Annotated in this window: 64 protein-coding genes, 1 tRNA gene and 1 riboswitch (1 of these 66 only partly in view); of the genes, 40 read left to right on the forward strand and 25 right to left on the reverse strand. The window is 65.6% G+C overall.

Annotated elements, in window-relative coordinates; all coding sequences use genetic code 11:
• Together ATE59_RS13890 and ATE59_RS13895 are read left to right on the forward strand one after the other, a co-directional pair.
• Positions 1-148 (forward strand): GTP cyclohydrolase I (locus tag ATE59_RS13890; protein ID WP_197409177.1); only part of this gene is annotated, 148 nt, incomplete at its 5' end.
• On the forward strand, positions 148-1,140 hold the full coding sequence (locus ATE59_RS13895) for an NAD(P)/FAD-dependent oxidoreductase (protein WP_231737384.1): 993 nt from the start codon (positions 148-150) through the stop codon (positions 1,138-1,140). The genes ATE59_RS13890 and ATE59_RS13895, both read left to right, overlap by 1 nt.
• Here ATE59_RS13895 and ATE59_RS13900 read toward each other — a convergent pair.
• Positions 1,115-1,570, reverse strand: a complete 456-nt coding sequence (locus ATE59_RS13900; protein WP_231737386.1) for a DUF3429 family protein — start codon at positions 1,568-1,570, stop codon at positions 1,115-1,117. The genes ATE59_RS13895 and ATE59_RS13900 overlap by 26 nt on opposite strands.
• Positions 1,571-1,693: 123 nt before the next feature.
• Here ATE59_RS13900 and ATE59_RS13905 point away from each other — a divergent pair, with 123 nt between their 5' ends.
• From ATE59_RS13905 to ATE59_RS13920, 4 genes are all read left to right on the forward strand, one after another.
• A complete protein-coding gene (locus ATE59_RS13905) occupies positions 1,694-3,184 on the forward strand; it encodes a phytoene desaturase (RefSeq protein ID WP_058812928.1) in 1,491 nt (496 codons plus the stop codon).
• Positions 3,185-3,188: 4 nt separating this feature from the next.
• The gene (locus tag ATE59_RS13910) at positions 3,189-3,797 is read left to right on the forward strand and encodes a sigma-70 family RNA polymerase sigma factor (RefSeq protein WP_331458675.1); all 609 of its coding nucleotides are present in this window, start codon (positions 3,189-3,191) and stop codon (positions 3,795-3,797) included.
• On the forward strand, positions 3,790-4,458 hold the full coding sequence (locus tag ATE59_RS13915; protein ID WP_058812929.1) for an anti-sigma factor: 669 nt from the start codon (positions 3,790-3,792) through the stop codon (positions 4,456-4,458). The genes ATE59_RS13910 and ATE59_RS13915 overlap by 8 nt, the downstream gene beginning before the upstream one ends.
• An 84-nt stretch (positions 4,459-4,542) precedes the next feature.
• Positions 4,543-5,088: a fasciclin domain-containing protein gene (locus ATE59_RS13920; protein WP_003040873.1), complete on the forward strand. Its 546-nt coding sequence runs from the start codon at positions 4,543-4,545 to the stop codon at positions 5,086-5,088.
• Between the two features lie 61 nt (positions 5,089-5,149).
• On the opposite strand, the gene ATE59_RS13925 is transcribed toward ATE59_RS13920, so the two are convergent.
• The 3 genes from ATE59_RS13925 to ATE59_RS13935 are packed head-to-tail and all read right to left on the reverse strand — an operon-like array spanning position 5,150 to position 6,273.
• Entirely contained in the window at positions 5,150-5,500 is a 351-nt protein-coding gene (locus tag ATE59_RS13925; protein WP_058812930.1) for a hypothetical protein, read from the reverse strand.
• Between the two features lie 3 nt (positions 5,501-5,503).
• Positions 5,504-5,848: a hypothetical protein gene (locus ATE59_RS13930; protein WP_058812931.1), complete on the reverse strand. Its 345-nt coding sequence runs from the start codon at positions 5,846-5,848 to the stop codon at positions 5,504-5,506.
• Positions 5,845-6,273, reverse strand: coding sequence for a hypothetical protein (locus tag ATE59_RS13935; RefSeq protein WP_156416793.1), 429 nt, complete (start codon positions 6,271-6,273; stop codon positions 5,845-5,847). The genes ATE59_RS13930 and ATE59_RS13935 overlap by 4 nt, the downstream gene beginning before the upstream one ends.
• A 68-nt stretch (positions 6,274-6,341) precedes the next feature.
• On the opposite strand from ATE59_RS13935, the gene ATE59_RS13940 reads away from it, so the two are divergent.
• From ATE59_RS13940 to ATE59_RS18340, 5 genes are all read left to right on the forward strand, one after another.
• The gene (locus ATE59_RS13940; RefSeq protein WP_058812933.1) at positions 6,342-6,899 is read left to right on the forward strand and encodes a TetR/AcrR family transcriptional regulator; all 558 of its coding nucleotides are present in this window, start codon (positions 6,342-6,344) and stop codon (positions 6,897-6,899) included.
• A gap of 398 nt (positions 6,900-7,297) precedes the next feature.
• Complete coding sequence (locus tag ATE59_RS13945; protein WP_058812934.1) at positions 7,298-7,840, forward strand: helix-turn-helix transcriptional regulator; 543 nt, start codon at positions 7,298-7,300, stop codon at positions 7,838-7,840.
• 176 nt (positions 7,841-8,016) lie between these two features.
• The gene (locus ATE59_RS18050) at positions 8,017-8,520 is read left to right on the forward strand and encodes a hypothetical protein (protein WP_197409181.1); all 504 of its coding nucleotides are present in this window, start codon (positions 8,017-8,019) and stop codon (positions 8,518-8,520) included.
• Positions 8,521-8,636: 116 nt separating this feature from the next.
• The gene (locus tag ATE59_RS18055; RefSeq protein WP_058812936.1) at positions 8,637-9,044 is read left to right on the forward strand and encodes a JAB domain-containing protein; all 408 of its coding nucleotides are present in this window, start codon (positions 8,637-8,639) and stop codon (positions 9,042-9,044) included.
• Positions 9,041-9,466 carry a winged helix DNA-binding protein gene (locus ATE59_RS18340; protein ID WP_003040893.1) on the forward strand — a complete coding sequence of 142 codons (426 nt, stop codon included), beginning with the start codon at positions 9,041-9,043 and terminating at the stop codon, positions 9,464-9,466. Before ATE59_RS18055 ends, ATE59_RS18340 begins: the two co-directional genes overlap by 4 nt.
• Positions 9,467-9,715: 249 nt before the next feature.
• On the opposite strand, the gene ATE59_RS13965 is transcribed toward ATE59_RS18340, so the two are convergent.
• Positions 9,716-9,789, reverse strand: a tRNA-Gln gene (locus ATE59_RS13965).
• A 175-nt stretch (positions 9,790-9,964) separates the two neighbouring features.
• On the opposite strand from ATE59_RS13965, the gene ATE59_RS13970 reads away from it, so the two are divergent.
• Both ATE59_RS13970 and ATE59_RS13975 read left to right on the forward strand, forming a co-directional pair.
• Positions 9,965-11,257 carry an FAD-dependent oxidoreductase gene (locus ATE59_RS13970; protein ID WP_058812937.1) on the forward strand — a complete coding sequence of 431 codons (1,293 nt, stop codon included), beginning with the start codon at positions 9,965-9,967 and terminating at the stop codon, positions 11,255-11,257.
• The gene (locus tag ATE59_RS13975; RefSeq protein WP_231737387.1) at positions 11,254-11,646 is read left to right on the forward strand and encodes a DoxX family protein; all 393 of its coding nucleotides are present in this window, start codon (positions 11,254-11,256) and stop codon (positions 11,644-11,646) included. The genes ATE59_RS13970 and ATE59_RS13975 overlap by 4 nt, the downstream gene beginning before the upstream one ends.
• Before the next feature lie 30 nt (positions 11,647-11,676).
• Here the strand turns inward: ATE59_RS13975 and ATE59_RS13980 are convergent, their stop codons facing one another.
• Positions 11,677-12,936 carry a dipeptidase gene (locus ATE59_RS13980; protein ID WP_058812938.1) on the reverse strand — a complete coding sequence of 420 codons (1,260 nt, stop codon included), beginning with the start codon at positions 12,934-12,936 and terminating at the stop codon, positions 11,677-11,679.
• 115 nt (positions 12,937-13,051) lie between these two features.
• On the opposite strand from ATE59_RS13980, the gene ATE59_RS13985 reads away from it, so the two are divergent.
• The 3 genes from ATE59_RS13985 to ATE59_RS13995 are packed head-to-tail and all read left to right on the forward strand — an operon-like array spanning position 13,052 to position 16,723.
• Positions 13,052-14,224: an acyl-CoA dehydrogenase family protein gene (locus tag ATE59_RS13985; RefSeq protein ID WP_058813050.1), complete on the forward strand. Its 1,173-nt coding sequence runs from the start codon at positions 13,052-13,054 to the stop codon at positions 14,222-14,224.
• Positions 14,221-15,447 carry a hypothetical protein gene (locus ATE59_RS13990; RefSeq protein WP_058812939.1) on the forward strand — a complete coding sequence of 409 codons (1,227 nt, stop codon included), beginning with the start codon at positions 14,221-14,223 and terminating at the stop codon, positions 15,445-15,447. The genes ATE59_RS13985 and ATE59_RS13990 overlap by 4 nt, the downstream gene beginning before the upstream one ends.
• Positions 15,448-15,502: 55 nt before the next feature.
• Positions 15,503-16,723, forward strand: a complete 1,221-nt coding sequence (locus tag ATE59_RS13995; protein ID WP_058812940.1) for a M20 metallopeptidase family protein — start codon at positions 15,503-15,505, stop codon at positions 16,721-16,723.
• Positions 16,724-16,965: 242 nt separating this feature from the next.
• Here ATE59_RS13995 and nadB read toward each other — a convergent pair whose 3' ends face one another.
• A complete protein-coding gene (nadB, locus tag ATE59_RS14000; RefSeq protein WP_058812941.1) occupies positions 16,966-18,552 on the reverse strand; it encodes an L-aspartate oxidase in 1,587 nt (528 codons plus the stop codon).
• The gene (locus ATE59_RS14005; RefSeq protein WP_003040915.1) at positions 18,545-19,468 is read right to left on the reverse strand and encodes an ABC transporter ATP-binding protein; all 924 of its coding nucleotides are present in this window, start codon (positions 19,466-19,468) and stop codon (positions 18,545-18,547) included. The genes nadB and ATE59_RS14005 overlap by 8 nt, the downstream gene beginning before the upstream one ends.
• Before the next feature lie 110 nt (positions 19,469-19,578).
• On the opposite strand from ATE59_RS14005, the gene ATE59_RS14010 reads away from it, so the two are divergent.
• The 3 genes from ATE59_RS14010 to ATE59_RS14020 all read left to right on the forward strand — a co-directional run bounded on the left by ATE59_RS14010 (position 19,579) and on the right by ATE59_RS14020 (position 21,096).
• Positions 19,579-20,154, forward strand: a complete 576-nt coding sequence (locus tag ATE59_RS14010; protein ID WP_231737389.1) for a DUF4402 domain-containing protein — start codon at positions 19,579-19,581, stop codon at positions 20,152-20,154.
• A 71-nt stretch (positions 20,155-20,225) separates the two neighbouring features.
• On the forward strand, positions 20,226-20,429 hold the full coding sequence (locus tag ATE59_RS14015) for a zinc-finger domain-containing protein (protein WP_003040920.1): 204 nt from the start codon (positions 20,226-20,228) through the stop codon (positions 20,427-20,429).
• 112 nt (positions 20,430-20,541) lie between these two features.
• Positions 20,542-21,096 (forward strand): DUF4402 domain-containing protein, encoded by a 555-nt coding sequence (locus ATE59_RS14020; protein WP_156416794.1) that lies wholly within the window; start codon positions 20,542-20,544, stop codon positions 21,094-21,096.
• A 6-nt stretch (positions 21,097-21,102) separates the two neighbouring features.
• Here ATE59_RS14020 and ATE59_RS14025 read toward each other — a convergent pair whose 3' ends face one another.
• The gene (locus tag ATE59_RS14025; RefSeq protein ID WP_058813051.1) at positions 21,103-21,744 is read right to left on the reverse strand and encodes a S24 family peptidase; all 642 of its coding nucleotides are present in this window, start codon (positions 21,742-21,744) and stop codon (positions 21,103-21,105) included.
• Positions 21,745-21,881: 137 nt separating this feature from the next.
• On the opposite strand from ATE59_RS14025, the gene ATE59_RS14030 reads away from it, so the two are divergent.
• Both ATE59_RS14030 and ATE59_RS14035 read left to right on the forward strand, forming a co-directional pair.
• Positions 21,882-22,145 (forward strand): hypothetical protein, encoded by a 264-nt coding sequence (locus ATE59_RS14030; protein WP_058812944.1) that lies wholly within the window; start codon positions 21,882-21,884, stop codon positions 22,143-22,145.
• Entirely contained in the window at positions 22,142-22,453 is a 312-nt protein-coding gene (locus ATE59_RS14035) for a hypothetical protein (protein ID WP_003040934.1), read from the forward strand. Before ATE59_RS14030 ends, ATE59_RS14035 begins: the two co-directional genes overlap by 4 nt.
• Positions 22,454-22,472: 19 nt before the next feature.
• Here the strand turns inward: ATE59_RS14035 and ATE59_RS14040 are convergent, their stop codons facing one another.
• On the reverse strand, positions 22,473-22,805 hold the full coding sequence (locus ATE59_RS14040) for a hypothetical protein (RefSeq protein WP_058812945.1): 333 nt from the start codon (positions 22,803-22,805) through the stop codon (positions 22,473-22,475).
• A 49-nt stretch (positions 22,806-22,854) separates the two neighbouring features.
• Positions 22,855-23,496, reverse strand: coding sequence for a GGDEF domain-containing protein (locus ATE59_RS14045; protein WP_003040940.1), 642 nt, complete (start codon positions 23,494-23,496; stop codon positions 22,855-22,857).
• Positions 23,497-23,683: 187 nt separating this feature from the next.
• Between ATE59_RS14045 and purE the strand changes: the two genes are divergently transcribed.
• From purE to ATE59_RS14085, 8 genes are all read left to right on the forward strand, one after another.
• Positions 23,684-24,193 (forward strand): 5-(carboxyamino)imidazole ribonucleotide mutase, encoded by a 510-nt coding sequence (gene purE / locus ATE59_RS14050; protein WP_003040942.1) that lies wholly within the window; start codon positions 23,684-23,686, stop codon positions 24,191-24,193.
• A gap of 6 nt (positions 24,194-24,199) precedes the next feature.
• A complete protein-coding gene (locus ATE59_RS14055) occupies positions 24,200-25,273 on the forward strand; it encodes a 5-(carboxyamino)imidazole ribonucleotide synthase (RefSeq protein ID WP_082657436.1) in 1,074 nt (357 codons plus the stop codon).
• Positions 25,270-25,767, forward strand: a complete 498-nt coding sequence (locus ATE59_RS14060) for a dihydrofolate reductase (protein WP_003040947.1) — start codon at positions 25,270-25,272, stop codon at positions 25,765-25,767. The genes ATE59_RS14055 and ATE59_RS14060 overlap by 4 nt, the downstream gene beginning before the upstream one ends.
• A gap of 37 nt (positions 25,768-25,804) precedes the next feature.
• Positions 25,805-26,989 carry a dipeptidase gene (locus tag ATE59_RS14065; RefSeq protein WP_058812946.1) on the forward strand — a complete coding sequence of 395 codons (1,185 nt, stop codon included), beginning with the start codon at positions 25,805-25,807 and terminating at the stop codon, positions 26,987-26,989.
• A gap of 140 nt (positions 26,990-27,129) precedes the next feature.
• Positions 27,130-28,059, forward strand: a complete 930-nt coding sequence (locus tag ATE59_RS14070; protein ID WP_058812947.1) for a bifunctional riboflavin kinase/FAD synthetase — start codon at positions 27,130-27,132, stop codon at positions 28,057-28,059.
• Positions 28,060-28,198: 139 nt separating this feature from the next.
• Entirely contained in the window at positions 28,199-31,174 is a 2,976-nt protein-coding gene (gene ileS, locus ATE59_RS14075) for an isoleucine--tRNA ligase (protein ID WP_058812948.1), read from the forward strand.
• Complete coding sequence (gene lspA, locus ATE59_RS14080) at positions 31,171-31,695, forward strand: signal peptidase II (RefSeq protein ID WP_003040966.1); 525 nt, start codon at positions 31,171-31,173, stop codon at positions 31,693-31,695. Before ileS ends, lspA begins: the two co-directional genes overlap by 4 nt.
• A gap of 27 nt (positions 31,696-31,722) precedes the next feature.
• Positions 31,723-32,142: a DUF3035 domain-containing protein gene (locus ATE59_RS14085; RefSeq protein ID WP_003040968.1), complete on the forward strand. Its 420-nt coding sequence runs from the start codon at positions 31,723-31,725 to the stop codon at positions 32,140-32,142.
• A 230-nt stretch (positions 32,143-32,372) separates the two neighbouring features.
• Here ATE59_RS14085 and ATE59_RS14090 read toward each other — a convergent pair whose 3' ends face one another.
• The 4 genes from ATE59_RS14090 to ATE59_RS14105 all read right to left on the reverse strand — a co-directional run bounded on the left by ATE59_RS14090 (position 32,373) and on the right by ATE59_RS14105 (position 36,020).
• A complete protein-coding gene (locus ATE59_RS14090; protein WP_156416795.1) occupies positions 32,373-32,867 on the reverse strand; it encodes a hypothetical protein in 495 nt (164 codons plus the stop codon).
• Positions 32,864-34,792 (reverse strand): 1-deoxy-D-xylulose-5-phosphate synthase, encoded by a 1,929-nt coding sequence (dxs, locus tag ATE59_RS14095; RefSeq protein WP_058812950.1) that lies wholly within the window; start codon positions 34,790-34,792, stop codon positions 32,864-32,866. The genes ATE59_RS14090 and dxs overlap by 4 nt, the downstream gene beginning before the upstream one ends.
• Before the next feature lie 46 nt (positions 34,793-34,838).
• A complete protein-coding gene (locus ATE59_RS14100) occupies positions 34,839-35,066 on the reverse strand; it encodes a hypothetical protein (RefSeq protein ID WP_058812951.1) in 228 nt (75 codons plus the stop codon).
• 63 nt (positions 35,067-35,129) lie between these two features.
• Positions 35,130-36,020 carry a LysR family transcriptional regulator gene (locus ATE59_RS14105; protein WP_058812952.1) on the reverse strand — a complete coding sequence of 297 codons (891 nt, stop codon included), beginning with the start codon at positions 36,018-36,020 and terminating at the stop codon, positions 35,130-35,132.
• 149 nt (positions 36,021-36,169) lie between these two features.
• Between ATE59_RS14105 and ATE59_RS14110 the strand changes: the two genes are divergently transcribed.
• The 5 genes from ATE59_RS14110 to ATE59_RS14130 all read left to right on the forward strand — a co-directional run bounded on the left by ATE59_RS14110 (position 36,170) and on the right by ATE59_RS14130 (position 39,528).
• On the forward strand, positions 36,170-36,802 hold the full coding sequence (locus tag ATE59_RS14110) for a pyridoxamine 5'-phosphate oxidase family protein (protein ID WP_058812953.1): 633 nt from the start codon (positions 36,170-36,172) through the stop codon (positions 36,800-36,802).
• On the forward strand, positions 36,799-37,206 hold the full coding sequence (locus ATE59_RS14115; protein ID WP_058812954.1) for a VOC family protein: 408 nt from the start codon (positions 36,799-36,801) through the stop codon (positions 37,204-37,206). The genes ATE59_RS14110 and ATE59_RS14115 overlap by 4 nt, the downstream gene beginning before the upstream one ends.
• A gap of 20 nt (positions 37,207-37,226) precedes the next feature.
• Positions 37,227-37,448: a tautomerase family protein gene (locus ATE59_RS14120; protein WP_058812955.1), complete on the forward strand. Its 222-nt coding sequence runs from the start codon at positions 37,227-37,229 to the stop codon at positions 37,446-37,448.
• Entirely contained in the window at positions 37,445-37,900 is a 456-nt protein-coding gene (locus ATE59_RS14125) for a DMT family transporter (RefSeq protein WP_003040993.1), read from the forward strand. The genes ATE59_RS14120 and ATE59_RS14125 overlap by 4 nt, the downstream gene beginning before the upstream one ends.
• Positions 37,901-38,010: 110 nt before the next feature.
• Positions 38,011-39,528: a flavin-containing monooxygenase gene (locus ATE59_RS14130; protein WP_058812956.1), complete on the forward strand. Its 1,518-nt coding sequence runs from the start codon at positions 38,011-38,013 to the stop codon at positions 39,526-39,528.
• An 18-nt stretch (positions 39,529-39,546) separates the two neighbouring features.
• Here ATE59_RS14130 and ATE59_RS14135 read toward each other — a convergent pair whose 3' ends face one another.
• The 7 genes from ATE59_RS14135 to ATE59_RS14165 form a co-directional block, all read right to left on the reverse strand.
• The gene (locus ATE59_RS14135) at positions 39,547-39,813 is read right to left on the reverse strand and encodes a hypothetical protein (protein WP_156416796.1); all 267 of its coding nucleotides are present in this window, start codon (positions 39,811-39,813) and stop codon (positions 39,547-39,549) included.
• A gap of 10 nt (positions 39,814-39,823) precedes the next feature.
• Positions 39,824-41,293 (reverse strand): hypothetical protein, encoded by a 1,470-nt coding sequence (locus ATE59_RS14140; RefSeq protein WP_058812958.1) that lies wholly within the window; start codon positions 41,291-41,293, stop codon positions 39,824-39,826.
• 75 nt (positions 41,294-41,368) lie between these two features.
• Positions 41,369-41,668, reverse strand: a complete 300-nt coding sequence (locus tag ATE59_RS14145; RefSeq protein ID WP_058812959.1) for a transcriptional regulator — start codon at positions 41,666-41,668, stop codon at positions 41,369-41,371.
• A 3-nt stretch (positions 41,669-41,671) separates the two neighbouring features.
• Positions 41,672-42,121, reverse strand: coding sequence for a hypothetical protein (locus ATE59_RS14150; protein ID WP_058812960.1), 450 nt, complete (start codon positions 42,119-42,121; stop codon positions 41,672-41,674).
• A 119-nt stretch (positions 42,122-42,240) separates the two neighbouring features.
• Entirely contained in the window at positions 42,241-43,473 is a 1,233-nt protein-coding gene (locus ATE59_RS14155) for a cytochrome P450 (protein ID WP_058812961.1), read from the reverse strand.
• Positions 43,474-43,595: 122 nt separating this feature from the next.
• Positions 43,596-43,862 (reverse strand): hypothetical protein, encoded by a 267-nt coding sequence (locus tag ATE59_RS14160; protein ID WP_058812962.1) that lies wholly within the window; start codon positions 43,860-43,862, stop codon positions 43,596-43,598.
• A 161-nt stretch (positions 43,863-44,023) separates the two neighbouring features.
• Positions 44,024-44,962 (reverse strand): DUF4189 domain-containing protein, encoded by a 939-nt coding sequence (locus ATE59_RS14165; protein WP_058812963.1) that lies wholly within the window; start codon positions 44,960-44,962, stop codon positions 44,024-44,026.
• A gap of 134 nt (positions 44,963-45,096) precedes the next feature.
• Positions 45,097-45,208: riboswitch (TPP riboswitch) on the forward strand.
• Positions 45,209-45,263: 55 nt separating this feature from the next.
• Here ATE59_RS14165 and ATE59_RS14170 point away from each other — a divergent pair.
• Together ATE59_RS14170 and thiC are read left to right on the forward strand one after the other, a co-directional pair.
• Positions 45,264-45,701: a hypothetical protein gene (locus ATE59_RS14170; protein ID WP_058812964.1), complete on the forward strand. Its 438-nt coding sequence runs from the start codon at positions 45,264-45,266 to the stop codon at positions 45,699-45,701.
• Between the two features lie 27 nt (positions 45,702-45,728).
• Positions 45,729-47,615: a phosphomethylpyrimidine synthase ThiC gene (thiC, locus tag ATE59_RS14175; RefSeq protein ID WP_058812966.1), complete on the forward strand. Its 1,887-nt coding sequence runs from the start codon at positions 45,729-45,731 to the stop codon at positions 47,613-47,615.
• 83 nt (positions 47,616-47,698) lie between these two features.
• On the opposite strand, the gene ATE59_RS17880 is transcribed toward thiC, so the two are convergent.
• A complete protein-coding gene (locus tag ATE59_RS17880; RefSeq protein ID WP_156416797.1) occupies positions 47,699-47,866 on the reverse strand; it encodes a hypothetical protein in 168 nt (55 codons plus the stop codon).
• Positions 47,867-47,950: 84 nt separating this feature from the next.
• On the opposite strand from ATE59_RS17880, the gene ATE59_RS17635 reads away from it, so the two are divergent.
• The gene (locus ATE59_RS17635) at positions 47,951-49,528 is read left to right on the forward strand and encodes an anti-phage dCTP deaminase (protein WP_082657439.1); all 1,578 of its coding nucleotides are present in this window, start codon (positions 47,951-47,953) and stop codon (positions 49,526-49,528) included.
• 80 nt (positions 49,529-49,608) lie between these two features.
• Positions 49,609-50,121, forward strand: a complete 513-nt coding sequence (locus ATE59_RS14190; protein WP_156416798.1) for a 2'-5' RNA ligase family protein — start codon at positions 49,609-49,611, stop codon at positions 50,119-50,121.
• A gap of 61 nt (positions 50,122-50,182) precedes the next feature.
• On the opposite strand, the gene ATE59_RS14195 is transcribed toward ATE59_RS14190, so the two are convergent.
• Positions 50,183-50,422 carry a hypothetical protein gene (locus tag ATE59_RS14195; RefSeq protein ID WP_156416799.1) on the reverse strand — a complete coding sequence of 80 codons (240 nt, stop codon included), beginning with the start codon at positions 50,420-50,422 and terminating at the stop codon, positions 50,183-50,185.
• 165 nt (positions 50,423-50,587) lie between these two features.
• On the opposite strand from ATE59_RS14195, the gene ATE59_RS14200 reads away from it, so the two are divergent.
• Complete coding sequence (locus tag ATE59_RS14200; protein ID WP_156416800.1) at positions 50,588-51,235, forward strand: hypothetical protein; 648 nt, start codon at positions 50,588-50,590, stop codon at positions 51,233-51,235.
• A 201-nt stretch (positions 51,236-51,436) separates the two neighbouring features.
• Positions 51,437-51,862, forward strand: a complete 426-nt coding sequence (arr, locus tag ATE59_RS14205) for an NAD(+)--rifampin ADP-ribosyltransferase (RefSeq protein ID WP_058812977.1) — start codon at positions 51,437-51,439, stop codon at positions 51,860-51,862.
• Positions 51,863-51,893: 31 nt separating this feature from the next.
• On the opposite strand, the gene ATE59_RS14210 is transcribed toward arr, so the two are convergent.
• On the reverse strand, positions 51,894-52,710 hold the 3' portion of the coding sequence (locus ATE59_RS14210) for a TauD/TfdA dioxygenase family protein (protein WP_058812979.1). 50 nt of this gene lie beyond the right edge of the window; only the last 817 of its 867 coding nucleotides appear in the window; the start codon falls outside the window, past its right edge; the stop codon is at positions 51,894-51,896.

Here is a 52,710-nt window from a genome sequence, read left to right on the forward strand (position 1 = left end):
TGCGGTGGTGATCGACGCGCAGCACGGCTGCATGACCGGCCGCGGCGTGCGCACCCCCGGCGTCGGCATGGTCACCAGCCGCGTCCTCGGCTGCTTCCTGGAAGATCAGCGCAGCCGCAAGGAAGTGCTCAGCCTGATGGGCTATTGATGCGCGTCGCGATCGTCGGGGCAGGAATTTCCGGGCTGGCGTGCGCCGCGGCGCTGCGTGCGGCGGGCCACGAACCCGTGCTGTTCGACAAGGCGCGCGGCGCTGGAGGGCGCATGTCGACGCGCCGTATCGACACGGCTCAAGGCACCATCGCGGTCGATCATGGCGCCACCCATTTTACCGTGCGGTCGGCCGGCTTTTCGGCGCTTGTCAGTCAGTGGGAAGCCGAGGGGCTTGCCGCCCGCTGGCCGGCGGCCGGTCGCGATGCCTGGATCGGGGTGCCGACAATGAACGCGCCGCTCAAAGCCTATGGCGCCGAGCATAGCATTCATTGGTCGACGCCCGTCACGGCGTTGACCCGAAGCCCCGCGGGTTGGACGGTCCACAGCGAAGCCAGGCGCTTCGCGGCGTTTGACGCAGCGGTCGTGGCCATTCCCGCAGAACAGGCCGCTCCGCTTCTGTCGCTGCACGATTTTACCATGGCCCGCGCGGCAATGGCGATCCGCTCGCACCCCATATGGTCGGGAATATTCATTTTCGCGCGGCCGATCGGCGCGGCGACCGATCTGATACGCGGCGACGGTCCCATCACGCTCGCGATGCGCAATGGCACGCGCCCTGGGCGCAGCTCTGCCGAATGCTGGGTGGTTCAGGCCAGCTGGGAATGGAGCGAGGCCAATCTGACGCGGCCGGCCGATCAAATCTGCCAAGCGCTGCTGGTTGACCTCGCGCGCGCGCACGACCTCATTCTCCCGCAGCCCATCCATAGCCACGCGCATCGCTGGCTGTTCGGCCAGCCGTCCGGCCGCGATCCCGTCGATCTGTGGAATCCGGCGATCGGCCTCGGTGCGTGCGGCGACTGGCTCGCGCACGGCTTTGTCGAAGCCGCGTGGGAGCGCGGCGATCGGCTGGGATGCCATATCGCTGCGTCCTTCGCCGAGCGCAGCGAGTTGACATCCGAGGTGGTCAGAGAAGCGCGATCAACAGGCTGAGCACGCCAAGCCCGGTCGACAATTGGACGCGCAAAATGATCCACGCGTCGCCGCCGGGCGCGGCGCCGACGATGGCGCGATCGATCAGCGGCGAAACCAGCAGCAGAAGTCCGACCAGAATCAGCGAAGGCTGCGGCCAAGGGTAGCCGAAAAGCCACGGGGCAAAGCTCGCGAGCCCGATGAGACTCGGCATCACCGCCGCGAGCGGAGTCCAGCGCGGCGCGTCCGCGAACAGAACGGCGAGTCCCCACCAGACGCCGCCCAGGAAAGAGAAGATAAGCACGGCATAGAGATAGCCGATGGTGAGAGCGGTCCAGCGCCAGGCCTCACCGCCGGCGAGCATGAGCGCCAGGCATGCCGCGGCAGGAAGCAGTCCGGCGAAGCCGAGACGGCGCGTAGCAGGCGACACGGTGATTGCGGTCAGCTTCATGCGCGCCGTCCAGCATGGGACGCGCGCGGCGGCAAGCTGCCCTTTGAGGCACATACCGCCCAAAGGACAGGTCGCCCGGCGCGCCATCGCGGCCTAGGCTTCGACCATCCAAGGAGATTATCTGTGCGCAGCGCAATCGTGATCGGAGCCGGAATAGGCGGGTTGGCGCTGGCCATTCGCCTCCAGTCGGCCGGCGTTGCCGTCGACCTTGTCGAAGCGCGCGACCGGCCGGGCGGCCGCGCCTATGTTTGGGAGCGCGACGGCTTCACCTTCGACGCGGGACCGACGGTCATTACCGACCCCGCCTGCCTTGCGGAGCTTTGGCGGCTCACCGGCGCCGATATGGCGGCCGATGTCACGCTCTTGCCCGTTTCTCCCTTCTACCGCCTGCAATGGCCCGACGGCAGCCATTTCGATTATGGCAATGACGAACCCGCGCTGCGCCGCGAGATTGCCGCCTTCAACCCTGCCGACGTCGCAGGCTACGAGCGCTTCTTGCGCTATTCCGACGCGGTTCATGCCGAAGGCTATGTGAAGCTGGGCGCGGCGCCGTTTCTCGATTTCGCCTCGATGCTCAAGGCGGCGCCCGCGCTCGCCAGACAGCGCGCGTGGCGATCGGTCTATGCAACCGTCGCCTCGCATATAAAGGATGCGCGGCTGCGCGAGGCCTTTTCGTTTCATACGCTGCTCGTCGGCGGCAATCCGATGGCGACAAGCGCCATCTACGCGCTCATCCACAAGCTCGAAAAAGACGGCGGCGTCTGGTTCGCGCAAGGGGGGACCAACGCGCTCGTCGCGGGACTGGTCCGCCAGTTCGAGCGACTGGGCGGCCGCCTTCGTCTCGGCGACAAGGTGGTGCGCATTCACAGCGAAGGCCGCCGGGCCACGGGGGTGACGCTCGCGAGCGGCCATTCGCTGCGCGCCGACGCCATCGCCTCGAACGCCGACGTCATGCACAGCTATCGCGACCTGCTCGCTGGCGGGCGGGGGCGAAAGATGGCGCGACGGCTCGGCCGCAAGAAATGGTCGCCGAGCCTGTTCGTTCTGCATTTCGGGGTCGAGGGCCATTATCCCGGCGTTCCCCATCACATGATCCTGTTCGCGCAGCGCTACCGCGAACTGCTGGACGATATCTATCGCCGCGGGGTGCTTAGCGACGATTTCGCAATCTACCTCCATCACCCAAGCGCGACGGACCCCTCGCTCGCGCCGCCGGGGCGCAGCACATTTTATGCGCTCGTCCCGGCCCCCCATCTCGGCCACGCCGCGATCGACTGGAACCGCGAAGGCGAGACGCTCGCGCGCAAGATCATCGCCAAGCTCGAAGAACGGCTGCTGCCCGATCTCTCTCAACGGATCGTCACCCGCTTCCACTATACGCCGCGCGATTTTTCGGCCGATCTGGCCGCGCATCACGGCAGCGCCTTCAGCTTGCTGCCCTCGCTCACGCAAAGCGCGTGGTTCCGGACGCACAATCGCGACGACGCGATCGACAATCTCTATTTTGTCGGCGCGGGCACCCACCCCGGTGCGGGGATTCCCGGCGTCGTCGCAAGCGCCAAGGCCACCGCCGGGCTGATGCTCGATGCCGCCGCACTCGCGGTCGCGGATTGACGCCGTGGCAACCGCGATCCCTTTGGTGCAGGCTGACCGCGAGACGCTCGTCGATATTGCGCGCGCGCGGCTTGTGCGTGCGATCGAGGCGGTCGGCCGCGGCGACAAGGAAGCGATGCGCACGCTCTACCGGCTGACCTCGGCGAAGCTGTTCGGCATCTGCCTCAGAATCTGCGGCGAAAGGGCGCAGGCGGAAGATGTGCTGCAGAGCGCTTATCTGAAGATCTGGGAAAATGCGGCGCGTTTCGACCGGCGGCGCGCGAGCCCGATCAGTTGGCTCGCGGCGATAGCGCGAAATGCCGCAATCGACTGGCGCCGCTCGGCCGAAGCACGCGGCCTGCTGCGCCAACAACCGATCGACGACGCGCTGAGCCTGCGCGTCTACGAAGGCGCAAGTCCGGATGCGCTGCTTGACCAGCGCGACAGCCGCGCGACCATCGACCGCTGCCTCGCGGCGCTTGATGTGCGCGCCGCGGGCTTTCTGCGCACTGCCTTTTTCGAGGGGCTCTCCTACCGCGAACTTGCGGCGCGCGAAGCGTTGCCGCTCGGCACGATCAAAAGCATTATCCGGCGCTCGCTCGTCCGTTTGCGCGCCTGCCTCGGCGATGTCTGACGGTCGTTCCGCCACCACCGACGTGCTCGCCGCGGAGCTGGTGCTCGGCCTGTTATCGCGGGATGAGCAGGCAATCGCCGCCGCCCGCCTTGCAAGCGACGCGCGCTTTGCCGCCGAGGTCCCGGCCTGGGAAGAGCATTTCGGCGCTCTTGCCTGGCAGGTCGAAGCCCATTTTCCACCGCGCGAGGTCTGGGGCCGCATCGCCGCCGCGATTGAAGCGCGGAAAGCTTCGCAGAGCCGCTGGCCGCGCGCTTCGATGGCGATGGCGGGGGCAGCGGCCCTTGTGATGCTCACCGTTCTGGTCTGGCCTTCCCCCGAGGCGCGCCGTGCACCGAACCTTGCGGTCGCGACGTTGGTCGGTCCCGATCTGGTGGTCGGAGCCCGCTATGCGGCCAAGTCGGGCCGGATGCGCGTCGAGATAGCGGGAGCACTGCCGGGGCCGGGGCGCCCGGAACTTTGGATCCTGCGCCCCGGCATGGCGCCGGTGTCGCTCGGCCAGCTTGCACCGCAAGGACGTTCGGAAATGATCATGCCGCGCGCGCTCAGGCCGCTCGTTCAGAGCGGCAGCGAGTTCGCGATCACGATCGAGGCACCTTCGACGACGCCGCACCTTCGGCCCAGCGGACCGCCACTCGCGCGCGGCGCGATAATTTTTGTCTAGCGGATGCATCCGCCCGCCGAGCCATTCCGTAGCTTCATTGCCCCTCCCCCATCCGGGGCGAAAAATTCAGGAAAGGAATGTTCGATGAAGATTTCGCACATCACTCTTGCCCTTGCCGCTGCTGCGCTCGCGACCACCGGCGCCCACGCCAAAAATCCCATGGTCGGCGGCGCCGCGATGTACGAGACGAAGAATATTGTCGAAAATGCTGCGGCATCAGCCGATCACAAGACGCTGGTGGCGGCGGTGAAGGCCGCCGGTCTCGTCGACACGCTCGCCTCGCCAGGGCCTTTCACGGTCTTCGCGCCAACCGATGCGGCGTTTGCAAAGCTGCCCGCCGGTACGGTCGACACGCTGCTTCTCCCTGAAAACAAGGCAAAGCTTACCGGGATCCTGACGTATCACGTCGTACCCGGACGCCTGACCGCGGCCGACATTGCGGCAAAGGCGGCGGCCAACGGCGGCAAGGCCGTTCTGACGACCGTCGAGGGCGAAGCCCTTACCGTCTGGCAGAAGGACGGAAGCTGGTATGTCAGCGACGCCAAGGGCGGCAAGGCAAAGATCGGTCCCGCGGACGTTCTGCAGTCGAATGGCGTTATCCACGTCATCGACGCGGTCCTGATGCCGTGAAGCGAGGCGCCCCCCGCTGCGCGCCGCGCGGCGGGGGCGCTCTTTACAGTGAAGCGGATGTTCAGAGGCGCAAGCCAGGCCAAAGCCCGGCAAGCGTTACGCAATGAACCGCCGCGATAGCGAGATTGCTCAGGATGACAGGATTGCGCCAGTCTCGCACGATGAAGGGCGCCATCAGCTTGTAAAGTATCTGCACTGCGAGCAGCGGCGCGGCGAGCAACGGCTGGCCGAGCAACAGCAGCAGCACCGACAGGATCAGGATCGCGGCATAGATGCTGAGCAATATGCCCCGCGCCGGACTCGGCGGCCCCCATGCCTCATCGGCCCAGCGGGCGCCGCGCGCAAGACCCAGGCAAACCGGTATGAGGACAGCGACGTTGAGCAGGAGCGAGACGTAAAGCATCGGCGTCATGGTTCAGCCTTGCGCGCGCACCGGACCGAGCAGCATCGCCCGCGCATCGCCGCGGCATCGGTAGCTCAGCCACAAGAGATAGAGTGACAGGAACAGCATCCCGCCAAAAACCGCGACGAGGCCCAGCAGAAGCGATGCCGCGCTGAAATGCCCCCGCCACGCGGTCCAGAGGCCGGAGAGCAGCAGGAAGCAGAAGAAGTCGAGATTGAACTGGCCGGGCCAACTCATCGCCGCCATGTCGCCGAAAAAGACCGGCAGCAGATTCCAGCCGTGATGCGCGATGGTGACGCCGGTATAGGCGATGATGACGACCAAACAGATCGCCAGAAACAGCCGAAACAAGGTCATGCCAAATCCCCTCCCGATTCGCCCTGCGGCGATGCTTCCAGATAAAGGCAGCGCGCGAGCATCGCACAAAGGCCGATGCTGCCGGTCGCAAGGACGAAGAGGGTCCAAGGAACCACCCGCATCCCGACCGATCGCGCGCGCGGCAGGAGCAGCGACCAGGCGGCGCCGACCGCGAGCAGCAGATCGAACCAGATCTGATTGCCCCAGACGCCGGCCTGATGAAGCGGCCAGAAGCCGGCCCAGCCGCCGGTAAACCCAGCGTAACCGCTCCAGATCGCGAAGAGCGATGACGCTGCCGCCGCCAGCAGCCAGCTACCGCGCGCTCTGGCCGGGCGCGCGATTTTGACAAAGATGAAGGCGACAAAGACCAGCGCCGCGCCAATGGGCGCAAGCTCGAACAGCTTATGGTCAGGTCCGTACATCATCAGATGCGAATCCATGTAGCAGTTGCTACATTCATATCGATCGCTAGCAGCGGGCGCAAGAGGTGAAGATGGTCAGCCGCGAAGAACAGCGTGCACGGGTCGAGGCCGCTCTGGCAGCGCATTTGCTCGACCATGGGCTCGCGCAGACGAGTTTGCGCGAGCTCGCGCGCGCGGCGGCGGTCAGCGACCGGATGCTGCTTTATTATTTCGCCGACAAGGCCGAGGTGCTGGGCTGCGCCGCGCAGCGGATCGCCGCGGACCTTGCCGGGCATATTGGCGAAGCGGTCGGCGAAGGCGAGAGACTCGCACCGCTTGCCCTCCTCGAACGCGCCGGGGCACTCGTCACGCGCGCCGAAATCCGGCCCTATATGCGACTATGGGTTCAGATGATTGCAGCGGCGGGCCGCGGCGAAGCCCCTTTCCCCGCCATCGCCGAAGCGATGCTGGCCGGCTTCCTGGCATGGGTCGAGGCGCATCTTGCGATTGACGAGGCCGCCGATCGGCAGGCCGTCGCCGCGATGATCGTCGCGGCGGTTGACGGTCTCGCGATCATCGACATCGGCCGCGGGCCCGATCTCGCGGCGCGCGCCGCGCGCGCTATCTCCCATCTCGGTCGTCCTCGCTGATCGCGGTACGTGAAAGGCCGCCCCTTGCGGGACGGCCTTTCCATTGTCAGCCAACAGGGGCTTTGCTCAGATAAGCGGCCGCTCCATGGCGGAGGCCAAGCTCATCAGCGTTGCCGCATGCGGCATATGACAATGAGACATCAGACCACCTCCTTTCCGTTGTTGAACGATAAGGGGAATGTGGATCGTCGGCGGCCATCCGTCAAGCGCCCAACAAAAAAGCGTGACCCGAAGGCAGCCAGCGCCTTCACGCAACGCGTTTCATATCCTGACAGGTGCAGCGGTTCATAATCGGCATCCCGGCCCTTCGACGCCCCGATTTAACCAAAAAACTCCCGACCATTGATTGCGATCTGCGCAGATGGTTATGCTAGGTTCAACACCGATGAGGGAAAAGCGTGGGCGACGGCGAAGACGATTTTACATTTGCGACCGAAAAGCAGCGGGCCGTGCTCGAACTGCTCGCCAATAATCGTACCAGCAAGGAGATCGCGGGTGCACTCGCGGTCAGCGAGCCCGCGATCAACCGGCGCATCGAAGTGCTGCGTCTGCGCCTCGGCGGCATCACGCGACACGAGCTTGTGCGGCGCTATCGCAACTGGCGCGATCGCATCGCGCCGGATTCAGGGTCATCAGTGCCATGTGTAGAAAATGATGACGAATTTATACAGCTAGGCGCACGCGCTGCATTCGGGAAAGCCGGGGACGGGAGCGATGCGGACGAGACGACTGCCAGGTTCCGGGACAGCATCGCCGTTCGGGTGGATGCTCCCTGGGCCGAGGAGATGCCGCCGCCGCGCGTTGTCCCGGGGATGCTCGATGGCAGCAACGCCATGCTATCTCGCGGTGCGGCGATTGCGATCATTCTGCTCGCGATCCTTGCCAGTCTGGCGGTCGGCCTCGGCGTCGCCAGAGCGCTTGCGGATATCGTGAACGGCTGACCGATCCCCTGTCGACTGGAATGCATCGGCCGCGGGCGCCGATGCGAGGGGGAATACAATGAACGCAACACCCATCATATGGTGCGCCTTGGTCACCAGATTCACGCCGCCGACGAGACTTCGGCGCGCCTTACAGTCGCCCAGGCGTTGACCCGTCCGCTGCGCCGCGCCACGCTGTGCCGATGGACCGGCTTCAAATAGCAAATCTGGTGATGATGCTTCTCTTCGGTGCAGCAGCACTGCGCTGGGGAGCGGCACCCGAACGGATCTGCGTGGCAATTCTTGGCTTCGTGACCCTCGCCGACCCCGTCTATCACCTTTTGGCGGGCCATGGCGCGATCTACGGATCGGTCGACATCGGTCACCTGACATTCGACCTCATGATGGCGGCGGGCTTCATTGCCGTCGCGCTCTGGGCGAACAGGATATATCCTTTATGGCTAGCCGCCTTCCAGCTCGTCTCGGTGATCGGGCATTTCTCGCGCGAACTGACGAGCAGCTTTCCAAAACTCGCCTACGGTCTGATGATTTATGGCCCCTTTTATATCATCTTGCCGATCCTGGGGTTCGGGATCTGGCGCCACGCGCGGCGGCGGCGGCGCCACGGGCAGTATCCGTCCTGGCGGAGCTCCTCGCCCCCTTCGCCGCCGAGCGCGCGTCCACGGCCGCCCAGCAGCTGATCACGCATTTCGGGGGTCTGGGCCGCGCCCTCGCTGCTTCGCCGCGACAGCTGTCAGGCGTTCTTGATGGTGACGAGCACCTGGCCGCCTCGATCGCCGCAGCGCGCGCCCTTGTCATGGCCGGGCTGCGCGAGCAAATCGCGCGCAGCCCGGTACATGCCGGCGATTCACGGCTGCACGATTATTTGCTGATCCAACTGAACGACGCTCCGACCGAGCGACTTCATGCGATCTTTGTCGACAGCGTTTCCGACTATATAGCTGACGAACAGATCGCCGACGGGACGATCACCCACGTCTCCGCGTCGCTGCGGACGCTTCTCGCGCATGCCTTCGAGGCGGGGGCGCACGGTGTGATCCTCGCGCATAATCATCCGTCGGGATCGAGCGAGCCGAGCGCTGCCGACGAGGCGTTCACCGCCAAGATCGGCGGACTGCTTGCCGCGGTCGATATTCGCTTGCACGATCATCTGATCGTCGGCGGGGGCCGTGTCGTCAGCATGCGCGCAAGGGGGCTGCTATGAGCTGGCAGCGCGAGACGCCGACATTGCGCCTCGTAGAGTGCGACATCGACGCCCCTCTGCTCGCCTTTGCCAAAGCACAATATGCCTTCAGGCGGCGCCGCGAGGCGATCTTCGGTCTCGACATTTTTGCCGAGCCGGCGTGGGACATGCTGCTCGATCTCTATATCCAGCGCGGCGAACGGCGCGCGGTCAGCGTGCACAGCCTGTGCATTGCCGCCGCCGTACCCGCGACGACGGCGCTGCGATGGATCGGCAAGCTTACCGAACTGGGGTTGATCGAACGCCGACGCGCCGCGAGCGATGCCCGCGTCGTTCTCCTCTCGCTGACCGAGGCGGGGCTCGAGACAATCGAGCGTTGCCTGCGCAGCGCCGTTGCCGGCGGACTGGCCGCGGGGGCGGCCACGCAAGGGCGCCAAGGCTGACAGCAGCGCGCAAGACGCCAGGCCGGAAGGGGCCGCGCGAGCCGGAAGATCGCGGGACCTCAAATTCGGGGCCGGGGAAGGCCGAAGGCTAAAACCACGCTCCCATGCACCATCCGCGCAATAAGAGGGTCATGCAGACCGGGATAAGCGACACAATTCCATGAAGAATTCGGAACGCGGAGGAAGTCTGAGAAAAGCAGTGGACACCCGACCCGGCGCCAATATCTCATTGATTTTCTTTAGAATTTTTGGATGCCCCGTGAGGATTCGAACCTCAATAGACGGAATCAGAATCCGTAGTCTTACCATTAGACGACGGGGCAATGAGGGGCGCGCAATATGATTGCGTGGGCCGTCTGTCAAGACTGGTGCGACCACCCGGTCGGGTTCGCGCAACAGGCGGCTTGCCCTTATCCAATTCGCCGCTAGCATCGCGCGCAGAACAGAAGAACAGAGGGGCCGCGCCCCGGCGCAGGTCCTGCACTTGGAGGTGGGCTGATGCGTCATGTCGCGATCGTCGGGTCGGGTCCGGCCGGATATTATACCGCCGAAACCTTGCAGAAGGCGGAGGATATCAGCGTCGACGTGATCGATCGCCTGCCCGTTCCCTATGGGCTGATCCGCACCGGCGTTGCCCCCGATCACCAATCGATCAAGGCGGTGTCGCGGCGGTACGAGGGTGTCGCCCTGGCGGACAATGTGCGCTTCGTCGGCCATGTGTCGGTCGGCACCGACGTCGGGATCGACGAACTGACGCAGCTCTACGACGCCGTCGTGCTCGCGACCGGGGCACCCAATGACCGGCCGCTGGGGATTCCCGGCGCCGATCTGCCCGGCGTCATCGGCAGCGCCGCCTTCGTCGGCTGGTACAATGGCCACCCCGATTTCGCCGATCTCGACCCGCCGCTCGACAGCCCCGGCGTCGCGGTGATCGGCAATGGCAATGTCGCGCTCGATGTCGCGCGCATCCTTGCCAAGACCCCCGCCGAATTCGCCGGCAGCGACATCGTCGCCCATGCGCGGGACCTGCTCGCGACGAGCAATATCCGGCACATCCACATTCTCGGCCGCCGCGGCCCGCACCAGATCGCGATGACACCGAAGGAGCTGGGCGAGCTTGGCCATCTCGAACGCGCCAGCCCGCGCGTCGACCCCGCCGATCTGCCCGACGAGGGCGACGACGCGCTGCTCGAACCCGGCATGCGCAAGTCGGTGACGCATCTGCGGCAGTTCGCGGCGAATCCGGTCGCCAAACCGGTGACGATCGACTTCGACTTCTTTGCCATGCCCGTCGCGATAGAGGGCGACGGGCGCGCCCAGCGCGTCATCGTCGAACGGACGCGGCTCGATGCCGATCTGCGCAGCCATGGCACCGGCGAAACCTATGCGATCGAGGCGGGCCTGGTCGTCAGCTGCATCGGTTATCAGACGCCGCCGATCCCCGGCGTGCCCTATGAACATGGTCGCGGCCGCTTCGCCAATGACGAAGGGCGGATCCTGCCCGGCCTCTATTGCGTCGGCTGGGCGCGGCGCGGGCCTTCGGGGACGATCGGCACCAACAAGCCCGACGGCGCGCGCATCGCCGACATGGTGCTGGAGGATATCGGCCGCGGTGGCGGCAAGGCGGGCCGTCCCGGCCTCGACGCGCTGCTCGCGGGGCGCGGCATCGCGCCCGTCACCTTCCGCGACTGGCGCAAGATCGAGGCGGCGGAGGTCGCCGCCGCGCTCGAAGGCAACCCGCGCGAGAAATTCGTCCGCGTCGAGGCGATGATCGAAGCCATCGGGCGGTGACGATCCGCACGGCGCTGCGCTGGCTGCTCGCGCTCGCTTATGGCTATGCGGGCTACCGCCACCTCGCCACCCCCGCGCCCTTCGTGGCGATCACCCCGCCCTGGGTGCCGCAGCCGGCGCTGGTCGTCGCCGCGACGGGTGTTGCCGAGCTGGCCGGCGCGCTGGGGTTGCTGATCCCGGCGACGCGCAAGGCGGCGGGCTGGGGCCTTGCCCTCTATGCGCTGTGCGTGTGGCCGGCGAATTTCCATCACGCCTTCGCGCATGTCGCGATCGGCGGACAGACGCTCGGCTGGTGGTACCACGGCCCGCGCCTCGCCGCGCAGCCGCTCATCATCTGGTGGGCGCTGTGGGCGAGCGGCGCGATCGACTGGCCGTTCAAGAGGAAATAGCCGTCACCTCCGTCGCGACGGCGACGTGCATTATTTCGCCACCGGCGTCTCGATCGGCGGCTGGCCCTTCTGGCTCGCCGCATAGGCCTCGACCGCCTTCAGCACGCGCAGCATGTTGCCGCTCGCGATCTTTTCGAGGTCGGCCTGCGAATAGCCGCGCTTCGCCAGTTCGACGAACAACGCGGGGTAGCCCGACACATCCTCCATCCCGACCGGCGCCGAATCCATGCCGTCATAATCGCCGCCGAGCCCGATATGGTCGATCCCGGCCAGCTTGCGGATATGATCGATATGGTCGGCAACCTTCGCGACGTCGGTCGTCGGCGTCGGGTTCGCCTTGTCCCAGTCGGCGAGCGCCTTGTCGGCGGCAGAGGGATCGCCCGGATACATCGCCTTCAACCGCGCCTGTTCGGCGGTACGCGACAGGCCATAGGCGCGCACCTGGGGGTCGAGGAAGGTCGGCAACAGCACCACCATCACGATGCCGCCGTTCGCCTTGACCAGCGGCAGCACGCTGTCGGGGACATTGCGCGGATGGTCGTTGACGCCGCGCGCGCCCGAGTGGCTGAACATCACGGGCGCCTTCGCCACGGCGAGCGCGTCCTTCATCGTCGCCTCGCTCGTGTGGCTCAGATCGACGATCATGCCGATGCGGTTCATCTCGCGCACCACCTGTTCGCCGAACGGAGTCAGCCCGTCGTGCGCGGGCGCATCGGTCGCGCTGTCGCCCCACAGGGTGTTCCGGCTGTGGGTCAGCGTCATGTACCGCGCGCCGAGATCATACATGTCGCGCAGCACCGCCAGGCTCGATCCGATCGAATGACCGCCCTCCATGCCGAGCATGCCCGCGATCTTGCCCGCCTTCATCGCCTTTTCGAGCTCGGCCGAACTGGTCGCGAGCATCAGGTCGTTCGGATAGCGCTGGACGAGACGCTTCATCACGTCGATCTGCTCCAGCGTCTGCTGCACCGCCTGCGCCTCGTTGCTGTTCGACGGGACATAGACCGACCAGAATTGCGCGCCGACATGGCCCTTGCGCAGCCGGATCAGGTCGGTGTGCATCGCAATGCGGTCGGTGGTCGCGGTGTGGCTGGTGTCGTTGAAATCGAAGCCATTGATCATATTGTCGGCGCGCTCGCGCAGCGCCCAGGGCACGTCGTTATGCCCGTCGAAGACCGGCGCCTTCTTGAGCGCGGCCTCGGCCACTGCCTCGGGCGAGGTCTGCGCGGCGGCGGGAGACGAGACGAGGGCGAGAGCGGCAAGGCCGGCGAGCAGGATGGATTTTGTCATGGATGGCGACCTTAAGGTGCATGACGAGGAAATCGAGCCGAAATTTGTCGTCTGTACGCCACTGCAAGGTCGCGCTTCCCTTGACGTTCACGTCAACCGGGCGCAGCATCGCGGCATGACTGCATTCGACGACTGGCGCGCCCGTTCCCCCTATTATGACGAAACCCACGAGGCGCTGGCGCAAAGCGTCCGCCGCTTCGTCGAACGCGAGATCGCACCGCACATCGACCGCTGGGAAGCCGAGGGCGAACTGCCGCGCGCGCTGCACAAGAAGGCGGCGGAAGCGGGTATCCTTGGCCTGCGCTACCCCGAGCAATATGGCGGCCATTCGGAAGGCTTCGACAATTTCCACGGGCTGGTGCTGACCGAGGAGCTCGCCGCGGTCGGCGCGGGCGGACTCGGTGCCTCGCTGATGACGCACGGCATCGGCCTGCCGCCGATCCTCGCGCTCGGTTCGGAGGAATTGAAACAGCGCGTCGCGCCGCCTGTGCTCGCGGGGGACAAGATCATCGCGCTCGGCATTACCGAAGCGGGCGGCGGCAGCGACGTCGCCAACCTCAAGACGACGGCGGTGCGCGACGGCGACGATTATGTCGTCAATGGCGGCAAGATGTTCATCACCAGCGGCATGCGCGCCGATTGGCTGACCTGCGCGGTGCGCACCGGCGGTCCTGGCGCGGGCGGTATCTCGCTGCTGCTTATCGACATGGACGCGCCCGGCGTCGAACGCACGCGGCTCGACAAGATGGGCTGGCGCTGCAGCGACACCGCGGCGATCCATTTCGCGGACGTGCGCGTCCCCGCGACAAACCTGATCGGGGCCGAAAACGGCGGCTTCATCGGCATCATGCGCAACTTCAATTCGGAACGGCTCGGCATGGCGATGGGCTGCTGCGCCTATGCCCGCGTCGCGCTCGCCGAAGCGGCCGAATGGGCGCAAAACCGCGAGACGTTCGGCAAGCCGCTCGTCGGCCACCAGTCGATCCGCATCAAGCTCGCCGATATGGAACGCCAGATCGAAGCGACGCAGGCGTGGGTCGACCTCTGCGCGTGGCAGGTGAAGACCGGCAAGGACCGCCCCGCCGATTTCGCGATGCTCAAGGTGCAGGCGACCCGGATGCTCGAAGCGGTCGCGCGCGAGGCGGCGCAGGTGCTGGGCGGCGCGAGCTACATCACCGGCAGCAAGGTCGAACGCATCTACCGCGAGGTCCGCGTCAACGCGATCGGCGGCGGCAGCGAGGAAATCATGCTCGATCTGGCGGGGCGGCAGCTCTTCGGCGGTCGATGAGTTCGACCGACCTCGTCCTGCTCGTCGTCGCGGTCGCGACCGCGGCGGTGATGCTGTCGCCGCCGCTGCTGCGTTCGCGCGACTGGCGCGCGACCGTCACGCCGCTCGCGTCGATCATCGGGTCGGGCTTCCTCGTCGCGGGGCCGATCCTTGGCCATGTCGCGGGCCATTATGCGGTCGCGGCGATGGCGGCGCTCTGCGCCATTTCCTATCTATTCGGTCTTGCGGTGCGCGACAATATCAGCCGCCTCGAACCGATGCTCGCGGCCGAATCGCCGCCGCCGGTGCTGCTCTGGCTCGACCGCGCCGCCGATCTTGCGCTGATCCTCGCCTATTTCGTCTCGGTCGCTTATTATCTCGACCTGCTCGCCGATTTCGCACTCAAGGCGTTCGGCGTCGTCGATCCGATGGCTGCGCACGGGATGACGACCGCGATCCTCGCGCTGCTCGGCACGCTCGGCTATTTCGGCGGTCTGCGCTGGCTCGAACATGTCGAGCTTGGCTCGGTCGGGCTCAAGCTGGCGATGATCGCCGCGCTCATCGCCGCGCTCGCCTGGGCGCTGGGGTCGGAGGTCGCGGCGGGAACGGTCGCGGTCCGTCCGCTCGCCGACCAGGCGGAGGGTTTCGACGCGGTCCGCATCCTGCTCGGCCTCATCATCCTCGTCCAGGGGTTCGAAACCTCGCGCTACCTCGGCGACAGCTACGACCGCGCGACGCGGGTGCGCACGATGCGCCATGCCCAGTGGATCGCCTTTGTCGTCTATATGCTGTTCATCGGCCTGCTGACGCCGTGGCTCGACGGGCGCCTGCCGCCCGAGGGCGGCGACACCCATGTCATCGAACTGCTGCGCCCCGTCGGCACCCTCGTCGCGCCGGCGATCATCGTCGCAGCCCTGCTGTCGCAGCTTTCGGCGGCGGTGGCCGATCTCAACGGCGCCAGCGGCCTCGTCGCCGGCGCCTCGCGCCAGCGAATCCCCGTCGCTATCGGCTATGTCATCGCAGCATCAGCCTCGATCGCGGTGGTGTGGGCGGGCGACATCTTCACCGTCATCGCCTGGGCGTCCAAAGCCTTCGTTCTCTATTATGGCATCCAGTCGGCGACCGCACTCGTCGTCGAATGGGTCGACCCCGCCCCGACCCGCTGGGGCCGCATCGTCCTGCACGGCAGCGCCATCGCCATAGCGCTCGCCGTGCTGACCCTCGGCCGCGCGGCGGCAGGCTGACAAGCCGGCGGCGACGTTCTAAGATCGCGTGACGCCCCCCATCGAGGATCGAGAGATGACGCTGACCGAAACAAGCCGCTGGCCCGCCGAGGCCGAAACCCTTCTCGATGATCTTGTCGATCTGCGCCGCGCGATCCACCGCGAGCCGGAACTCGGCCTTCAGAATCCCAAGACGCTCGCCAAGATCAAGGATGCGCTCGCCGACCTGCCACTCGACTTTCGCGAAGGGCCGTCGACAACGGGGCTGGTCGCGATCCTGCGCGGGGGTCTGGCGGGGAACGGGGGCAACGCGCGCACCGTGCTGCTGCGCGGCGACATGGACGCGCTGCCGCTGGTCGAGGATACGGGCCTCGCATTCACCTCCGAAACCAGCGGTGCGATGCATGCCTGCGGTCATGATACGCATGTCGCGATGCTCGTCGGCGCGGCGAAGCTGCTCTGCGCGGCGCGCGACCGCCTGCCCGGCACGGTGATGTTCATGTTCCAGCCCGGCGAAGAGGGGCATCATGGCGCGCGGTTTATGCTCGACGACGGGCTGATCGATCCGCTGCCCGACGCGGCCTTCGCGCTCCACATCATGCCCAACGCGCCGCACGGCATCTTCGCTGGGCGCGCCGGGCCGCTGCTCGCTTCGTCCGACGTCCTTTCGATCACCGTCAAGGGCGCCGGCGGCCACGCATCGATGCCGCAGGATGCGATCGACCCCATCCCCGTCGCCTGCGCGATCGTCACCGCGATCCAGACGATGGTGACGCGCCGCATCTCGGTCTTCGATCCCGCCGTCATCACCATCGCGAAGATCGCCGCGGGCACGACGAACAACATCATCCCCGAAACCGCGGACATGCAGGGCACGATCCGCACCCTGTCGCCGCATCGCCGCGCGATGGTCGCCGCCGAACTGCGGCGCCTCGTCCCTGCGATCGCCGAAGCGCATGGCTGCACGGCCGAGGTGGCAATCGAGGAAGGCTTCCCCGTCACCGTGTGCGACAGCCGCGCCGCCGCCTTCGGCCAGCGCGTCGTCGAAGAGACATTCGGCGAGGCGGCCTGGCTGACGATGGACAATCCGGTGATGGGGGCCGAGGATTTCGCCTATGTCCTCGAAAAAGTGCCCGGCGCAATGTTCTGGCTCGGCGCGAGCGAGGCGGGGAGCGACTGGCGCCAGTGCTGCGGCCTCCATTCGAACCGCATGATACTCGACGAAAAGGTCATGGCCCGCGGCGCCGCCCTCCACGCCGCCCTCGCCGAACGCTTTTTGAACGAGGGTTTTGCCTGACGCACCGGCGCTTTTTTGACTTCGGTCAATGCGCGGCAGGAATCGGCGCCGCATGGTGGGGGTGTTCCGGTTGACCGCTGCGATCCCTTCATCGCCGGCGGCCCTTCCGGACCGCTCTGGCCGCTCCCGGAGGTGGGGCCTTCGGCTCCGCGCCGCATCGCGGGGTCATGGGGAGGCAGGGCGTAAGCCGGCGCGCCGTGGTGCAATATCCGCGGCGCGCTGTGCGTTTAGGGGCCTGACTTTTACGGAACGAGCACCGTGTCGCGCGCCTCGGGCAGCAGGCGCGGATAATCGAGCGTATAGTGCAGCCCGCGGCTTTCCTTGCGATGCAGCGCGCTGCGCACGATCAGGTCGGCGCACTGGAGCAGGTTGCGCAGTTCGATCAGGTCGGTCGTCACGCGGAAATGGCCGTAATAATCCTCGACCTCGTGCGTCATCATGTTGATGCGGTGTTGCGCGCGCTCCAGCCTTTTGGTCGTGCGCACGATGCCGACATAGTTCCACATGAAGCGGCGGATCTCGGTCCAGTTCTGCTTGATGACGACTTCCTCGTCCGAATCGGTGACGCGGCTTTCATCCCACGCGCGGATCGGCGGCGGCGGTTCGAGCTGGTTCCAGCGGGCGATGATATCCTTCGCCGCCGCCTCGCCGAAGACGAAACATTCGAGCAGCGAATTGGACGCCAGGCGGTTGGCCCCGTGCAGCCCGCTTTCGGTGCATTCGCCCGCGGCATAGAGCCCCGGCAGGTCGGTGCGGCCGTCGAGGTCGATCAGGATGCCGCCGCAGGTATAATGTTGCGCCGGCACCACCGGGATCGGCTGCTTCGTCATGTCGATGCCCAGCGTCAGCAGCTTTTCGTGAATGTTCGGGAAATGCCCCGCGACGAAATCCGGATCCTTGTGGCTGATGTCGAGGTGGACATAGTCGAGGCCGAAGCGCTTGATCTGATCGTCGTTCGCGCGCGCCACGATGTCGCGCGGCGCCAGCTCGGCGCGCGGGTCGTAATCGGGCATATAGCGGTGGCCGGTGACGGGATGCTTCAATATCCCGCCCTCGCCGCGCACGGCCTCGGTAATCAGGAAATTCTTGACCTCCAGATTATAAAGGCAGGTCGGGTGGAACTGCATCATTTCCATGTTGGAAACGCGTGCGCCCGCGCGCCACGCCATCGCGATGCCGTCACCCGTCGCGCCACGCGGCGCGGTCGAAAATTGATAGACGCGCCCCGCCCCGCCGCTCGCCAATATGGTCGCGCGGCCGACATGCGCGTGGACCTTCCCCGTCTTTTCGTCGAGCGCATAGACGCCCCAGACATGGCCCGACCCCGAATAGCGTAGCTCATGACGTCCGGTGATCAGGTCGATGCACGCCTGTCCCGGCAGCAGCGTGATGTTCGGATGCGCCTCGGCGGTCTTGAGCAGTGCCGCCTGCACCGCCCAGCCCGTCGCATCGTCGACATGCACGATGCGGCGGTGCGAATGGCCGCCCTCGCGCGTCAGGTGCAGCGCCTCGGCTTCCTTGTTGAACGGCACGCCCATTTCGATCAGCCGCTCGATCGCGTGCGGCGCATTTTCAACGACGAACTCGACCGTCTCGCGCCGGTTGAGCCCCGCGCCCGCGATCATCGTATCGTTGATATGATTTTCGAATGTGTCGCCCGCGTCGAGTACCGCCGCGATCCCGCCCTGTGCCCAAGCGGTCGATCCGCCGGTCAGCTCGCCCTTCGCGAGAACGAGAACGCGGCAATGCTCCGCAAGCGCGATCGCCGCCGTCAGCCCCGCTGCGCCGGAACCGACAATGATGACGTCGTGGGTCGCGCCCTCAGCCATTCGCCGCGCGCGTCAGATTCAGGAACACATCCTCAAGGTCGGCCTCACGCGTCGACACGTCGACGATGCCATGCCCCATCGCATTCACCGCCGCGAGCACCTCGCCCGCGTTGGTGCGATCCTTGTTGTAGCTGATCGCCAGCCCCCGTTCGCCCTCGCGCTCGACCTTGTCGAAGGCGGCGTGCGACGGCAGCACGCTGACATCGGCATCCAGCGTCACGACGACGATCTTCTCGCGCGCCATGTCGACCAGCTCGCGCGTCGGCTTGTTGGCGATCAGCTTGCCGTGGTTAATGATCGCGATCCGGTCGCACAGCTCCTCGGCTTCTTCCAGATAATGCGTCGTCAGCACCACCGTCACGCCGCGATCGTTGAGGCTTTGCACATATTCCCAAAGCTGCTGCCTCAGTTCGATATCGACCCCTGCGGTGGGTTCGTCGAGCACGATGATCGGCGGCGAATGGACCATCGCCTTGGCGACGAGCAGGCGGCGCTTCATGCCCCCCGACAGCGTGCGCGCATAGGCGTCGCGCTTGTCGCTAAGGTGCACGGCCGCCAGCAATTCGTCCGAAATGCGCTTGTCCTTCGGCACGCCATACAGGCCCGCCTGATTCTCCAGCGTCTCGAACGGCGTGAAAAAGGGATCGAAGACGATTTCCTGCGGCACGATGCCGATCGAATATTTGGCGTTGCGCGGGTCGGCGTCGATGTCGAAGCCCCAGATGCTCGCATGGCCGCTGGTCTTGTTGACCAGCCCCGCGAGGATGTTGATCAGCGTCGACTTGCCAGCGCCGTTCGGGCCGAGCAGTCCGAATATCTGCCCACGCGGCACATCGAAACTGACATTGTCGAGCGCTTGCTTGCCCCCGGCATAGATTTTGGAAACGGCGTCGATGCGGATGGCGGCTTCACTCATGGCGCCTTCCATAGCCGCGCCGGTGCGGGTGCGAAAGGGCCTCGGCGGCAAGCTTTTCTTTACCATAAGCTGTAAGCATATTTTGCGACCTGATCGCTAAGGGGGGATGCGTGAGGACCAGACACATCATCGACCCGCGCGCCATGCTGCGCGGCTTCGCAGCTTGCGCGCTGCTGACGGCTCCGGCGATCGGACCGGCGGCGCATGCCCAGACCACATCGCCGCAATCGACGACGCAGGCACAAGCCGAAGCGATCGTGCTGCGGCCGCTGTCCTTCTTCAAGGTCAACGACCTCGATTTCGGCGACATCATCGCCTCGGGCAGCGCCGGCACCGTGCGGCTTGCCCCTAACGGCACGCGCAGCCGCACCGGCGGCGCGACGCTCGCCGGCAGTTCGGGCGAACCCGCGCGTTTCGCGGGCCTCGGCAGCTATAATCGCCAGGTCAATATCTCGCTCGGTTCGAACAGCATCTGGATCACCGGCCCCGGCCAGCGGATGCGCGTGCGCGATTTCGAGATCGGCAGCACCCCGACCGCGATCCTCTCCACCTCGCCGACGCGCTTCCGCATCACCTCGGCGCTGGGCAATTATAACTTCCCGGTCGGCGCGACGCTGGAGGTCAATGCCAATCAGGCGCCCGGCGACTACAGCGGCACCTTCACGATCACGCTGAACTATCTGTAAGCGCCGCCCGTTGCGGGCGGAGCGATCGAGACCGATTGCCCCGCCCGCACCTGCTTGCTAAAGGCGCGTCGATGACCCAGCCCGCACCCGCTCCCGAAACGATCCGCACGTCCAAGACCCGCATCGCCTGCGACGGCACGGGCGACGGGCTCGCCAACGCCGCGCTCGGCCACCCGCGCGTCTGGCTGGAGATCGATCCCGACGATGGCTTCGTCGATTGCGGCTATTGCGACCGGCGCTTCGTGCTGATCGGCGGGGTGGCCGACAAAGCTTAAAGTCGGGGCCTGACGCCCGCCTCCGCGCAAAGGTAAAGGCCTGCTTTACCAAATCCGCGCATCCTCCCTTCACGCCCTGCTGGCATAGACTGTGCCGGACAGGAGCAGAATCGTGGGGATTCAAGGGACCAACTTCCGGCCGATGGCCTTGTGCCTCGCCGCCGCTGCCACGGCAGCGGCGCTGACGGGGCCGTCCGCGTCGGCGACCGAGACGACCGGCACCGCGAATGCGGCGGTGGTACGGCCGAACACGCTCATCAAGACCGACGACCTCGATTTCGGCACGATCGTCAGCGGCGCGACCGGGGGCACGGTGACGGTCAATCCGGCGACCAATGCGCGCAGCTCTGCGGGCGGCGTCACGCTCGCCGGCGGCGGCGCGCAGCGCGCGGTGTTCCAGGGTACCGGCGGCTTGCTGCTGATCACCGTCAGCGGCAGCAATTCGGCGACGCTGACCCGCGCCGGCGGCGGCGCGCCCGCGTTGACCGCCACGCTGACCCGCGCGATGACGACAAGCGGCGGCGGCATCATCCTGCTCGGGTCGAGCGCGACGCTGCTGCCCAGCGGGGTACAGACCTATTATGTCGGCGGCACGCTCAGCGTCCCGGCGAACCAGCCCGCGGGCGATTACAGCGGCACCTTCACGTTGACGGTCAATTATCTCTAGCCGGTCCTAGCGCACCCTGCGCCCCGTCCAGATGACCCGGCCGACGAGCCGGATCGCCGACAGCGGCAGATCGTCCCAGCTACGATAGTGCGGATTGTCGCTGATGACCGACACACGCCCCGGTCCCGGCGCGCGGGCGATGCGTTTGACCATCAGCACATCGTCCATCCGCAGCACATAGATGCCGTCGCGCAGCCGGGCGGCCGCGTCGCCGCCATCGACCAATATATCGTCGCCATCGCCCAGCGTCGGCGCCATCGAATCGCCTTCGACGCGAATGATGCTCAGCGCGCGCGGGTCGGCGCCCAGATCGCGCAGCCAGCGCGGATCGAAGGCGACCTCGCCTTCCACCGTTTCGCCATCGACACTCGCGCCCGGCCCCGCCGAAGCGCCGATCGCCAGCTTGGGCACCAGCACGAGGTCGCGGCCGCGCGCGCGCGGCGTCGGCGCGGCGACGCGCAGCGCCGGGCCGCCCAGCAGCGCCTCCGACACGCCCAGATAGGCGGCGATGCGCGCCCGGTCCTGTTCGCCCAGCCGCCGCGGTGATCCGCGCTTGATATATTGCTGGATATAGGCGGGGTTGCGCCCGATGCGCGCCGAAAGCTGGGCGTAATCCACCCCCTTTTCGGTCAGCAGCCGGTCGAGCATCCGGCGCGGGTCGTCGTCGATATCGGTCACGGACTGGTCCTTCCTATTTCGTCTCTAGCAATAGGATTTTTCCTAGACAAGTAGGAAAATGCCAATCAAATAGGAATTATCCTATTGAGCGAATCGCAGGCAGGGAGATGATGATGCAGGGCATTTTGCTGGAACGGATCGAGGCCTTTCTGAAAGAGGCCGATATGCCGCCGAGCGTGTTCGGCCGCGCCGCGGTCCACGATCCGCGGCTGGTGAGCGACCTGCGCGGCGGGCGGATCTGTGGCCGCGCGGTGATCTGCCGTGCGGAACATTTCATGAACAAATGGCGTGCCGACTTCCGGGCGGGCCGCGTCACGCCGATCGGCGACCGCCGCGTCGGCAGCCGCGCCAACAAGAGCCGCCGCGCATGATCCGCTGGTCGCCCACCGCCCCCGCGCGCCCCGCCTGCCCGCACCGCCGCATCGCGCGCCTGCTGACACGCCTGCTGCCGCCGGGAGCGCAGCTCGGCGCATCGACGATGCGCCCCTGGGCCAGCGCCAATTTCGTCGGCGCGCGCCACCTGTTTCCGCTGACGCTCCCCGCCGGAACCGCCCTCACCGACCTTTCGGCGCAGCTCGCCGCCTTCGACTGGCGGCTGGCCGGTCACATCGTCGCCGATGTCGCGGTCGAGCCGCAGCCAGGCGGCCTACAGGTCGAAATATTGAGCGTGGAGGATTAGACGCTAGGTCGCGTGGGGTTCAATGGCCGAGGCGCATCGCCACCGACGCGAGCCACGCTTCCTGCGCGGCCGCGGGCATCGGCCCGCGCGGCGCGCGCACCGCGTCGTTCATCGCGTCGAGATAAGTCAGGACGGCGGCGCGATAGCCGCCCCCGGCCACCGCCGATTCGAGCTGGCTCGCCAGCGTTTCGACGATCGCGAAGCCATGATCGCGCGCAAGGCAACGAATGTCGTCGACCCCCTGCACGATCTGGGTCAGCGCACAATGCGGCAACGCTTCGGCAAGTGCGCCGATCTGCCCGGAAATCCGGTTTTCGATATCGGTGAAAAAATCGGCCTGGGTACGCATCATCCACCCCCTGTCCATAAAGGGAGGATGCGCGCCTTTGGTTAACGCCGGGTTAGCGGTGGGTGCGGGCGACTTCGCGCTGTTTGCAGCGATACATGTCACGGTCGGCGGCGGCGAGCACGTCCGATTCGCTCATCCCGGTCTGCAGCATCGCGACGCCGAAGCAGGCCGACAGGCGAACCTCCTGCCCGTCATAGTTGGCGGGCTCGGCGCTCAGCACCTCGGCCAGCCGTTCGATCTGCGCGCGGGCGCCCTTTTCGCTCGACTGATCGAGGATCAGCCCGAATTCGTCACCGCCGATCCGCGCCGCGACATCGGTCGACCGGATCGACGCCGACAGGCGGCCCGCGATCTGCATCAGCGCGAAGTCGCCGGCGGCGTGCCCCAGCGTGTCGTTGATCTGCTTGAGCTGATTGACGTCAATGAACACGACCGCCGCGCTTTCGGCATGGCGTTCGAAGCGCGCGAGGCGCTGGTGAATCGCGGTCAGGAAATAGCGGCGATTGAATAGCGGGGTCAGCGTATCGCGTTCGGACACGCGTTCGAGCTCCGCGACCGCGATCTTCAGGATGCGGTTCTCACGGCGCAACGCATCGCGTTCGCGGCGCATTTCGCGCAACTGGTCCTCGATGGAGTCGACGGATACGAAACCGGCCCTTTCGACCGCGATCCGCGCCCCCCCTACGCTATCCATTCCCTATCCCCGATGCGCATCCGGTGGGTCGCCGGCAGGACGCCGGCAGGATGGGCATGGCGGGCAGGTTAGCCACGACTTGATACCAAGACGTAAACGCGGTGCCATTTTGGTGACATTGCCCGCGCGCGGTCGAGTCGCTAGGGGGATGGCAGCGGCGATTCATCGCCAGGGCAGGAGGGACGGAATGGGCGACGGCGCAGCCAGCGCGAAAGCCAGCATCGGCGTAATCATGGGCAGCCAGTCGGACTGGCCGACGATGGCGCATGCGGTCCAGATCCTCGAAGAATTCGGCATCGCGCACGAGGTGCATATCGTCTCGGCGCACCGCACCCCCGACCGGCTCGTCGCCTATGCGAAAGGCGCCGCCGACCGCGGGCTCCAGGCGATCATCGCGGGCGCCGGCGGCGCCGCGCATCTGCCCGGCATGGTCGCGGCGATGACGCGCGTTCCCGTGCTCGGCGTGCCGGTCCAGTCGGCGGCGCTCAGCGGCGTCGACAGCCTCTATTCGATCGTCCAGATGCCCGGCGGCGTCCCCGTCGCGACCTTTGCGATCGGCAAGGCGGGCGCGACCAACGCGGGGCTGTTCGCCGCCGCGCTGCTCGCCAACACCGATGCGGACCTCGCCGCGCGGCTCGACGCGTGGCGCGCGAAACAGACCGACAGCGTCGCGCCGACGCCCGTGCGCGAAGGCTGACCAGCTTTGCTTTCCCCCGGATCGACGATCGGCATCCTGGGCGGCGGCCAGCTTGGCCGGATGCTCGCGGTCGCCGCCGCGCAGCTCGGCTACAAGGTTCATGTCTATGCCCCCGACGCCGAAAGCGTCGCGGCCGAAGTCACCGCACACCACACGCAAGCGGCGTGGGACGATGAACCGCGCCTCGCGGGCTTCGCGGCCGCGTGCGACATCGTGACCTTCGAATTCGAAAATGTCCCGGTCGACACGGTGCGTTTCCTGTCGGGCCATGTCGCGGTCCATCCGGGCGGCAAGCCGCTCGAAATCGCGCAGGACCGGCTCACCGAAAAATCCTTCGTCGCCGATCTCGGCGGTCGCACCGCGCCTTTTGCCGCGGTGCCGACGCGCGCGGCGCTCGATAGCGCGCTCGCCGCCATCGGCACCCCCGCGATCCTCAAGACCGTGCGCATGGGCTATGACGGCAAGGGACAGGCGCGGATCGCCGCGCCCGCCGACGCCGATGCGGCGTGGGAGGCGATCGGCGGGCAGCCCGCGATCCTCGAAGGTTTCGTCGCCTTCGACCATGAATTTTCGGTGATCATGGTGCGCGGCATCGACGGCGAAACGCGCTTCTGGGACAGTTCGGCGAATGTCCACGAAGGCGGCATTCTCGCCGTCTCCAGCCTGCCGCCGCCGTCCATCGTCCTCGATCAGCAACCCGCGGCGCGCGCGATGATGGCGGCGATCGGCGATGCGCTCGACTATGTCGGGGTGCTCACCGGCGAATTCTTCGCCACCGACGCGGGGCCGGTGTTCAACGAGATGGCGCCGCGCGTTCACAACAGCGGCCACTGGACGATCGAGGGCGCGGTGACGAGCCAGTTCGAAAACCATATCCGCGCCGTCGCGGGCCTGCCGCTCGGCGATACGGCGGTGCCGCTGCTGCCGGTGACGATGCACAATCTGATCGGCGCGCAGATCGAAAAGATTCCGGCGCTGCTTGCCGACGGCGCCGCGCACGTGCATCACTACGGCAAGACCGAGGTGCGCGACGGGCGCAAGCTCGGCCACGTCACTTGGGTTGGAGCCTCTCCCCGATGAACCGCCCGGATATCACGCTGGTCCTCGCACGCGCCGCCAATGGCGTGATCGGTGCGGGCGGCAAGATTCCCTGGCACCTGCCCGCCGACCTGCGCCGCTTCAAACAGCTTACCATGGGCCGCCCGATGATCATGGGGCGCAAGACCTTCGACAGTCTGCCCACGGTGCTGGAGGGGCGGCGCCACATCGTCCTCACCCGCGACGCGGGCTGGCAGGAGGAAGGCGCCGAACCCGTCGCCAGCGTCGAGGAAGCGCTGCGCCTCGCCAATGCGCCGCAGGCGATGGTGATCGGCGGCGCCGAAATCTACGATCTGTTCCTGCCGCTCGCGACGCGGATCGAATTGACCGAGGTTGCGATCGAACCCGCGGGCGATGCGACCATCGCCTACCCCGATCCCGCTGACTGGCAGGTCGTGGCGCGCGAGGATCATCCGGCCGACGACGCGGGGCGCCCGGCCTACAGCTTCGTCACCTTCACGCGCAAAGCGGGATGATGGCACGCGCAAAGCGGGACAATGGGGGAGAATTGACATGCGCCGCTGGCTGATCGGCATCGCAGCACTGCTCGTCGTGGGGGCGGCCGCCTTCTTCCTCCTCGCCCCCGGCATGATCGAGCGCGGGCTCAACAAGGTCGACGGCAAGCCGCTGCCGACGGTCAGCGCGCGCGCCGCCGCGCTGCACAAGACGCTGACGATCGTCGATCTGCACAGCGACAGCCTGCTTTGGGGGCGCAATTTCCTGAACCGCGCGACCCGCGGCCATATGGACCTGCCGCGGCTCGAAGAGGGCAATGTCGCGCTCCAGATCCTCTCCAGCACCACCAAATCGCCGAAGGGACAGAATTACGACGCCAATGGCGACGACAGCGACAATATCACCCCGCTGGCGATCGCGCAGCTGCAGCCGGTGCGAACGTGGAACTCGCTACTCGAACGCTCGCTCTGGCACGCGACGAAGCTGCACCGCGCTGCCGCGGCGTCGGACGGCAAGCTGATGGCGGTCGCGAGCCCCGCCGAACTCGACACGCTGCTCGCCGCGCGGCGCACCAAAACCCCGCCGCCCGTCGGCGCGATGCTCAGCGTCGAGGGGCTCCACGATCTCGACGGCAATATCGACAATCTGGACAAGCTCTACGGCGCCGGCGTCCGCATGGCGGGGATCACCCACTTCTTCGACAATATCTTCGCCGGATCGATGCACGGGCTGAAAAAGGGCGGCCTCACCCCGCTCGGCCGCGACCTGATCGGCCGGATGGAAGCAAAGGGGATGATCGTCGACATCGCGCATTGCAGCCACGCCTGCGTCGCCGACATCCTCAAGATGGCGCGCCGTCCTGTCGTCTCCAGCCACGGCGGGGTGCAGGCGACGTGCAAGGTCAACCGCAACCTCACCGACGACGAAATCCGCGGGGTCGCTGCGACCGGCGGCGTCATCGGCATCGGCTATTGGGACGCGGCGGTGTGCGACACCTCGCCCGCCAGCGTCGCCAGGGCGATGAAGCATGTCCGCGACCTCGTCGGCATCCAATATGTCGCGCTCGGCAGCGATTATGACGGTGCCACCACGGTCCGCTTCGACACATCGAAGCTGGTTCAGGTGACGCAGGCGCTGCTCGACGCGGGTTTCAGCGACGACGACATCCGCGCCGCGATGGGCGGCAACGCGCTCCGCGTCATCCGCGCGGGGATCGTGCCGCTGGGCATGGGCACGAAATAGGTGGCAGGCCCGATCTTCCCGTTTCCCCGAGCGAAGACGAGGGGCTTGTTCGAGCGCAGCGAGAACCGCTGCCTCGACTTCGCTCGGCATGGCCCCTCGTCTTCGCTCGGGGAAACGGCGTGTGGAGGAGTCCGCCGGCCATGATCCGCCTCGACGGCCACGAACGTATTGAGGGGGCCCTGCGCGGCGGCGTCATCGCGCTCGGCAATTTCGACGGCTTTCACGCCGGGCACCAGGCGGTGGTCGGCCGCGCGGTGCATCATGCCAAGGACGACGGGCGCCCGGCGATCGTCGCGACCTTCGACCCGCATCCGGTGCGCTTCTTCAAACCCGACGTGCCGCCCTTCCGCCTGACCACGCTCGACCAGCGGCAGCAATTGTTCGGCGCGGCGGGCGCCGACGCGATGCTCGTCCTCCCCTTCGACGCCGCGCTCGCCGCGACGACGGCGGAGGATTTCATCACCGAACTGCTGCTCGAACGCTATGGCGCGGCGGGCGTCGTCACCGGCGCCGATTTCGTCTTCGGCAAGGGCCGTGGCGGCGATGTCGTGACCCTCGCGGATCATGCCCGCCGCCTCGGCTTCTTTACCGAGATGGTCGCGCCGGTCGACGACAGCGCCGAGGTGATCTCGTCGAGCCGCATCCGCGACGCGCTGCGCGCGGGCGACTGCGCGACCGCGGCGCGCCTGCTCACCCGCCCCTTCACGGTGCGCGGAACCGTCCAGCATGGCGACAAGAACGGCCGCCTGCTCGGCTTTCCGACCGCGAACATCGACATGGGCACCTATTTGCGCCCGCGCTACGGCATCTACGCCGTCACCGGCCGCCTGCCCGATGGCCGCACCCTGAAGGGCGCCGCGAACCTCGGCATCCGGCCGAGCTTCGATCCGCCCAAGGAATTGCTCGAACCGCATTTCTTCGATTTCGACGGCGACCTCTACGGTCAGGAAATCGACGTCGAATTCCGTGCCTTCATCCGGCCCGAGGCGAAATATGACGGGATGGACGCGCTGATGGCGCAGATTGCAGCGGATTGTGACGAGGCGAGGAAGCTGTTGAGTCCCCTCTAAATCCGTTCGTGTCGAGCGAAGTCGAGACACCCCACGGGCCGGCGCTGCCAATTGGCATCTCGACTTCGCTCGATTCGAACGGAATCGAGGGTGATCCGACTGTTTGCTCCCACGCGAATCTGCGCTAAGCGCCCGCACCATGACCGAGAGCACGCCCGCCGCCGAACAGCGCGACTACCGCGACACCGTCTTCCTGCCCAAGACCGACTTCCCGATGAAGGCCGGCCTGCCGCAGAAGGAGCCGCTGATTCTGGCGAAATGGCTAGAGGGCAATCTGGAAGGACAGATTCGCGAGAGCCGCAAGGGCCGCGAGCAGTTCATCCTCCACGACGGACCGCCTTACGCGAATGGCGACATGCATATCGGCCATGCGCTCAACCATATCCTGAAGGACATGGTCGTCCGTACCCAGACGCTGAAGGGCAAGGACGCGCCGTATGTGCCCGGCTGGGATTGCCACGGGCTGCCGATCGAGTGGAAGGTCGAGGAGCAGTATCGCAAGAAAAAGCTCAACAAGGATGAGGTTCCGGTCGAGGAATTCCGCGCCGAATGCCGCGCCTATGCGCAGCATTGGGTCGACACCCAGCGCGAGCAGCTGAAACGCCTCGGCATCGGCGGCGACTGGGACCATCCGTACCTCACGATGGATTATGAGGCCGAGGCCACCATCGTTCGCGAACTGCTGAAGTTTGCCGCGAACGACATGCTCTATCGCGGCGCCAAGCCGGTGATGTGGTCGCCGGTCGAAAAGACCGCGCTCGCCGAGGCCGAGGTCGAATATGAGGATATCGTCTCGACCCAGATCGACGTCGCGTTCGAGATCGTCGAGAGCCCGATTCCCGAACTTGTGGGTGCATACGCACTCATCTGGACAACGACGCCTTGGACCATTCCTGTCAATCAGGCGATCGCCTATGGACCCGACATTGAATATGTTTTGGTTCGTTACGGCGACCGCAGATATCTGGTCGCCGAGGACCTCTGCTACGGGCTGTCGCTGCGCACCGGAGCCAATGAACGAGGCACTGGCGCACCTCCGAGTGGCGAAACTAAGGTAACGATCTACAAAGGCTCCGACCTCGTCGGCACCATCGCCCGCCACCCGATGCACGCGCTCGGCGGCTTCTTTGCGCGTCCGCGCCCCTTCCTCGCGGGCGATTTCGTCACCACCGACAGCGGCACCGGGCTCGTCCATATGGCGCCCGACCATGGCGAGGATGATTTCGATCTGTGCAAGGCGAACGGGCTCGATCCCGTCTTCGCGGTCGAGGGCGACGGCAAGTACCGCGCGGACTGGGCGTGGCTCGGCGGTCAGGGATCGGTGATCAACCCCAAGTTCAACGCGCCCGACGGCCCGATCTGTACCGACCTTCGCGACGCCGGCGCGCTGCTCGCCGCCAGCGCCGATTACAAGCACAGCTATCCGCATAGCTGGCGCTCGAAGGCAAAGATCATCTTCCGCTGCACCCCGCAATGGTTCGTGCCGATGGACAAGGTCATGACGCACATCGAGCCCAAGGCGCCGCGCGAGCAGCGCTGGGAGAGCGAAGGCGGCGCGATCAACCCGCATGAGGAGGGCCTCTGCGACGCGCCGACCTTGCGGCAGGCCGCGATGCACGCGATCGAGCGCACGCGCTTCGTGCCGCCCAAGGGCCGCAACCGCATCGGGTCGATGGTCGAGGGGCGCCCCGACTGGGTGCTCAGCCGCCAGCGCGCGTGGGGCGTGCCGATCACGCTGTTCGTCGACCGCAAGACCGGGCAATATCTGAACGACCCTGCCGTCAACGACCGCATTGTCGCAGCCGTTCGCGAGGGCGGCGTCGACGCATGGAGTGACGCGCGCGCGCAGGAATATCTCGGCGATAGCTACAACGCCGCCGATTACGAGCGCATCACCGACATTCTCGACGTGTGGTTCGATTCGGGCTGCACCCACGCCTTCGTCCTCGAAAGCGGCCGCTGGCCCGCGCTCGTCCGCCACGACGGCGGCACGCACAGCGCTGACCTCTATCTGGAGGGCAGCGACCAGCATCGCGGCTGGTTCCAGTCGAGTTTGCTCGAAAGCTGCGGCACCCGCGGCCAGGCACCATATAAGGCTGTCCTCACGCACGGCTTCACGATGGATGCCAAGGGCTTCAAAATGTCGAAGTCGCTGGGCAACACCATCAGCCCCATCGACCTGATGCGCGACTATGGCGCCGACATTCTGCGCCTCTGGGCGCTGAGCGTCGACTTCACCGAGGATCACCGCATCGGCAAGGAAATCCTCGCCGGCGTCGCCGACCAGTATCGCAAGCTCAGGAACACCTTCCGCTACCTGCTCGGCGCGCTCGACGGGTTCAGCGACGAAGAACGCATCACCGATGTCGCGGCGATGCCCGAGCTCGAACGCTATATGCTCTCGCTGCTCGCCGACCTCGACGCGAAGCTGGCGCAGGCCGTCGATGATTTTGACTATAATGCCTACACGCGCCTCCTCGCCGATTTCTGCAACGAGGATCTGTCGGCCTTCTATTTCGACATCCGCAAGGACGTCCTCTACTGCGACCTCGGCCCCGCCGCGCCGCTCGGCACCGACACCCGCCGCGCCTATCGCAGCGTGCTCGACGTGCTGTTCCACGCCCTCGTCCGCTACGCCGCGCCGGTGCTGGTGTTCACCAGCGAAGAAGTGTGGGGCACGCGCTATCCCGAAGCGGGCAGCGTGCATTTGCTGGAGTGGCCGGATCTCGATCAACTCGTGTGTCCCCGCGAAGGCGGGGATCCAGAACTGGCATCGGCCGACTCCACACTGGGTTCCCGCCTTCGCGGGAACACACAACTGGTCGAAAAATGGTCTGCTATCCGCAGCACCCGCGCGCTCGTCACCGAACGTATCGAACCGTTGCGCCGCGAAAAGACCATCCGCTCCAGCCTTGAAGCCGAAGTATGGCTCCCGAACGAAGCCGGCGACGTCGATTATGAGGAAATCTTCATCACCTCGACCGTTCATCAAGGCGATTGGGACGTGAAGCGCACCGAAAACCACAAATGCGGCCGCTGCTGGCGTCACCTTCCCGAAGTGACCGCCGACGGCGCCTTGTGCAATCGGTGCGAGACGGTATTGGACGCGCAATGAGCACGCGTTCTCCCCACCTGCGCTTCGGCCTGATCGTCGCCGCGGTCGCCTTCTGTCTCGATCAGCTCGTCAAATGGGTGGTCGTCGTGCCGCTGTCGCTCGAAACCCAGCCCTATGGGCAGATCGAGCTGCTGCCGGTCTTCAACCTGACCTGGGCGGAAAACTGCGGCATTTCGCTGTCGATGTTCGCCAAATGCAACGATACGACGCGCTGGACGCTCGTCGCGGTGACCGCCATCGTCGCGGCGGCGGTCGCGCTATGGATGACGCGCGAAAAGGCGCGGGGCGACGTCATCGCGCTCGCGATGATCCTCGGCGGCGCGCTCGGCAATATCATCGATCGCGTGCGTTTCGGCTATGTCGTCGATTTCGCCGATCTGCATTTCGGGGCCTTCCGCCCCTTCATGATTTTCAACGTCGCCGACGCCTGCATCACGCTCGGCGTGCTTTTGCTGGTTGCGCGCGCACTGCTCTTCGGCGAAAAGACCCCAGCGGCCGCCGATCAGGCGGCGAAAGAGTAAACGGGGCGCATAGGGAGTCTATTTGAAGTGAACCGGACCAAAGCCATCCTTGCCGCCTCGATCGTCGCGATGACGCTGTCGGCCTGCGGATCGAACAGCCTGTTCAGCCGCCAGCGCCCCGACGAAATGGCGGTGTCGCGGCAGGCGCCGCTCGTCGTGCCGCCCGATTTCTCGCTGACCCCGCCCGCCCCCGGCGCGGCGCGCCCCGGCAACGAAACCACCGCCGAACAGACGCTGCGCGCGCTCTTCGGCGGCGAATCGCCGCGCAGCCCGGCCGAAGACGCGATCATCGGCAGCGCCGACGGCGCGCGCGCCGACCCCGGTATCCGCAGCCAGGTCGGCAGCCCCGATACGCAGGTCGTCGACAAGGGCCTCGTCACCCGCGACATCATCGCCGCGCCGCAGGGCGACGGCCGCGAAGCCAGCGCGTCGATCCCCGGCGCATAAGGCTTCATATCCTGCAAAGGAAATCGGGCGGCCTCGGCCGCCCTTTTTCATACCCACCGCCCGCTCGCATGCGCTCCCACGGCCCAAGGCGCCGTCCTCTTCGTGTCTTTGTGTGCGAAACAGAAGATCAGCGCGCCCTCAATATCTCACACAAAGACACGAAGAAGGCAGCACATTCAGGAAGCGCTCTATTCTTGCGCCAGAGCACATTCATCAATGCATAGCATGGGTCAAATTGAATCAGGCACCCGTGTCTTTTCGACCATCAACCGGATCGCAACGGGAAACTTTTCAAGGAGAACCGACAAGGCATCCTGCCGTTTGCGCAACTCTTCTCGAGCCTGGTCGTGCATTGCCTCATCACGATATATTCGAGCCGATGCGGTTGCCCCGACAAGATTCCAAGCCTCGGCAAAAACGTCCTCTACAGATTTTGCAGTTACTGGATCAAAATAGAGCTTAACGTCTTGCACCTTTGCAAAAAAGTTTCGGATGATCTCGTCATCCAAACCGCCGACGCTACCTGTCGACTCCTGATACCCTCGGAATTCCCGGATGATCAACCGGCGTTCATTGAGCAACGACAGACGAAGCTCTTGTTCCTTGATCTTCTGTTGGCGGCGCGCAACCAAAGTCGCGGAAATAATGGCGCCAAACCCCGCCAATAATGTCGCTACTGACTCCGCGTTGACGCTGCGCCAAAAGGCCATGAACCATTCACTCAAGCCCGTGCGCCCGCTTCCTCGACCCCCGCGCTATTGTGACGCAGCGCTTTCAGCACGCAATCGACGATCTGCGGCGCATTCAGCCCCGCGGCGTCATATTGCGCCTGCGGCGAATCCTGGTCCTGGAACAGGTCGGGCAGCCGCATCGTGCGCAGCTTCAGCCCCGCGTCGATCAGCCCCGCGTCGCTCGCCAGCGTCAGCACATGCGCGCCCAGCCCGCCGATCGCGCCCTCCTCGATCGTCACGCAGACCTCGTGGCTCGCCAGTGTCTTGCGGATCAGTTCCTCGTCGAGCGGCTTGGCGAAACGCAGGTCGATCACGCTCGTCGACAGGCCGCGCGCTTCCAACGTGTCGGCGGCCTTCAGCGCCTCGGCGAGCCGCGTGCCGAGCGAGAAGATCGCGACCGTCTTGCCGGCGCGCACGACGCGGCCCTTGCCGATCTCCAGCTTCTCGGGCTTGTCGGGCAGCGGCACGCCGGTGCCATTGCCGCGCGGATAGCGAAAGGCGATCGGGCCGTCGTCATATTCGGCGGCGGTATAGGTCATGTGGACCAGCTCCGCTTCGTCGGCGGCCGCCATCACCACCATGTTCGGCAGCGTCGCCAGATAGGTGACGTCGAACGATCCCGCATGGGTCGATCCGTCGGCGCCGACCAGCCCGGCGCGGTCGATCGCAAAGCGCACCGGCAGATTCTGGATCGCGACATCGTGCACGACCTGATCATAGGCGCGCTGGAGGAAGGTCGAGTAAATCGCCGCGAACGGCCGCATCCCCTGCGCCGCGAGCCCCGCCGCGAACGTCACCGCATGCTGCTCGGCGATGCCGACGTCGAAACTCCGGTCGGGATGCGCCTTGGCGAATTTGTCGACCCCGGTGCCCGACGGCATCGCCGCGGTGATCGCGACGATGCGCGGATCGCTGTCGGCGAGCTTGGCCAGCGTTTCGCCGAACACATTCTGGTACGCGGGCGGGCCCGGCGGCGCCTTCGCCTGTTCGCCGGTGATGACGTCAAATTTCTGGACGCCATGATATTTGTCGGCCGCCGCCTCGGCGGGGGCATAGCCCTTGCCCTTCATCGTCACCGCGTGGATCAGCACCGGGCCATGGTCGCTGTCGCGGACATTCTCGAGCACCGGGATCAGATGGTCGAGATTATGGCCGTCGATCGGCCCGACATAATAAAAGCCCAGTTCCTCGAACAGCGTTCCGCCCATCGCCATGCCGCGCGCGAACTCGTCGGTCTTCCTCGCCGCCTTGTGCAGCGGCTGGGGCAGCTTGCGGGCGAAGCGCCGCGCGATCTCGCGCAGCTCGACGAAGGGCCGCGACGACACCAGCCGCGCCAGATAGGCCGACAGGCCCCCGACCGGCGGCGCAATCGACATGTCATTGTCGTTCAGGATGACGATCAGGCGATTGCCCGCCTGCTTGGCATTGTTCATCGCCTCATAGGCCATGCCCGCCGACATCGACCCGTCGCCGATCACCGCGATCGCGCGGCCGGGTTGGTTCTTCAGCTTGTTCGCGACGGCAAAGCCCAGCGCGGCGCTGATCGAGGTCGACGAATGGGCGGCGCCGAACGGGTCATATTCGCTCTCGCTGCGCTTGGTGAAGCCCGACAGCCCGCCACCCTGGCGCAGCGTGCGGATCCGGTCGCGGCGGCCGGTGATGATCTTGTGCGGATAGCATTGGTGGCCGACGTCCCACACGATCTTGTCGCGCGGCGTGTCGAAGACATAATGCAGCGCGGTGGTCAGTTCGACGACGCCCAGCCCCGATCCCAGATGGCCGCCCGTGGTTCCCACGGCGGAAATGGTTTCGGCGCGCAGTTCGTCGGCGAACTGGCGAAGCTGTTCGGGCTTGAGCTTGCGGAGGTCGGCGGGGACATCCACCGTGTCGAGCAGCGGCGTATGCGGACGGTCGGTCATCGGCCCGTCATAATGGTAAGCGCCGATAGTGTCGAACGAAAAGGCGCTATTCGCCCTCGTCCTCGGCTCGCTTGGCCGCACCGATCTGCGCATAAAGCCCGCGCACCATCAGGTCGGTGAACACCAGCATTACGCCGATCATCCCGATTAGCAGCGCCACCGCCGCGACCGGAAACGGCCCCAGGCTCTCGATCAGCCCGCGCCGCATCGCAAGCGCCAGCAGCACCGCCGCCGCCATCAACGCATAGCCGGCCAGGCGCGCGGCGCGGCTCATCGGCGCGCATTCGGACAGGGACGATCGGTCATCGCCATGCTCTAGCGGACCGCCGCGCCCGCGTCACCCCAGCCCCGCCGCGCGCATCCGGCGCCGCATCGCCTCTATCAGCAAGCGGACCGCGGGCAGGCCGGCGCGCGACTGTTCGAAAACCAGATGGACGGGCAAGGGCGGCGGCTGTTCGGCGTTGAGCAGCGCGATCAGGCGTCCGGCATCGACGCCGTCCATCACCTGATAGCTCAGCAGATTCGCGATACCGATCCCCGCTTCGGCGGCCGCCATCGCCGCATCGACGGTGTTCACCACCAGCCGCGGGCGCGGCTCGACCCGCCAGCGACGCTCGGCAAAATTCCACTCGCCCGCCGCGCGCGGTCCGGTCGAGATGATCAGATCATGGTCGGCGAGCGCGTCGATCGTCGCGGGCGCGCCCCGCCGCGCCAGATAGCCGGGGCTCGCGACCAGCATCTGCCGCACCGTGCCGATGCGGACCGCCTTCAGGCTCGAATCGGCAAGCGGCCCGATACGCAGCGCGATGTCGATGCCCTCCTCGACGATGCGGACATTGCGGTCGACCAGCATCATCCGCACCGCCAGCGCATCGTGCCGGGCGAGCAGGTCGCCGACCACGGGCAGGACATGCAGCCGCCCGAACATCACCGGCGCGGTCAGATAGAGTTGGCCGCGCGGTTCGGCCTCGCCGCCGCGCAGCGCCCGCTCGGCCCCCGCAAGATCGGCCAGGATACGCCGCGCCTGCCCCAGAAAGACCGCGCCCTCGTCGGTCAGCGCGACCGCGCGGGTCGAGCGGTGGAAGAGGCTCGTGCCGAGCCGCGCCTCGAGCGCAGCAATGCCCCGCGTCACCGCGGGCGGCGAACTGCCGATCTTGCGCGCGGCGGCAGCGAATCCGCCTTCGCTCGCCACCGCCACGAACATCTCGAGAGTTAGCAGCCGATCCATCGATTATTCCACATTTTGAAATAGAGATGTCCATCAATCGCTGATTATCGCGTCTGCGGCAACACGATAGATAGGGTTTGCGAGCGAGGGAGGCCCCAACCCCCGATCCCGGCGCCCCGCTCGCGCCCTCTTGCCCGAAGGTCACCTGCATGGCGCAACATTATCTCCGCACTTTGTTCACCGACGCGGCGCGGCGCCTGCAGGCCCAGCACGGATCGCGCGCCAGCTACGCACGGATGGAGGCCGACAGTGACGGCAGCGACATGCTGACCGCCCGCGAACTCGACTTCATTGCCGACCGCGACAGCTTCTATCTGGGCAGCATCACCGCAGAGGGCTGGCCCTATATCCAGCACCGCGGCGGCCCGCCCGGCTTTCTGCGCCCGCTCGGCGGCAATCGCCTCGGCTTCGCCGATTTTACCGGCAACCGCCAATATATCAGCACCGCCAATCTCGCCGGAAATCCGCGCGTGTCGCTGTTCCTGATGGACTATCCCAATCGCCGCCGGCTCAAGCTGATCGGCGAGGGGCGGATCGTCGACATCGCCGAAGATCCGGCGCTCGTCACCTCGCTGATGCCCGACGGCTACCGCGCAACCCCCGAGCGCGGCTTCGTGATCGATGTGGCGGGTTTCGACTGGAATTGCCCCCAGCACATAACGCCGCGCTTCACCGAAACCGAAATCTCCGCCGCCGTCCGACCGATGGCTGCCGAACTCAACCAGCTGCGCGCCGAGCTTGCCGCCCTGCGCGCGGCCCAATCCAGGAAGGAAGACCAATGACCAACAAATTGACGACCGGCGCGCACCATATCGGCCTCGCCGTTCCCGACCTCGAGGCTGCCCGCGATTTCTTCACCGAAGCGCTGGGCTTCGTGGTCGTCGGCGAACGCCCCTCCTACCCCGCGATCTTCGTGTCGGACGGCACCACGCTGCTGACGCTCTGGCGGGTCGAGGATCCCGCCACTGCGACGCATTTCGACCGGCGCAAGAATATCGGCCTGCATCATCTGGCACTGGGCGTCGCCGATCACGCGGCGCTGGGACAAGTGTTCGCCCGCGTGGAGGCGCATCCGGGCGTCCGTATCGAATTTCCGCCGCAGCCGATCGCCGAGGGCGCCCAGCCGCATCATTTCGTTTGCTTCATGCCCGGCGGCCTCCGTATCGAATTCGCCACCCCTTTCTGATCCCACCGACGGAGCCGCCGATGCCCTATGTCCATATCCGCATCACCCGCGAAGGCGCGTCCGCCGAGGCGAAGCGCGAGCTGATCGCCGGCGTCACCGACCTGCTCCAGCGCGTGCTGGGCAAGAATCCGGCGACGACCGTTGTGACGATCGACGAGGTCGATATGGACAATTGGGGTATCGGCGGGCTTCCCGTCGCCGAATTTCGCGCCGCGCAGGCGCAACAGGAGACACAGCGATGACCAGCGGCAACGCCCCCACCTTTGCCTCGATCATGTTCCTCACCGGCGTCGGCATCCCGATCCTCGCCGCGCTCAACGGCGGGCTCGGCGGGCGGCTCGGCAGCCCGATGGCGGCATCGGTGATTCTGTTCGGGCTGGCGCTGCTCGTCGCGCTGACCGGCGCGGTTGCGACCGGCGCGCTCGGCGACATCCGCTTTTCCGCCGACATTCCCTTTCATTTCTATTTCGGCGGGCTGTTCGTCGCTTTCTACGTGATCTCCGTGACCTTCATCGCGCCGCGCTTCGGGGTCGGCAATGCGATCTTTTTCGTGCTGGTGGGACAGCTGACGAGCGCCGCGATCATCGATCATTTCGGCTTGTTCGGCGCCCAGCGCTTTCCGGTCGACACCGCGCGGCTCGCCGGGATCGCGCTGATGGTCGCGGGGGTCTGGCTGGCGCGCCGCACCGGCTGACCGCACGTCGGCACGGGCGCTTTTGATCCACATCAAAGCGGACTGGCGCGACTCATGCTCGATAGTATAGGGTAATCACCCTAACTAGAGAAAATGGGAGCGGACAAGCCATGACGACCACGACGGCGCCCGCCGCGGCGCGCGAAGCCACCACTGCCAAGGATGCCAACCATGTCGACGTGCTGATCGTCGGCGCGGGGATTTCGGGCATCGGTTCGGCCTATCATCTCCAGCATCAATGCCCAGGCAAAAGCTATGCGATCCTCGAGATGAAGGACACGTTCGGCGGCACCTGGGAAACGCACAAATATCCCGGCGTCCGCTCCGATTCGGATCTCTACACCTTCGGCTACCGCTTCAAACCCTGGGTCGGTGCGCCGATCGCCAGCGCCGATGAAATCCTGAAATATATGGGCGAGGTGATCGAGGAAAACGGCATCGGCGACCATATCCATTACGGCCACCGCATCACCGCCTGCCGCTGGTCGAGCGAGACGAACCGCTGGACGGTCGAGGCGGTGCGCAAGGCCGATGGCGCCGCCGTCGTCTTCACCGCCAATTTCCTGTGGATGTGCCAGGGCTATTACGACCATGAAAAGCCCTATATCCCCGATTGGCCGGGCCTTTCGGACTACAAGGGCCAGTTCGTCCACGCCCAGCTCTGGGATCCCGCGACCGACTATGCGGGCAAGCGTATCCTAGTCATCGGATCGGGCGCGACCGCCGCGACGATCGTCCCCGCCTTCGCCGAAAAGGCGGCGCATGTGACGATGCTTCAGCGCTCGCCGACCTATTTCTTCTGCTCGGAGAACAAGAACGAACTTGCCGACCGGCTGCGCGAGGTCGGGATCGACGAGCCCACCGTCCACCGCGTCGTGCGCGCGCAAATCATGCACGATCAGGATCTGATGACGCGCCGCTGCCAGACCGAACCCGATCAGGTGTTCGAAGAGCTGAAAGAGCTGATCCGCGCCTTTTCGGGCGATCCCAACTTTGCGTTTGAGCCGCATTTCACCCCGAAATACCGCCCGTGGCAGCAGCGGCTCGCCTTCTGCCCCGAAGGCGACATCTTCCGCGCCGCGACGGCGGGCAAGCTGACCGTCGTCACCGACACGATCGACCACTTCACCGAAACGGGCGTCCGCACCGCCGACGGAACCGAGATCGAGGCCGATATCATCGTCGCCGCAACGGGCTTCAACCTCTCGGTCATGGGCGGCATCCCGTTCGAGGTCGACGGCAAGCCCGTCGATTGGGCCGATACCGTCACCTACCGCGGCATGATGATGACCGGGGTTCCCAACATGGCGTGGGTTATGGGTTATTTCCGCGCGAGCTGGACGCTGCGCGTCGACATGATGGGCGATTTCGTCTGCAATCTGCTCAACCACATGGACGACATTGGCGCAAAGAAGGTCGAGGTCGTGCTGCGCCCGCAGGACGAGGGGATGGCGATCCTGCCGTGGATCGAATCGGACAATTTCAATCCCGGCTATCTGATGCGCGGGCTCGACGCGATGCCGCGGCGCGGCGACAAGCCCGAATGGCGGCACAATCAGGATTACTGGGCCGAAAAGGACGCGTTCCCGCTCATCGACCTGCGCAGCGACGAATTCCGCTACGCCTGATCGCGATCCGGCGGATGGCTATTCGGCCATCCGCCGCTTGTGGTGGCGGGTGCGCCGCACGATCACGACGACGAACAGCGTCCAGCTGAGCAGCAGCGCCGCCCAGCCCCAATATTGCGTCGGCAGCGGGCCCATCATCCACGGACCGCCCATCCGCGGTCCCATCAACAGCGCGAGCGCCAGCAAGCTTGCGGCAAAGCCGACGCGCCGCATCCCGCGCCCGACGCCGAGCAGTTCGCGGCGATAGGCAGCACGTGCCTCGGGATCGTCCAGATCGGGTCGCATCGGCATCCTCCTACATCCCGCGATCGGCAAGATAGCGATTGATCTCTGCCCGTGAGGTCGCGGCGCTGCAACCGCCCGGCCGCTCGTACACACATTGACTGCCATCGGCAGAACAGGTCGTCGCGCGAAAATCGGGGGTCAGGGCGTCCGCATGTCCTTTCCAGACCAGCGCGGCGTTGAACTGGGCGGGGTCGACGCGCGGATCGCCCGGCGCCTGAACGAAGATCGGCACCCGCCGCTGCAGCCGCGCGTAGCCATAGACGCGGAAAACGCGATTGCCGACCACCGCCATGCCGCACAGTCCCGGCTTTGCGCGCAGCCGGTCGGAGGCCGCGGCGCTGAAAGGGGTCACGACCCGCCCCCCCAAATGATACAGCGCGGGCGCGACATAGGTCGCGGCGGCAAGCCAGCCCGCGCCCAGCACCAGCGTCACCCGCCACCCCTGTCGCCCCCGCTGCGCGCGCAGCGCAGCGATCGCATCGCCGGTACCGATACCCGCGAGCAATATGATCGCCGTCACCGATAGGATGATAAACCGATATTCCTTGTGGCCGATCGCCGAGTGGACCAGGATATTGGCGATCGCGACCACCGCGAGCAGCGGATAGCGCCGCGCGCCGAGCGTCGCCAGCACGAGGATTGGAGCGGTCCACAGGCCCCACAGCGCCAGAAGATCGACCGCATATTGGAATGGTCCCGACACGCCGTAACGCGCCGACACATTATCGACGATGTTGCGATCGACATTGTGCACCAACCATTCGAACGGCCAATGCCCCCCCGCAACATCGCTGACCGCGCCGATCGCCAGCCCGACCAAACCCCCGGCGACAAGCGGCCAGAGACTGCGCGGCCCGGCCCGCCAGACATGCACGAGCAGACCCAGCGCCAGCGCGGGCGCGACATGCGGCCGAAACACGACCGCCAGGCCCACGGCAGCGCCGATGATCGTCAGCTGTCGTGCGCAGCGCCCCGGAAGCCCGAGCAGCGCGATCGCTGGTGCCGCGAGCAAGGCCGCCATCTGTTCGGTCAGCGGATGCGGCGCAAAGGCGACGAGGTCGGGCCAGCATGCGGCGATCAGTCCGGCGGCCCAGAAATGCAGCCGCGACACGCGCGCGCCGATCGCCCCCGCCGCGGCGACGATGCCCAGCGACAATATCGCCATCACCATCCGCGGCAACCAGATGGTCAGGCTGCCGTCGGGGGCGATCCATTCGCCGAGCCGCATCGGCAGCGCGAGCAAGGCGGGATAAAGATCGCCGCGCATCCCGTCGCGATACTCCCAGGTCACGACCGAATAGCCGTGGAGCAAGCGGAACGCGCCTTCGAGATATTGGAAGACCTCGTCGGGGTGCAGCACGCTTTCCTGCCACGCCGCGACCAGCCGCAGTACGAGCGCCAGCGCCAGCAACGCCGTCCAGTCACGCCGCGACACCGTCCCCGCGGCGATGCCGCTATCGGGCACCATATATGCCTTCATGCTCAGATCATCCGGCGGGGCAATGGGCAAGGCCGGCCCCCGCACCCCGACCGGAAAGCCGCGACGCCCCTAGCCTTATTCGGCAGCGACGGGAAGATGGGCGACGATGGCGCGCAGCGCGGCGACATGCGCATCGAGCGCGCGGCGCCCGGCGCGGGTCAGCGAAGCCCATGTCCGCTGGCGTCCCCCGAGCGGCGCCTTGCGCAAATCGACATAGCCTTCGTGGACCAGCGCGGCGAGATGCTTGGACAGCACCGAATCGCTGACCTGAACCAGTTCACGAAGCTTGGCGAACTCCATCTCGCTGACCTTGGCGAGTAGCGCGGCGATCTGCAGCCGCGCCGGCGCATGCAGCGCCATGTCGATCCCGTCCATGGCTCAGGCGGTGCCCTTCAGCAGCTCGCGGCGATAGATGCGGCTCCAGGCGACGCTCGCGGCGACGGCGACGCCAAAGGCGATGGCGGCAATGCCCAGCTTCGTGCCCAGCGTCAGTCCGGCTTCGCGGGCGTGGATTTCGCCGAACATCGCCGCCAGCATCGCGCCGAGCAGCGCCAGCGTAACCGGCAAGGTCCGGCCCTTGCGATAGCCGTTGACGAACAGGCCATAACGCCGCCGGTCGTCGGCGACGAGCAGCACCACCGACAGCATCGCGACCGCGAACAGCGGCGCCATGATCGCGATGCCGAAACCCTGACCCAGCACGAGCAGCGCCATGACCGCGCCGAACGCCGCGTGGCGCCACGGCGGGCAATAGGTCGCCTTCAGTGCCAGGTCGCGCTGGACGTCATCGATGCTGTCGAGCGCGGCGCGGGCTTCGATCGGGTTCATGTCTCTTGCTCCTCGGGTCTGATGCGGAAACGAAGGGTGCCCCCGCATCACTTTCCATTTCGGAAAGCAATATTTCCGACTTTCCGATTCGGCAAGTGACAATTTTCCAGTCTGGAAAGTCAGTCGGCGACGATCCGCACCGGCATATGGACAAACCCGTGGAGGAAGGGGCTCGCCAGCCGCTCGGGCGCGCCTTGGGGTTCGATGCGGATGCCACGCGCCACGATTTCCTCGATCAGCGTACAAAGCTGGATTTCGGCCAGCCGCGCGCCCACGCAGCGGTGGATGCCGTGACCGAAGGCGACATGGCGCCGCGCATTGTCGCGGGCCACGTCGAAAAGGTCGGCTTGCGGAAACACACTCTCGTCGCGGTTCGCCGAAATATACCAGAGGATCACCTTTTCACCCCGACGGATCGTCTGTCCGCCCAGTTCGGTGTCGGCCATGCAGGTCCGCCGCATGTGCGTGACCGGCGATTGCCAGCGGATGATCTCCTGCGCCGCATTGGGGATCAGCGCGGGGTCGGCGCGCAGCCGATCGAGCTCGCCGGGAAAACGGTGCAGCGCCTCGACCAGCCCGCTCATCGAATTGCGCGTCGTGTCATTGCCCCCGACGATCAGCAGCGCGATGTTGGCGAGCCGCTCCATCGGGTTCAGGCTGCCCATCGCCTCGCTGTGGACCATGCGCGACAACAGGTCGTCGCTCGGCGGCAGCGCCTTGCGCGCTTCGAGCTCGCGGTCGAAGCGCGCCAGCATCGCGCCCATTTCGGCCATCCATTGCGCGCGATATTCCTCGCTTGCCGTCTCGGGCGAAACATTGCCGCCATAGTCGGACCATCGTTTGAGGTCGTGGCGTTCCTCCCACGGAAAATCGAACAATATGCACAGCATCCCGATCGTCAGCGGCACCGACACGTTTTCGACCCAGTCGAACGTCTCGCCGACCGGTAGCGCGTCGAACAGCTCGCGCGTCCGCTGCTTCACCGTCTTTTCGCGCTCCGCCATCTGGCTCGGGTTGAAGGCCGGGGCGATCACCTTGCGCTGCGCGGTGTGAACCGGCGGATCGGCGGCGATGAAATTGGGCAGGTTCGATTCGGGGGGCGGATCGGCGATGACGATATTGCCATTTTCCCACGACGAGGAAAATGTTGCCGGATCAAGTTCGACCGCCTGCACCAGCGCGTGCGTCGCGACCGACCAATAGCCGCCATAGGGGCTGTCGGGACACCAGCTCACCGGCATCTCGGCGCGCAGCCGCGCAAAAGGCTCGCGCCAGCGATCCTCGACATAGAGCGCGATGTCGCTGACATCGACCGGCGTGATCGCCCGCGCTTCGTCCATCACCGACGCCATATCGCACTCCCGCTATCGTTGCTTTGCGGGCGAGTGTAGCGGGGCCGGGCCGCGCCGCAAGCCGCGACGTGCGGGGAAAAAGGCCATGCGCCGCGCGACCCGCGGCGACGCATGGCGCGGCTTCACTTCTTGGGCGCGGGTGCCGGTGCAGTCTTTGCGGCCATCCTGCGATGCGCCGCAGCGTGGCGCCGGGCGGCGGCGTGCTTGCGCGCTGCCTGATGCTTGCGCGCCGCATGATGCCTGGCGGCAACTGCATGGCCTTCGCGCTGCATGCAATTGTCGGTCACCGTCTTCGAGCAATAGGGGGTCGCATCCTGCGCGACCGCCGCCGTTCCCGACAGCGCGAGCAGCGCGGCGGCGCCAAGCGTGGCGAGTTTGATCCTCAACATGACAGGCCTTCCTTTCATCCCGATGGGAAGGCGAAGATGGCACGCCCATCATGGCGCCCCTGCGTCCGCAACATTACAAAGGCGCAATGCGGACGGGAGGGCAGCATCGGCGAGCCGGGAGCGACGGACTTCGCCGCAACGCCGCGTCTGTTCTGCGGCGTCTATTTTCCGGTCGAAGCCGCTGCGAACTCGTGGACGAAAACGCCCGGCGTGCGGCTGTCGAATGCCGCTTGGAGCACACAGCTGGACGCCTTCAGCTGGGCGCACAAATGCTTCGCGGCCTCCCTGGCGCGGCGCGGCGTCATTTCGACCGTCGCATTGTCGAAATTGCCGTTGTAGCGGAAGGTCTGGATAATCCCGTTGCCCGACAGCGCGACCATCTCGCATGTGCGGCCGGGGTTGGCATCGCTACACGCCTTGACCGCCGTGTCGACCGCGACCTTGCTGTCGCGATAGCCGGTCGCAAGGTAAAGCTTGCCGTCATAGCCCTCATTGCCTTGCACCCATGCCCCGGCGCCGTAAATCTTGCGCGCCTCGGCGCCCGGACGATATTGTCGCCGCGACGAATTGAAGGTCATATAGATTTCGCACGGCAGCAGCTGCTGCGCGCTGCAATCCGCGAGCACCTTGTCCCGTTCTGAGCGGTCCTTGTCCAGCCACGCGTTGTAGAAATAGCCGACGCGGTCGCGGATGATCACCATCGACGAATTCCACCATTCGCCCGTCGTGGTGCAGCCGCCGCCCATCACGGCATTGCATGCGGCCCGCGCCTCACGCTCGGCGGCCCCGGCATCGCTGTAACCGCCCTCGAACCAGACATCGGCCGCGTCGGGATGCCAGGCGACCGCGGCATAGTCGCGGACGGGGGCCTGCGGTGCTGCAGGTTCGTCGTCATAGCCTCCGTCATCGTCGCGCACGCACAAGGGGACCGGGGCGATACCGTCGCCGCCGGGCGTCATGCCGACCATCCGTTCGCCGGGCCCCGGCCCGGGGCAAGGATAGGCCTGCGCGCGCGCCGACGGGGCAGCAGACAGCGCGGCCCATGCGATCAGCACGGCGAACAGGGGCCACCATCGGCGCGGCGGATTGACGGGATGCATGGCGAACCTCGCTTTCAGGATGGGCGTCAGCCGGAACGGCCAGTCTAGAGTCCATCGGGGGAAGCGACAGCAAGGGCCGGGTACCGGTACATCGGATACCGCGATGGACAGCCGCGCCGCGCGCGCCTATGGTGGCCGCGTCCCCGGGGAGCCTGCCGCGCAATCGCAGGTTGAGAGCGGAATAGACCGCGACCCGTCGAACCTGATCCCGGTAATACGGGCGGAGGGAGGGCGCGCGCTGGATCGTCACCGGACCGCTTGCCCCCCCTTCCCGTCCGTCAGGAAGGAAGGAGAGCGTGCCATGCCCGATGCTGCCATCCCCGCCGCCTCTTATACCGCGCAGGCGCCCGCCTGGTCGGCGCTGATCCTCGGCCTGTTCCTGCTCGCGGCCGCGATCGACGAGCTGCGCCGCCCCGGCCAGTGGCACCGGATGATCGAGGAGATCGAAGGCTCGCCCGCGCTCCAGATGCTCACCGGGCTGTTCGAGATCATCTTCGGCACCCTGCTCTACCTCGCCAATCGCGGCCCCGACGGCTGGCCTGCGGGCGATCCGCTCGCGCTCGTCCTCACCATCCTCGGCGGTCTCGCGGTGATCGAGGCGCTGGCGGTCACCGCCTTTGCCGATCTCTACGTCCGTTTCTGGATGCGCAAGCTGGGGACACGCACGCGCCCGCTCGCCATCCTCGCGCTCCTCCTCGGCCTCGGCTTCACCGCCGCGGGCCTCCTCCGTCTTGTCTGAACCCCACCCCAAGGAAAGCTGAACCCCATGGCCGACATCGATTCCCGCATTGAAGCCGCCGACCGCATCGGCGTCACCACCGGACCTATTCGGGGCAGCCGCAAGGTGCACATCGCCGGCCCCACCGGCAGCGGCATCCGCGTCGCGATGCGCGAGATCGACCTCGACCCGCATTCGGGCGAGCCCAGCGTCCGCGTCTACGACACGTCGGGCCCCTACACCGACCCCAATGCGAACATCGACATCGCGCAGGGTCTTCCCGAACTGCGCGCCGCGTGGATCCGCGCCCGCGGCGATGTCGAGGAAGTGACCCAGCGCGAGGTGCGGCCCGAGGATAACGGTCAGCTCGGCCCCGACCGGTCGGGCGGCGTCCCCGCCTTCCCCAACGTCAAGAAGCAGGTGCTGCGCGCCAAACCCGGCCATAACGTCAGCCAGATGCACTACGCCCGCCGCGGCATCATCACGCCCGAGATGGAATATGTCGCCACCCGCGAAAATCTCGGCCGCGAACGCCTGAGCGAATATATCCGCGACGGGCAGGACTGGGGCGCCAGCATCCCCGATTATGTCACCCCCGAATTCGTCCGCGACGAGGTTGCGCGCGGCCGCGCGATCATCCCCAACAACATCAACCACCCCGAAAGCGAGCCGATGGCGATCGGCCGCAATTTCCTGGTCAAGATCAACGCCAATATCGGCAACAGCGCGGTCGCATCCGACGTCGCGAGCGAGGTCGACAAGATGGTCTGGTCGATCCGCTGGGGCGCCGACACCGTCATGGACCTGTCGACCGGGCGCAACATCCACGACACGCGCGAATGGATCATCCGCAACTCCCCCGTCCCGATCGGCACCGTCCCCATCTATCAGGCGCTCGAGAAAGTCGGCGGCATCGCCGAGGAGCTGACGTGGGAAATCTTCCGCGACACGCTGATCGAACAGGCCGAGCAGGGCGTCGACTACTTCACCATCCACGCCGGCGTCCGCCTGCCCTACGTCCCGCTCGCCGCGAAGCGCGTCACCGGCATCGTCAGCCGCGGCGGCAGCATCATGGCGAAATGGTGCCTCGCGCATCACCGCGAGAGCTTCCTCTACGAACGCTTCGACGAGATTACCGAGATCATGAAGGCCTATGACATCGCCTATTCCTTGGGCGACGGCCTCCGCCCCGGCAGCATCGCCGACGCGAACGACGAGGCGCAGTTCGCCGAGCTCTACACGCTGGGCGAGCTCACCAAGCGCGCCTGGGATCAGGATGTGCAGGTGATGATCGAGGGGCCGGGGCACGTGCCCATGCACAAGATCAAGGAGAATATGGACAAGCAGCTCGAAGCGTGCGGCGAGGCGCCCTTCTACACGCTCGGGCCGCTCACCACCGACATCGCGCCGGGCTACGACCATATCACCAGCGGCATCGGCGCCGCGATGATCGGCTGGTACGGCACCGCGATGCTTTGCTACGTCACGCCCAAGGAGCATCTCGGCCTGCCTGACCGCGACGATGTGAAGGTCGGCGTCGTCACCTACAAGCTCGCCGCCCACGCCGCCGACCTTGCCAAGGGCCACCCCGCCGCCAAGGTCCGCGACGACGCGCTATCGAAAGCGCGCTTCGAATTCCGCTGGCGCGACCAGTTCAACCTGTCGCTCGACCCCGACACCGCCGAGCAGTACCACGACCAGACGCTCCCCGCCGAGGGCGCCAAGTCGGCGCATTTCTGCAGCATGTGCGGGCCGAAATTCTGCTCGATGAAGATCAGCCAGGAAGTGCGCGAGTTCGCGAAGCTGCAAAATCAGGACAGCGCCGGCTTCATCGCCGCCGAAGAGGCCGAAAAGGGCATGGCGAAAATGAGCGAGGTTTATGAGGAAACCGGGCGCGAGCTGTATATGGGGGCTGGTGGGCGCGAGCACGATTGAATCGTGCGACCTATTGGCGCGAGGCTGGGAGCCTCGCGCCAATTCGGACGTTTATCGTCGCCAGAAAAACAACCTTTACGGTGTTATATCTTGTCACCCTGATGCATTGATCGTGTGGAGGTTGATGCCTTAACGACATCGCTCCATCTTTGATCGGGTTTGAATTGCCCCCCCATGCGACGCGCCATACGTTCTGCGCCCAAAACCAGCTTTTGTTCGTAGCTTTGTGTCTTACGAGTATTTTCGTTCATGACCTTCGCTCCCTTTGCTGATTATGAAGTATGTTTCGCACATTGGTTGTAGCAGCGCTATAGCGAATTGAGGGGATGGGCACGATGAGCGATGAACCGAAGGCTATCACACACCCAGAATTGATTGTCGGCATCGCAGGTCCGATTGGCATCGATGTGAACACCATCGCCGATGAGATCGATCGCGCATTACAAGATGTCGGATACGGATCGTTCACCATCCGTGTAACTGACGAGATGAAACATTACCCCGCCGCTGGCGTCGTCTCGGCTGGCACCGACTATTTCAGCTCGATGATGTTCAAAATGGACTATGCAAACAAACTGTGCGCCGATGCAGCTGATCCAGCGAGATTGATGCGCATAGCGATACAGGCCATTTCCGTAATCCGTGACACACATTTACCGGACAGCGACGAAGAGGAGATGAGCGACGAGGCTTTGTTCGAAGGACACCAAGCCGTTTTGCCCGAAACTGCGTATATTATCCGTCAGTTGAAAAGACCTAGTGAGGTAGCTTTGCTGCGACGCATATATGGGAAGCAGTTTGTTTTGGTATCGGCCTATGGGTCGGAAGAGCATCGTAGGGAAAGGATAAGGGAAAGCATCCGAAACAGCCTCCCTATTTCAACGCCAGAGCCGGTTATCGCGCAAAAGGTCGAAGAGATAATAATTAGAGATTACGACGAAGGAGATAGCGCGCACGGCCAGCACCTGCGTGACACATTCCATCTGGCAGATGTCTTTGTCGACGGGATCAATAAGGACAGAATGAAATCTGGCCTCGAAAGATTTTTCCAAGCTTTCTTTGGCCGTGTGGACATCGGACCTAGCAAGATAGAATACGGGATGTATGCCGCGAAGGGTGCATCCCTTCGTTCGACAGACCTTTCCCGTCAAGTTGGGGCCGCTATTTTTTCTGCAGATGGTGAGCTTATCACGCAGGGGTGCAATGAAGTCCCCAAGGCTTTCGGTGGAACTTATTGGGACGGAGAAGAACCCGACTATCGAGATGTACAACTAGGATATGATCCTAACGACCATATGAAAAAGGAGGTTATGCGCGACCTCCTAGAGCGCCTAAGCAAAGCAGGGCTATTGGTTCAAAATCCCAAGCTTGCTTCTTCAGACGATTTTGTCGACTCTCTGCTTGGACGTGGCGAACGAAACAACAATGCTCACCATGGGTGCCTTCAAAATTCATTTTTAAATGACCTTACAGAATATGGTCGAGTAGTTCATGCCGAAATGTTATCTATATGTGATGCAGCGAGGCTAGGTAAATCTGTAAAAGGATCTATACTTTTTTGTACTACTTTCCCGTGCCATAATTGCACGAAGCACATTTTAGCCTCAGGCATAAGACAGGTCATTTTCATGGAGCCTTATCCCAAGAGCAGAGCAAAGCAGCTTCATAAGAATGAAATTGAGATAGAAAAGACAAGCGAGACCCGTGTAGCATTTGTCCCATTTCTCGGAATATCTCCATATAGATACCGTGACATATTTGAAAAACGCTCCCGTAAATCTGCTGGAAAAGCCATAACTTGGTACAGAGGCGAGCCTCGTCCGCTTGTTGATGTCGCAGCGCCAGCCTATCTCGACAATGAATTTCTCGAAATTAGCAAGCTTGGCGGCAGTTTTCAGCCATCTCTATTATAAAATGATGTACGTGCAGTGTCTCGCACAAGCGATGTGCTACCGCCTGCCAGTCGCCCCCACACCATGCTACACTCCCACCCATGCGCGCCCGGAACCCCCTCTACGTCATGGCCAAGCCGCCGCCGGAGGTGCAGGCGGCGATCGTCGCGCTGCCGCGCAACGATCCTTCACGCGGCCCCGAACTTCTCCATGTCACGCTCATCTCGCTCTACGACTTGCATTATGCGCCGCCCGAATGGCTGCCCGCGACCATCGCCGCGCTGGACGGCTTCGCCGCGGCGCCCTTCCCGCTCGCCTTCGACCGGATCGAGAACCGCAAGGCGGTGACGCTGCGGACGCGTGGGGCCCTGGCCGGGGCGCGGGCGTTCCAGAAGGCGCTGGTCGACCATCTGCTCCTCGCAAAGGCGCCGATCATGGACGGCACCACTCCCGAACCGCATATCACGATCAACTATCGCGGCGACCGGCTGGGCGCCCAGAAGATCCCGCCGATCGGCTGGACGGTGGACGAGATCATCCTGACCGAAAGCATCGTCGGCAAGACCACGCATGTCGAACATGGCCGCTGGCGGCTGCGTGGGGATGCGGGCTGAGCGGTTGCGTCCATCCACTTTCGAAAATCCGCCCTGTCGCGCATCGATGGCGGACACGCCGTCACCCGAAGTAGCGACGAAACCAGCCCCGCTTTCGGCGAACGACCGGCGACTGGCCGGAAATGCGCAGCAGATATTGGCCCAGAATCGCCGCTTGCTGTTTGGTCATCAATATCCGGAACAGGTCGGGATCGTGCGCCTTTGCCGCTTCCGAAGATTGCACACTTTCCAGCCGGAGCATGATGCGGTCGCCCGCGTCATGATGGTCCCAGCCGACCAGTGCCCCGAAACTCTCCATCATCCCGCCTCTCCCCCCACCCTCGTCGCGCGGCCGATGCCGTTGGCGCGATAGGGGCTTTTACCAGAGCGGCGGCAAAATGTCGTCCAATGGCCGAAAAAGCCGCCAGTCCGCGGCCCCCGCAAAAACCCCTTTCCTACATTGCCCCGCCATGGTTCATCCTGTTCGATGACCCAACCCAAATCCCCTGCTCGCCCCGCGCCGCCGCGTGATCCGGCCTTGCAAGGCCCGGCGCCGCAAAGCCTGATCGCCGCGCTGTCCGCCTTCACCCCCGCGCAGCTTCAGCGCCGGCGCAGCACCGGCTGGACCCCCGACCGCCAGCGCAAATTTATCGAGGCGCTCGCTGCAACGGCCTGCGTGACCGAAGCGGCGGCGAGCGTCGGGTTGTCGGCGACGTCGGCCTATAATCTCCGCCGCCGCCCCGATGCCCATGCGTTCCGCCATGCGTGGGATGCCGCGATCGATTGCGGGATGCGGCGGCTGGTCGACGCCGCGCTGGCGCGCGCGGTTCACGGCGTGCCCGTCCCCATATTCTACAAGGGCGAACAGGTGGGCGAGCGGCGCGAATATCCCGAACGGCTCGCAATGTTCCTGATGCGCGCGCACGACCCCCGTCGTTTTGCCGCCGCCGGTTCGGGCGATGCGGGCCGCGGCGCCGCGCCCGCCCATGGCGACCCCGCCGAGGCTCGACTGGCCGAGGCGCTCGCGCAGATCGGCGCGCCCACCGACCCGCAGCCCACCCCGCCGCCTGCTCCGCCGCTGCGCCTGCCCGGCCCCGCTGCCGAGGACGGCGACGGCGCGGAACCAAGTGACTGATTTCATGGGCCCCGAGGTGACAAGTTTGACAAGTTAGAGCGGCGAGCCATTAATATAAGCCGTTTGCCCTGAGCTTGTCGAAGGGCCATTCTTTCTTTTAACGCCGCAAGAAGAAGGACGGTGCTTCGACAAGCTCAGCACAAACGGATTTGGAGATGATGCGCATTTAACGCATGAGGCTCTAAGGCACAGCAAGACAGAATGACCGACACCACCGCCACCGGCCCCGATGCGGGCGCAACCTTCTATCACGGCACCCGCGCCGACCTTGCCGTCGGCGATCTGCTCGCCGCGGGCTGGACCAGCAATTACGACACGGAAAAACCGCTCTCGTGGATCTATTTCTCCGCCGCGCTCGAATCGGCGATCTGGGGGTGCGAGCTTGCCGCGGGTGACGGGCGCGAGCGCATCTATATCGTCGCGCCGACCGGCGACTGGTTCGACGATCCCAATCTCACCGACAAGAAATTTCCCGGCAACCCGACGCGCAGCTACCGCAGCCGCGCGCCGCTGCGCATCGTCGGCGAAGTCGAAAGCTGGACCCCGCACCCGCCCGAGGTGCTGCAGGCGATGAAGGACGGCCTCGCCCGGCTGAAGGCCGAGGGGAAGGATATGATCATCGACTGACCGGGCGGGCGGGGCCGCGGCGCCGCCGGGATCAGCTGCCCCGGCGCTCGTCCGTGTAGAAGGGCCGGTCGCCGGCGATCGTCACCCGCTCCATCCGGCGCACCGCGGGGAAATAGTCAGACGCCGCATAATGCTGGCCGGCGCGATTGTCCCAAAAGGCGATCGATCCCGCCTCCCAGCGAAAGCGGCACTGATATTCGGGGATGGCCGCCTGCGCATAGAGATGCGCCAGCAGCCAATCGCTCTCCTTCTCGCTCAGCCCCTCGATTTGGCTGGTGAAGGCGGTGTTGACATAGAGCGCCTGCTCGCCGGTTTCGGGGTGGGTACGCACGACCGGGTGGCGCTGCGGCGGATATTTGTCGTGCAGTTCCTCGGGCCGCTTGCCCAGTCGGCGGGCAAAGACGCGCGCGATGTCGTGGACCGCGGTCAGGCTGCGGCACCAGTCCTGCATCGCCGGCGACAGGCCGCGAAAGGCGGCGCCCATGTCGGCGAACAGCGTGTCGCCGCCGACCGGGGGAACCTCGACCGCGCGCAGGATCGACCCCAGCGACGGTTCGGCGCGCCAGGTGACGTCCGAATGCCACGCATTCTCCTGCCCCTTCGAATTGGGGCCGTGGGCGATGTGCAGCACTTCGGGATCGGGCTGGTCCTTCGGCGTTGCAGGGTGGATTTCCAGCGTCCCGAAGCGGCGGGCAAAGGCGATATGCTGCTGGGCGGTGATGAACTGGTCGCGAAAGAAGATCACCTTGTGCGCCAGCAGCGCGGCGCGGATTTCGGCGATGGTCTCGTCATCCTGCTCGGCCGACAGGTCGATCCCGCCGATCTCGGCGCCGATCGACGGGGTCATC

Origin of the sequence: Sphingopyxis sp. A083 (assembly GCF_001468495.1) — a bacterium.
Lineage (GTDB): Bacteria > Pseudomonadota > Alphaproteobacteria > Sphingomonadales > Sphingomonadaceae > Sphingopyxis > Sphingopyxis terrae.

Bases quoted from the DNA above. Each gene is read 5' to 3' on its own strand.
- ATE59_RS13995 (WP_058812940.1), top strand. From the start codon at position 15,503: ATGACGCTGACCGAAACAAGCCGCTGGCCCGCCGAGGCCGAAACCCTT.
- ATE59_RS13930 (WP_058812931.1), bottom strand. From the start codon at position 5,848: ATGACCTTGTTTCGGCTGTTTCTGGCGATCTGTTTGGTCGTCATCATC.
- ATE59_RS14030 (WP_058812944.1), top strand. From the start codon at position 21,882: ATGATGATGCAGGGCATTTTGCTGGAACGGATCGAGGCCTTTCTGAAA.
- ATE59_RS13900 (WP_231737386.1), bottom strand. From the start codon at position 1,570: ATGAAGCTGACCGCAATCACCGTGTCGCCTGCTACGCGCCGTCTCGGC.
- ATE59_RS13935 (WP_156416793.1), bottom strand. From the start codon at position 6,273: ATGATGTACGGACCTGACCATAAGCTGTTCGAGCTTGCGCCCATTGGC.
- ATE59_RS13920 (WP_003040873.1), top strand. From the start codon at position 4,543: ATGAAGATTTCGCACATCACTCTTGCCCTTGCCGCTGCTGCGCTCGCG.
- ATE59_RS13985 (WP_058813050.1), top strand. From the start codon at position 13,052: ATGACTGCATTCGACGACTGGCGCGCCCGTTCCCCCTATTATGACGAA.
- ATE59_RS14120 (WP_058812955.1), top strand. From the start codon at position 37,227: ATGCCCTATGTCCATATCCGCATCACCCGCGAAGGCGCGTCCGCCGAG.
- ATE59_RS13915 (WP_058812929.1), top strand. From the start codon at position 3,790: ATGTCTGACGGTCGTTCCGCCACCACCGACGTGCTCGCCGCGGAGCTG.
- ATE59_RS14155 (WP_058812961.1), bottom strand. From the start codon at position 43,473: ATGGCGTCGGTGATGGACGAAGCGCGGGCGATCACGCCGGTCGATGTC.
- lspA (WP_003040966.1), top strand. From the start codon at position 31,171: ATGAGCACGCGTTCTCCCCACCTGCGCTTCGGCCTGATCGTCGCCGCG.
- ATE59_RS14040 (WP_058812945.1), bottom strand. From the start codon at position 22,805: ATGATGCGTACCCAGGCCGATTTTTTCACCGATATCGAAAACCGGATT.
- ATE59_RS14200 (WP_156416800.1), top strand. From the start codon at position 50,588: ATGACCCAACCCAAATCCCCTGCTCGCCCCGCGCCGCCGCGTGATCCG.
- ATE59_RS14035 (WP_003040934.1), top strand. From the start codon at position 22,142: ATGATCCGCTGGTCGCCCACCGCCCCCGCGCGCCCCGCCTGCCCGCAC.
- purE (WP_003040942.1), top strand. From the start codon at position 23,684: ATGGGCGACGGCGCAGCCAGCGCGAAAGCCAGCATCGGCGTAATCATG.
- ileS (WP_058812948.1), top strand. From the start codon at position 28,199: ATGACCGAGAGCACGCCCGCCGCCGAACAGCGCGACTACCGCGACACC.
- ATE59_RS14135 (WP_156416796.1), bottom strand. From the start codon at position 39,813: ATGCGACCCGATCTGGACGATCCCGAGGCACGTGCTGCCTATCGCCGC.
- ATE59_RS13925 (WP_058812930.1), bottom strand. From the start codon at position 5,500: ATGACGCCGATGCTTTACGTCTCGCTCCTGCTCAACGTCGCTGTCCTC.
- ATE59_RS18055 (WP_058812936.1), top strand. From the start codon at position 8,637: ATGGCCGGGCTGCGCGAGCAAATCGCGCGCAGCCCGGTACATGCCGGC.
- ATE59_RS14150 (WP_058812960.1), bottom strand. From the start codon at position 42,121: ATGAACCCGATCGAAGCCCGCGCCGCGCTCGACAGCATCGATGACGTC.
- ATE59_RS13940 (WP_058812933.1), top strand. From the start codon at position 6,342: ATGGTCAGCCGCGAAGAACAGCGTGCACGGGTCGAGGCCGCTCTGGCA.
- arr (WP_058812977.1), top strand. From the start codon at position 51,437: ATGACCGACACCACCGCCACCGGCCCCGATGCGGGCGCAACCTTCTAT.
- ATE59_RS14140 (WP_058812958.1), bottom strand. From the start codon at position 41,293: ATGAAGGCATATATGGTGCCCGATAGCGGCATCGCCGCGGGGACGGTG.
- ATE59_RS17635 (WP_082657439.1), top strand. From the start codon at position 47,951: ATGAGCGATGAACCGAAGGCTATCACACACCCAGAATTGATTGTCGGC.
- ATE59_RS13980 (WP_058812938.1), bottom strand. From the start codon at position 12,936: ATGACAAAATCCATCCTGCTCGCCGGCCTTGCCGCTCTCGCCCTCGTC.
- ATE59_RS14130 (WP_058812956.1), top strand. From the start codon at position 38,011: ATGACGACCACGACGGCGCCCGCCGCGGCGCGCGAAGCCACCACTGCC.
- ATE59_RS14025 (WP_058813051.1), bottom strand. From the start codon at position 21,744: ATGCTCGACCGGCTGCTGACCGAAAAGGGGGTGGATTACGCCCAGCTT.
- ATE59_RS18340 (WP_003040893.1), top strand. From the start codon at position 9,041: ATGAGCTGGCAGCGCGAGACGCCGACATTGCGCCTCGTAGAGTGCGAC.
- ATE59_RS14195 (WP_156416799.1), bottom strand. From the start codon at position 50,422: ATGATGGAGAGTTTCGGGGCACTGGTCGGCTGGGACCATCATGACGCG.
- ATE59_RS14145 (WP_058812959.1), bottom strand. From the start codon at position 41,668: ATGGACGGGATCGACATGGCGCTGCATGCGCCGGCGCGGCTGCAGATC.
- ATE59_RS14170 (WP_058812964.1), top strand. From the start codon at position 45,264: ATGCCCGATGCTGCCATCCCCGCCGCCTCTTATACCGCGCAGGCGCCC.
- ATE59_RS14115 (WP_058812954.1), top strand. From the start codon at position 36,799: ATGACCAACAAATTGACGACCGGCGCGCACCATATCGGCCTCGCCGTT.
- nadB (WP_058812941.1), bottom strand. From the start codon at position 18,552: ATGGCTGAGGGCGCGACCCACGACGTCATCATTGTCGGTTCCGGCGCA.
- ATE59_RS14165 (WP_058812963.1), bottom strand. From the start codon at position 44,962: ATGCATCCCGTCAATCCGCCGCGCCGATGGTGGCCCCTGTTCGCCGTG.
- ATE59_RS14060 (WP_003040947.1), top strand. From the start codon at position 25,270: ATGAACCGCCCGGATATCACGCTGGTCCTCGCACGCGCCGCCAATGGC.
- thiC (WP_058812966.1), top strand. From the start codon at position 45,729: ATGGCCGACATCGATTCCCGCATTGAAGCCGCCGACCGCATCGGCGTC.
- ATE59_RS17880 (WP_156416797.1), bottom strand. From the start codon at position 47,866: ATGAACGAAAATACTCGTAAGACACAAAGCTACGAACAAAAGCTGGTT.
- ATE59_RS14125 (WP_003040993.1), top strand. From the start codon at position 37,445: ATGACCAGCGGCAACGCCCCCACCTTTGCCTCGATCATGTTCCTCACC.
- ATE59_RS13895 (WP_231737384.1), top strand. From the start codon at position 148: ATGCGCGTCGCGATCGTCGGGGCAGGAATTTCCGGGCTGGCGTGCGCC.
- ATE59_RS14015 (WP_003040920.1), top strand. From the start codon at position 20,226: ATGACCCAGCCCGCACCCGCTCCCGAAACGATCCGCACGTCCAAGACC.
- ATE59_RS14110 (WP_058812953.1), top strand. From the start codon at position 36,170: ATGGCGCAACATTATCTCCGCACTTTGTTCACCGACGCGGCGCGGCGC.
- ATE59_RS14045 (WP_003040940.1), bottom strand. From the start codon at position 23,496: ATGGATAGCGTAGGGGGGGCGCGGATCGCGGTCGAAAGGGCCGGTTTC.
- dxs (WP_058812950.1), bottom strand. From the start codon at position 34,792: ATGACCGACCGTCCGCATACGCCGCTGCTCGACACGGTGGATGTCCCC.
- ATE59_RS14105 (WP_058812952.1), bottom strand. From the start codon at position 36,020: ATGGATCGGCTGCTAACTCTCGAGATGTTCGTGGCGGTGGCGAGCGAA.
- ATE59_RS14005 (WP_003040915.1), bottom strand. From the start codon at position 19,468: ATGAGTGAAGCCGCCATCCGCATCGACGCCGTTTCCAAAATCTATGCC.
- ATE59_RS13990 (WP_058812939.1), top strand. From the start codon at position 14,221: ATGAGTTCGACCGACCTCGTCCTGCTCGTCGTCGCGGTCGCGACCGCG.
- ATE59_RS14065 (WP_058812946.1), top strand. From the start codon at position 25,805: ATGCGCCGCTGGCTGATCGGCATCGCAGCACTGCTCGTCGTGGGGGCG.
- ATE59_RS14100 (WP_058812951.1), bottom strand. From the start codon at position 35,066: ATGAGCCGCGCCGCGCGCCTGGCCGGCTATGCGTTGATGGCGGCGGCG.
- ATE59_RS13970 (WP_058812937.1), top strand. From the start codon at position 9,965: ATGCGTCATGTCGCGATCGTCGGGTCGGGTCCGGCCGGATATTATACC.
- ATE59_RS14070 (WP_058812947.1), top strand. From the start codon at position 27,130: ATGATCCGCCTCGACGGCCACGAACGTATTGAGGGGGCCCTGCGCGGC.
- ATE59_RS14160 (WP_058812962.1), bottom strand. From the start codon at position 43,862: ATGTTGAGGATCAAACTCGCCACGCTTGGCGCCGCCGCGCTGCTCGCG.
- ATE59_RS14190 (WP_156416798.1), top strand. From the start codon at position 49,609: ATGCGCGCCCGGAACCCCCTCTACGTCATGGCCAAGCCGCCGCCGGAG.